44 protein-coding genes and 4 pseudogenes (1 of these 48 cut by a window edge) are annotated in these 57,671 nt (G+C 70.1%); 32 read left to right on the top strand and 16 right to left on the bottom strand.

Annotated features, from left to right (window positions below; translation table 11 throughout):
* Both ACFU95_RS35730 and ACFU95_RS35725 read right to left on the bottom strand, forming a co-directional pair.
* Positions 1-530: the beginning of an AAA family ATPase gene (locus ACFU95_RS35730; protein WP_383836738.1), read on the bottom strand. It extends 649 nt beyond the left edge of the window; 530 of the gene's 1,179 nt are visible here — the first part of the coding sequence; it begins with the start codon at positions 528-530; its stop codon lies beyond the left edge, outside the window.
* Between the two features lie 130 nt (positions 531-660).
* On the bottom strand, positions 661-1,050 hold the full coding sequence (locus tag ACFU95_RS35725; protein ID WP_048587163.1) for a cell division protein SepF: 390 nt from the start codon (positions 1,048-1,050) through the stop codon (positions 661-663).
* 264 nt (positions 1,051-1,314) lie between these two features.
* Between ACFU95_RS35725 and ACFU95_RS35720 the strand changes: the two genes are divergently transcribed.
* Both ACFU95_RS35720 and ACFU95_RS35715 read left to right on the top strand, forming a co-directional pair.
* Positions 1,315-5,340: a molybdopterin-dependent oxidoreductase gene (locus tag ACFU95_RS35720; protein ID WP_383836734.1), complete on the top strand. Its 4,026-nt coding sequence runs from the start codon at positions 1,315-1,317 to the stop codon at positions 5,338-5,340.
* Between the two features lie 92 nt (positions 5,341-5,432).
* Complete coding sequence (locus tag ACFU95_RS35715) at positions 5,433-7,151, top strand: hypothetical protein (RefSeq protein WP_383836732.1); 1,719 nt, start codon at positions 5,433-5,435, stop codon at positions 7,149-7,151.
* Here ACFU95_RS35715 and ACFU95_RS35710 read toward each other — a convergent pair.
* On the bottom strand, positions 7,129-7,647 hold the full coding sequence (locus ACFU95_RS35710) for a YceI family protein (RefSeq protein WP_383836729.1): 519 nt from the start codon (positions 7,645-7,647) through the stop codon (positions 7,129-7,131). The two genes, ACFU95_RS35715 and ACFU95_RS35710, sit on opposite strands and share 23 nt — an antisense overlap.
* A 118-nt stretch (positions 7,648-7,765) precedes the next feature.
* On the opposite strand from ACFU95_RS35710, the gene ACFU95_RS35705 reads away from it, so the two are divergent.
* Complete coding sequence (locus ACFU95_RS35705; protein ID WP_383836726.1) at positions 7,766-8,248, top strand: MarR family winged helix-turn-helix transcriptional regulator; 483 nt, start codon at positions 7,766-7,768, stop codon at positions 8,246-8,248.
* 100 nt (positions 8,249-8,348) lie between these two features.
* On the opposite strand, the gene ACFU95_RS35700 is transcribed toward ACFU95_RS35705, so the two are convergent.
* Positions 8,349-9,119, bottom strand: a complete 771-nt coding sequence (locus ACFU95_RS35700) for a carbonic anhydrase (protein WP_383836723.1) — start codon at positions 9,117-9,119, stop codon at positions 8,349-8,351.
* Between the two features lie 335 nt (positions 9,120-9,454).
* Between ACFU95_RS35700 and ACFU95_RS35695 the strand changes: the two genes are divergently transcribed.
* Complete coding sequence (locus ACFU95_RS35695) at positions 9,455-9,883, top strand: DUF6174 domain-containing protein (RefSeq protein ID WP_383836720.1); 429 nt, start codon at positions 9,455-9,457, stop codon at positions 9,881-9,883.
* 69 nt (positions 9,884-9,952) lie between these two features.
* On the opposite strand, the gene ACFU95_RS35690 is transcribed toward ACFU95_RS35695, so the two are convergent.
* Both ACFU95_RS35690 and ACFU95_RS35685 read right to left on the bottom strand, forming a co-directional pair.
* Positions 9,953-11,251, bottom strand: coding sequence for a phosphatase PAP2 family protein (locus ACFU95_RS35690; protein ID WP_383836765.1), 1,299 nt, complete (start codon positions 11,249-11,251; stop codon positions 9,953-9,955).
* A gap of 198 nt (positions 11,252-11,449) precedes the next feature.
* Positions 11,450-12,595 carry a hypothetical protein gene (locus tag ACFU95_RS35685; RefSeq protein ID WP_383836762.1) on the bottom strand — a complete coding sequence of 382 codons (1,146 nt, stop codon included), beginning with the start codon at positions 12,593-12,595 and terminating at the stop codon, positions 11,450-11,452.
* Between the two features lie 253 nt (positions 12,596-12,848).
* On the opposite strand from ACFU95_RS35685, the gene ACFU95_RS35680 reads away from it, so the two are divergent.
* A complete protein-coding gene (locus tag ACFU95_RS35680) occupies positions 12,849-13,643 on the top strand; it encodes a polysaccharide deacetylase family protein (RefSeq protein ID WP_383836717.1) in 795 nt (264 codons plus the stop codon).
* Between the two features lie 83 nt (positions 13,644-13,726).
* Here the strand turns inward: ACFU95_RS35680 and ACFU95_RS35675 are convergent, their stop codons facing one another.
* The 3 genes from ACFU95_RS35675 to ACFU95_RS35665 form a co-directional block, all read right to left on the bottom strand.
* Positions 13,727-14,473 (bottom strand): hypothetical protein, encoded by a 747-nt coding sequence (locus ACFU95_RS35675; RefSeq protein ID WP_383836714.1) that lies wholly within the window; start codon positions 14,471-14,473, stop codon positions 13,727-13,729.
* Positions 14,474-14,661: 188 nt separating this feature from the next.
* Complete coding sequence (locus ACFU95_RS35670; RefSeq protein ID WP_383836711.1) at positions 14,662-14,991, bottom strand: branched-chain amino acid transporter permease; 330 nt, start codon at positions 14,989-14,991, stop codon at positions 14,662-14,664.
* The gene (locus ACFU95_RS35665) at positions 14,984-15,628 is read right to left on the bottom strand and encodes an AzlC family ABC transporter permease (protein WP_383836758.1); all 645 of its coding nucleotides are present in this window, start codon (positions 15,626-15,628) and stop codon (positions 14,984-14,986) included. Before ACFU95_RS35665 ends, ACFU95_RS35670 begins: the two co-directional genes overlap by 8 nt.
* Positions 15,629-15,825: 197 nt before the next feature.
* On the opposite strand from ACFU95_RS35665, the gene ACFU95_RS35660 reads away from it, so the two are divergent.
* The 7 genes from ACFU95_RS35660 to ACFU95_RS35630 all read left to right on the top strand — a co-directional run bounded on the left by ACFU95_RS35660 (position 15,826) and on the right by ACFU95_RS35630 (position 27,064).
* The gene (locus tag ACFU95_RS35660) at positions 15,826-16,266 is read left to right on the top strand and encodes an Lrp/AsnC family transcriptional regulator (RefSeq protein ID WP_383836708.1); all 441 of its coding nucleotides are present in this window, start codon (positions 15,826-15,828) and stop codon (positions 16,264-16,266) included.
* A 135-nt stretch (positions 16,267-16,401) separates the two neighbouring features.
* Entirely contained in the window at positions 16,402-17,976 is a 1,575-nt protein-coding gene (locus tag ACFU95_RS35655) for an acyl-CoA carboxylase subunit beta (protein ID WP_383836755.1), read from the top strand.
* 53 nt (positions 17,977-18,029) lie between these two features.
* Positions 18,030-19,880 carry a fatty acyl-AMP ligase gene (locus tag ACFU95_RS35650; RefSeq protein WP_383836705.1) on the top strand — a complete coding sequence of 617 codons (1,851 nt, stop codon included), beginning with the start codon at positions 18,030-18,032 and terminating at the stop codon, positions 19,878-19,880.
* Entirely contained in the window at positions 19,877-23,953 is a 4,077-nt protein-coding gene (locus ACFU95_RS35645) for a beta-ketoacyl synthase N-terminal-like domain-containing protein (RefSeq protein WP_383836702.1), read from the top strand. The genes ACFU95_RS35650 and ACFU95_RS35645 overlap by 4 nt, the downstream gene beginning before the upstream one ends.
* Positions 23,954-23,974: 21 nt before the next feature.
* Positions 23,975-24,919, top strand: a complete 945-nt coding sequence (locus ACFU95_RS35640) for an alpha/beta hydrolase (RefSeq protein WP_383836699.1) — start codon at positions 23,975-23,977, stop codon at positions 24,917-24,919.
* A 122-nt stretch (positions 24,920-25,041) separates the two neighbouring features.
* The gene (locus tag ACFU95_RS35635) at positions 25,042-26,262 is read left to right on the top strand and encodes a PucR family transcriptional regulator (RefSeq protein ID WP_383836696.1); all 1,221 of its coding nucleotides are present in this window, start codon (positions 25,042-25,044) and stop codon (positions 26,260-26,262) included.
* Between the two features lie 160 nt (positions 26,263-26,422).
* Entirely contained in the window at positions 26,423-27,064 is a 642-nt protein-coding gene (locus ACFU95_RS35630; RefSeq protein WP_383836693.1) for a cutinase family protein, read from the top strand.
* 95 nt (positions 27,065-27,159) lie between these two features.
* Here ACFU95_RS35630 and ACFU95_RS35625 read toward each other — a convergent pair whose 3' ends face one another.
* A complete protein-coding gene (locus ACFU95_RS35625; protein ID WP_383836690.1) occupies positions 27,160-28,881 on the bottom strand; it encodes a hypothetical protein in 1,722 nt (573 codons plus the stop codon).
* 257 nt (positions 28,882-29,138) lie between these two features.
* Positions 29,139-29,708: pseudogene (locus tag ACFU95_RS35620) on the bottom strand (flavoprotein); the annotation flags it as partial.
* Between the two features lie 17 nt (positions 29,709-29,725).
* Here ACFU95_RS35620 and ACFU95_RS35615 point away from each other — a divergent pair.
* Both ACFU95_RS35615 and ACFU95_RS35610 read left to right on the top strand, forming a co-directional pair.
* A pseudogene (locus ACFU95_RS35615) lies at positions 29,726-29,803 on the top strand (transcriptional regulator); the annotation flags it as partial.
* A 65-nt stretch (positions 29,804-29,868) separates the two neighbouring features.
* Positions 29,869-29,967: pseudogene (locus ACFU95_RS35610) on the top strand (thioredoxin-disulfide reductase); the annotation flags it as partial.
* A gap of 275 nt (positions 29,968-30,242) precedes the next feature.
* Here the strand turns inward: ACFU95_RS35610 and ACFU95_RS35605 are convergent.
* From ACFU95_RS35605 to ACFU95_RS35590, 4 genes and pseudogenes are all read right to left on the bottom strand, one after another.
* Positions 30,243-30,965, bottom strand: a pseudogene (locus ACFU95_RS35605) (class I SAM-dependent methyltransferase); the annotation flags it as partial.
* Between the two features lie 69 nt (positions 30,966-31,034).
* Positions 31,035-32,420: a condensation domain-containing protein gene (locus ACFU95_RS35600; RefSeq protein ID WP_383836687.1), complete on the bottom strand. Its 1,386-nt coding sequence runs from the start codon at positions 32,418-32,420 to the stop codon at positions 31,035-31,037.
* An 84-nt stretch (positions 32,421-32,504) separates the two neighbouring features.
* A complete protein-coding gene (locus ACFU95_RS35595) occupies positions 32,505-33,488 on the bottom strand; it encodes a glycosyltransferase family 2 protein (RefSeq protein WP_383836684.1) in 984 nt (327 codons plus the stop codon).
* 472 nt (positions 33,489-33,960) lie between these two features.
* Entirely contained in the window at positions 33,961-34,542 is a 582-nt protein-coding gene (locus ACFU95_RS35590) for a LuxR C-terminal-related transcriptional regulator (RefSeq protein WP_383836681.1), read from the bottom strand.
* 1,373 nt (positions 34,543-35,915) lie between these two features.
* Between ACFU95_RS35590 and ACFU95_RS35585 the strand changes: the two genes are divergently transcribed.
* The 17 genes from ACFU95_RS35585 (at position 35,916) to ACFU95_RS35505 (ending at position 55,489) form a co-directional block, all read left to right on the top strand.
* Positions 35,916-37,154, top strand: coding sequence for a hypothetical protein (locus ACFU95_RS35585; protein WP_383836678.1), 1,239 nt, complete (start codon positions 35,916-35,918; stop codon positions 37,152-37,154).
* Positions 37,155-37,175: 21 nt separating this feature from the next.
* Positions 37,176-38,330, top strand: coding sequence for a hypothetical protein (locus ACFU95_RS35580; protein WP_383836675.1), 1,155 nt, complete (start codon positions 37,176-37,178; stop codon positions 38,328-38,330).
* Positions 38,331-38,376: 46 nt separating this feature from the next.
* Positions 38,377-39,522 (top strand): hypothetical protein, encoded by a 1,146-nt coding sequence (locus tag ACFU95_RS35575; protein WP_383836673.1) that lies wholly within the window; start codon positions 38,377-38,379, stop codon positions 39,520-39,522.
* Entirely contained in the window at positions 39,519-40,460 is a 942-nt protein-coding gene (locus ACFU95_RS35570) for an NAD-dependent epimerase/dehydratase family protein (RefSeq protein WP_383836670.1), read from the top strand. Before ACFU95_RS35575 ends, ACFU95_RS35570 begins: the two co-directional genes overlap by 4 nt.
* A 45-nt stretch (positions 40,461-40,505) precedes the next feature.
* The gene (locus ACFU95_RS35565; protein WP_383836667.1) at positions 40,506-41,891 is read left to right on the top strand and encodes an NDP-hexose 2,3-dehydratase family protein; all 1,386 of its coding nucleotides are present in this window, start codon (positions 40,506-40,508) and stop codon (positions 41,889-41,891) included.
* Between the two features lie 31 nt (positions 41,892-41,922).
* The gene (gene cs1, locus ACFU95_RS35560) at positions 41,923-42,897 is read left to right on the top strand and encodes a clavaminate synthase Cs1 (RefSeq protein ID WP_383836664.1); all 975 of its coding nucleotides are present in this window, start codon (positions 41,923-41,925) and stop codon (positions 42,895-42,897) included.
* 12 nt (positions 42,898-42,909) lie between these two features.
* Entirely contained in the window at positions 42,910-43,935 is a 1,026-nt protein-coding gene (locus ACFU95_RS35555; protein ID WP_383836661.1) for a Gfo/Idh/MocA family protein, read from the top strand.
* Positions 43,936-43,939: 4 nt separating this feature from the next.
* Positions 43,940-44,770 carry a TauD/TfdA family dioxygenase gene (locus tag ACFU95_RS35550; protein WP_383836658.1) on the top strand — a complete coding sequence of 277 codons (831 nt, stop codon included), beginning with the start codon at positions 43,940-43,942 and terminating at the stop codon, positions 44,768-44,770.
* A gap of 96 nt (positions 44,771-44,866) precedes the next feature.
* On the top strand, positions 44,867-46,702 hold the full coding sequence (locus tag ACFU95_RS35545; protein WP_383836656.1) for an ABC transporter ATP-binding protein: 1,836 nt from the start codon (positions 44,867-44,869) through the stop codon (positions 46,700-46,702).
* Positions 46,699-48,489 (top strand): ABC transporter ATP-binding protein, encoded by a 1,791-nt coding sequence (locus ACFU95_RS35540; protein WP_383836653.1) that lies wholly within the window; start codon positions 46,699-46,701, stop codon positions 48,487-48,489. Before ACFU95_RS35545 ends, ACFU95_RS35540 begins: the two co-directional genes overlap by 4 nt.
* Before the next feature lie 120 nt (positions 48,490-48,609).
* Complete coding sequence (locus ACFU95_RS35535; RefSeq protein ID WP_383836649.1) at positions 48,610-48,867, top strand: hypothetical protein; 258 nt, start codon at positions 48,610-48,612, stop codon at positions 48,865-48,867.
* 29 nt (positions 48,868-48,896) lie between these two features.
* On the top strand, positions 48,897-49,679 hold the full coding sequence (locus tag ACFU95_RS35530; RefSeq protein ID WP_383836646.1) for a class I SAM-dependent methyltransferase: 783 nt from the start codon (positions 48,897-48,899) through the stop codon (positions 49,677-49,679).
* Positions 49,634-51,961, top strand: a complete 2,328-nt coding sequence (locus ACFU95_RS35525; RefSeq protein ID WP_383836643.1) for a xanthine dehydrogenase family protein molybdopterin-binding subunit — start codon at positions 49,634-49,636, stop codon at positions 51,959-51,961. Before ACFU95_RS35530 ends, ACFU95_RS35525 begins: the two co-directional genes overlap by 46 nt.
* Before the next feature lie 77 nt (positions 51,962-52,038).
* The gene (locus ACFU95_RS35520; protein ID WP_383836640.1) at positions 52,039-52,782 is read left to right on the top strand and encodes an FkbM family methyltransferase; all 744 of its coding nucleotides are present in this window, start codon (positions 52,039-52,041) and stop codon (positions 52,780-52,782) included.
* Complete coding sequence (locus ACFU95_RS35515) at positions 52,779-53,282, top strand: (2Fe-2S)-binding protein (RefSeq protein ID WP_383836637.1); 504 nt, start codon at positions 52,779-52,781, stop codon at positions 53,280-53,282. The genes ACFU95_RS35520 and ACFU95_RS35515 overlap by 4 nt, the downstream gene beginning before the upstream one ends.
* A gap of 37 nt (positions 53,283-53,319) precedes the next feature.
* Complete coding sequence (locus ACFU95_RS35510; RefSeq protein WP_383836634.1) at positions 53,320-54,180, top strand: FAD binding domain-containing protein; 861 nt, start codon at positions 53,320-53,322, stop codon at positions 54,178-54,180.
* 94 nt (positions 54,181-54,274) lie between these two features.
* The gene (locus ACFU95_RS35505; RefSeq protein ID WP_383836631.1) at positions 54,275-55,489 is read left to right on the top strand and encodes a serine hydrolase domain-containing protein; all 1,215 of its coding nucleotides are present in this window, start codon (positions 54,275-54,277) and stop codon (positions 55,487-55,489) included.
* A gap of 27 nt (positions 55,490-55,516) precedes the next feature.
* Here the strand turns inward: ACFU95_RS35505 and rfbB are convergent, their stop codons facing one another.
* Entirely contained in the window at positions 55,517-56,512 is a 996-nt protein-coding gene (rfbB, locus tag ACFU95_RS35500; RefSeq protein ID WP_383836628.1) for a dTDP-glucose 4,6-dehydratase, read from the bottom strand.
* Between the two features lie 102 nt (positions 56,513-56,614).
* Between rfbB and rfbA the strand changes: the two genes are divergently transcribed.
* A complete protein-coding gene (gene rfbA, locus ACFU95_RS35495) occupies positions 56,615-57,496 on the top strand; it encodes a glucose-1-phosphate thymidylyltransferase RfbA (RefSeq protein ID WP_383836753.1) in 882 nt (293 codons plus the stop codon).
* The last annotated feature ends 175 nt before the right edge of the window (positions 57,497-57,671 follow it).

The following is a 57,671-nucleotide window of genomic DNA, read 5'->3' as shown; positions in this document are numbered from 1 at the left end:
CGGTCATCGGGCAGCGGAGCCCGCGTCACCGGCGACTGACCGGCCGTATGCCAGGCGGCCTGTACGAAGGGCCGGCTCGGGTCACGCAGGGCCGTCTCCAGCAGGACGAGCCCGCCCGCGCTCAGCCGCTCCCCCACGATCCGCAGTCCGGGCTCGGCCTGCACGGCGACATCGAGCCGCACCGGCCCCTCGGGGCCATCGGTCGTGCACCCGATCCGGAAGCCACGCCGCCGCTGCCCATCGGGCCGGGCCCGCTCCGGAACGTACGCGACCGGATCGGGGAACACCTCCCCCACCCCGGCACCCCCACCGAGCCGGGCCAGCGCCTCGTACGCCCGTAGCGCGGTCGTCTTCCCGCACCCGCTCGGCCCGGCGAAGAAGGTGAGCTCCCCGAGCGGAAGCTCGACCCGCCGATGCCCGGCGAACGCGGAAAGCCGCAGCTCGGTGACCTGAGGTCGCCCGGGACACACCTCGTCGGCGAGGCGGGCGGGGCGGGCGGGATGTAATGCGGACGACGTCGACACGGCCATGTCCGGACCGTAGGCCCCGGCGCTCAGGCGAACCGTTCCACCCCGGCGCCCTTCCTACGATCGAGGGACCACCCGCACCGGGCACCCTCCCAGCGCCGTGGGACACGGCACGGTCAGGCGCCCGGCACCGTCACGTGCCCGGCACCCCCGCCCCTTCCATCAACCCGCTCACCTCGGTCCCGGGCGGCGTCAGCAGAAACACGTTCCGGTCCACCCGGTGCATCCCGCTCGCCAGCCCGAAGACGACACCGGTGCTGAAGTCCAGCACCCGCTTGGCGACCTCGGTCTCCGCTCCCGTCAGATCCAGCAGCACCGGAATCCCCGCCATCAGGGTCTCGGCGACATCGCGGGCGTCCGCGAAGACGTTGACCCGCAGGACGACGAACCGGCGGCGCGGCTCCGTCACCGCCTCTGGGGGCACTCGATGGTCCACCGCGGACGGCCAGGCGTCACGGCCGCGCAACGGCACCACCTGGGCGAGCCCTTCCCACTGTTCATCGGTGACGTCGTGGCTGTTCACCGGCTCCCCCCGACCTGACTCGCCTTCAATGCCTGCACCAGCCAATTCTTACGCCAAGTCACCCGTTCGGCCCAACAGCGACACGGTGCGCGACGCACGGAACCCTCCTGCACGGACGTTCCACACCCCCTCACCTCGCCTCACACAACCTCATCGGCGACTGTGTGGCCGACGTAACTCCTCATGATCAAGGGATGTGACACAGGCGTAACGGGCAATTCGTACGCTTCTCTCACCACCCCGACCGCCGGAGAAGGGCAGCGCGTGATCTCGACCACCTCCCCGACTCAGGTCCGGACGGTCTGCACGTACTGCGGGGTCGGCTGCGGAATCCTGCTGGACGTCGGGATGGGCCCCGACGGGCGGCGTACCGTCCTGAAGGCCTCCGGCGACAAGGCGCACCCGGCGAACGCCGGCCGGTTGTGCACCAAGGGCGCGACCACGGCCGAGATGCTCGCCGCGCCCGGACGGCTGACCACCGCGCTGGTCAGGGACGACCGGGGTGAGGAGCCGGTGCCCTCCCCGATCGCCGGCGCCATCGCCGAGACCGCCCGCCGGCTGCGCTCGATCATCGACGAGCACGGGCCGGACGCGGTCGCCTTCTATGTGTCCGGGCAGATGAGCCTGGAGGCCCAGTACCTGGCGAACAAGCTGGCCAAGGGGTTCGTTCGCACCAACCAGATCGAATCGAACTCGCGGCTGTGCATGGCCAGCGCGGGGGCGGGCTACAAGCTGTCCCTGGGGGCCGACGGGCCGCCCGGGTCGTACGAGGACTTCGAGCGGGCGGATGTGTTCCTCGTCACCGGCTCGAACATGGCCGACTGCCACCCCATCCTCTTCCTGCGGATGATGGAGCGGGTCAAGGCGGGCGCGAAACTCATCGTGGTCGACCCGCGGCGCACCGCCACCGCCGCCAAGGCCGACCTGTTCCTCCAGATCAAGCCGGGCACCGATCTCGCCCTCCTCAACGGCCTGCTGCACCTGCTCGTCGAGAACGGCCACACCGACCCCGACTTCATCGCGGCCCACACCGACGGCTGGGACGAGATGCCCGCCTTCCTCGCCGACTACGCGCCGGCCGCCGTCGCGGAGATCACCGGCCTCACCGAGGACGACATCCGCACGGCCGCCCGGCTGATCGGCGAGGCGGGCGAGTGGATGAGCTGCTGGACGATGGGGCTCAACCAGTCCACGCACGGCACCTGGAACACGAACGCCCTGGTCAACCTGCATCTGGCGACCGGTGCCATCTGCCGCCCCGGCTCCGGGCCGTTCTCGCTCACCGGGCAGCCCAACGCCATGGGCGGACGCGAGATGGGATACATGGGGCCAGGGCTGCCGGGGCAGCGGTCCGTGCTCGTCGAGGCCGAGCGGGACTTCGTCGAGGAGCTGTGGGAGCTGCCGCCGGGCACACTGCGCGCCGACGGGGTCGGCAAGGGCACCGTCGAGATGTTCCAGAAGATGGCCGACCGTGAGATCAAGGCCTGCTGGATCATCTGCACCAACCCGGTCGCCTCGGTCGCCAACCGCCGTACGGTCATCGAGGGTCTCGAGGCCGCCGAGTTCGTCGTCACGCAGGACGTCTTCGGTGAGACCGAGACCAACGCGTACGCGGACGTCGTGCTGCCCGGCGCGATGTGGACCGAGGGCGAGGGCGTCTTCGTCAACAGCGAGCGCAATCTGACGCTGACCCGGCGGGTGACCGACCCGCCCGGGGAGGCGATGGCGGACTGGCGGATCATCGCGGCGGTCGCGTGCGCGATGGGGTACGAGAAGGGGTTCTCGTACGAGAGTGCCGAGGACGTCTTCGAGGAGATACGGCGGGCCTGGAACCCGGTGACCGGCTGGGATCTGCGCGGGGTGACGTACGAGCGGCTGCGGTCCACGCCCGTGCAGTGGCCGGCCGCCGACGCGGACGGCCCGGAGCGCAATCCGATCCGGTACGTCGACGCGGACGGTGGGCTGCGGTTCCCGACCGCGAGCGGGCGGGCCGCGTTCCACGCGCGGCCGCACATGCCGGCCGCCGAGATGCCGGACGACGACTACCCCTTCGTCCTGAACACCGGGCGGGTGCAGCACCAGTGGCACACGCTGACCAAGACCGGGCGGGTCGCCAAGCTCAACAAGCTGAACCCGGGGCCGTTCGTGGAGGTGCACCCGCAGGACGCGCGTGAGCTGGGGATCGCCGACGGGGACCGGGTGGAGGTCGCCTCGCGGCGGGGGCGGGCGGTGCTCCCGGCGGTGGTGACGGACCGGGTGCGGCCGGGGGGCGCCTTCGCGCCGTTCCACTGGAACGACCTGTTCGGGGAGTATCTGAGCGTCAACGCGGTGACGAGCGACGCGGTGGATCCGATCTCCTTCCAGCCGGAGTTCAAGGTGTGCGCGGTGTCCTTGACGAAGGTGGCGGCTCCTGTGCCGGAGGGGCCGGTGGAAGCGCTGACGCCCACGGCCGTCACCCCCGGCTCGGCTGGTCCCTTCGGTCTGGAGCCCACCCCGCCGCCCGTCCTGACCGCCCAGGAACGCCTCTATCTGACCGGCTTCCTCGCCGGCATCCGGACCGGCGAGCCCGGCACTCCCGTCCTGCCGGCGGACGCGCCCTTCAGCCCCGAGCACGCGATGTGGGTCAACGGTGTGCTCGCCGGGATGTACTCACGGACCGCGGCGGAACCCGTCACGCGGGACGGCCGTGAGGTCGTCGTGCTGTGGGCCTCGCAGACCGGCAATGCCGAGGAGTTCGCCGGCGCCACCGCCGAGCGGTTGGGCGCGGCGGGGCACCGGGCCACCGTGGTCGACATGGACGGGGCCGATGTCCGCGCTCTCGCCCGCGCGGCCGACCTCCTCTTCATCACCAGCACGTTCGGTGACGGCGACGCGCCGGACAACGGGGCGGGCTTCTGGGACACACTGTCCGACGCCAAGGCCCCACGGCTGGACGGGGTGCGGTACGCCGTGCTTGCCTTCGGCGACTCCTCGTACGACGACTTCTGTGGCCATGGGCGTCGTCTCGACGCGCGGCTGGACGAGCTGGGCGGGGTGCGCCTGGCGCCTCGTACGGACTGCGAACCGGACTACGAGCCGTCCGCCGGGGCGTGGCTCGAGAAGGTCGTCACGGCGCTGGGCGGCACGGACGCGCCCGCTGTCCGGAAACCGGTCGAGAAGCCGAAGGCCAGTGCCAGGCCCGCCCTCGCCACCGCCCGCCTCGTCCGCAACCGGCTGCTCAGCCGGACCGGTGCGGGCAAGGAGGTGCGGCGCTTCACCTTCGACACGAGCGGGACGCCGCTGACGTACGAGGCGGGCGACGCGCTCGGTGTGCGGCCGGTCAACTCGCCCGCGCTGGTGGAGGAGTGGCTGGCGGTCACCGGTGTCGACGGATCGACGGCCCTGGAGCTGGACGGCGTCGGCTCCACGACCTTCGCCGAGGCCCTGCTCCGGCACCTGGACATCACGAGGATCACCCCGGACCTGCTCCGCTTCGTCGCCGAACGGGTCCGCGACGACCGGGAGTTGCGCCGGCTGCTGCGGCCCGACAACAAGGACGGTCTGGCGCAGTGGAGTTGGGGACGGCAGGCCGCGGACGTCGTCGCCGAGCATCCGGTGCGGGCGGGCGCCGAGGACTGGGCCGGGGTGCTCAGGAAACTCCAGCCGCGCCTGTACTCCATATCGTCCAGCCCGCTCGTCGACCCGCACAGTGTCTCGCTGACGGTCTCCGTCGTGCGGTACGAGAACCTGCACGGCCGGCCGCGCGGCGGGGTCTGCTCGCCCTTCCTGGCCGATGCCGAGCCGGACACCGAGGTGCCGGTCTTCGTCCAGCGCTCCCCGCACTTCCGGCCGCCCGCGGACGCCTCGACGCCGATGGTGATGGTCGGCCCGGGCACCGGCGTCGCGCCCTTCGTCGGCTTCCTCCAGGAGCGGCGCGCGCTCGGGCACCGGGCGCCCAACTGGCTGTTCTTCGGGGAGCAGCACCGGGCGAGCGACTTCTACTACGAGGAGGAGCTGACCGAGCTGCTCGACGAGGGCACCCTCGCCCGTCTGGACACCGCGTTCTCCCGTGACCAGCGCAACAAGGTGTACGTCCAGGACCGGATGCGCGAGCACGGCCCGGAGCTGTGGCGCTGGCTGCAGGACGGCGCCCACTTCTACGTCTGCGGCGACGCCTCGCGCATGGCCAAGGACGTGGACCGGGCGCTGCGGGACATCGCGGTCGCGCACGGCGGGCTGGAGGAGGCCGAGGCGGCGGCGTACGTGAAGCAGCTGGCGGCGGCGAAGCGGTATGTGCGGGACGTGTACTGACCGCTCCCGCGGGTCTGTTCTCACCGGCCTCACACCGGACTCTTCACTTCCGGCGGCACCCCGCTCACCAGGTCTGATTACGGTCCGGTGGCGTGCAGTTGGCAGAACAGCAGCCGGTGACACCCGTCCGGCGGACACGCTCGGCGGCGCCCGCCGTCCCGGAACCCCCGGCGCAGTGGCACCGCGTCCTGACCCTCCTCGCCGACGTCAGCCTCTTCATCGGCACGCGCGCGATCTGGACCCAGGCGGCCGGTCACCGTCTCGTCGTGGCCGCCGTCGTCTCGGCGTGCTACGCCTCGATCCTGGCGTGCGGCGTGCTGGCACTGGTCGTGCGGCGGGCCCGCTCGCTGGCCCGCGTCGACAGTTGCGTCCTGGTGACCGCCGTGACGCTGACGCTCTGCGCGTGGGCGATGAACCACGGCGGCAGCGACGAGGCGATCCTCACCACCCAGGCCGCCCGTGAACTGATCGCCGGGCACCCGGTGTACGGGCAGCCGTGGCCGTGGCTCTTCGGCCACGGCGTCGCCCTCACTCCGACGGTCACGGGCGGCTACGACTTCACCTACGGCTATCCGCCGCTGACACCGCTGCTGACGGCGCCGCTGCTGTGGCTGGGGCACGGTGCCCTGCCCGCGACGGTCGTGAGCACGGCCGCGCTCATCGTCGGCGCCGTCACGCTGTGGCGGATGCTGCCCACGCCGTGGCGGTCGGCGGCCACCATGGCCTGCCTCGGCTTCGGGTTCCTGCCGTCCTACGGCCGCCTCGGCTATCCGGCGATCGTGGCGCTGGCCCTGCTGGTGCCGGTGGTGGTGCGGTGGCCGCGGCTCGGGCGGGGCGGGCGGCTCGGGGTGGACGGGCTGGCGCGGGCGGCGTGTCTGGGGGCGGCGTGCGCGGCGCAGCAACTGCCGTGGTTCGTGGCGCCGTTCCTGCTGGCCGGGGTCTACGCCGTGCGGCGCGGGGAGCTCGGGGCGCGGGCGGCGGCGCTGGTGGTGGCGCGGCTCGCCGGGGCCGCCGGGGTGGTCTGGCTGCTGGTCAACACGTACTTCCTGGTGAGCGAGCCGGGCACCTGGATCCGGGGGGTCGCGCTGCCGCTGACGCAGGGTGCGGTGATCCACGGACAGGGCGTGGTCGGCGTCTCGCTGTACTTCACCGACGGCAGCGACCGGCTCGACTGGTACTCCCACGCGAGCATGCTGCTGGCGGCGGGGCTGCTGGCGCTGTTCGTGTTGTTCGTTCGGCGGCTGGGGCCCGCGGCGACCGTTCTGCCGTGGTGTGCGTTCTTCCTGGCCACGCGGTCCCAGGACGGCTACTACGTGATGATGACGCCGCTGTGGCTGGCGGCGGCGGTGACCGCGCCGGCGGCGGAGTTCGCGACCGCCTGGCAGCCGCGTCCGGGGATCCTGTCCCGGCGCCCGGCACGTGTCGCGGCGGCCGTGCTCCTGCTCACGCCGGCTCTGGCGAGCGCGGCGTGGGCGGCGACGGGGACGCCTCCGCTGCGCCTGCGGGTGGTGTCCGCGCGATGGGCGGCGCCGACGGCCGTGAGTCGCCTCGACGTCGAGGTCGGCAACGCGGGGGCCGCCGCCCTCGCGCCGCACTTCACGCTCACCACGGGGCAGGGCATGAGTCAGTACTGGACGGTCGTACGGGGTCCGGCCACGCTGCCCGCTCACGCTACGGCCCGCTATGAACTCCGGCCGCCCACGGGGAGGTTCAGGCTCCCCCGTCCGGGCGTACGGATCCGGTTGCGGGCCTTCACGGCCGTACCGCAGACGCTGTCGAGCGCCGACGTCAGGCTGCCGCGGTCCGGGTGAAGCGGAGCGTGCCGGCGACCGTGGTGAGGCCGCGCATCATGCCGAGCTGGTTCCAGCCCATGCCGAACTGGTCGCGGTCCACGGTGAACTCGGCGTCCAGGGTGAGCGACTCGGTGTCCGCGCCGACGAGGCGGGCGGTGAAGGTCTTGGGGCGGCTGATGCCGCGGACGGTGAGCTGGCCGACGATGTGCACGCCGTCGCCGTCGCGCAGCTCGGCGCTGCGGACCGAGAAGGTGATCTCGGGGTGGTGGGCGGCGTCGAAGAAGTCGGCGGAGCGCAGGTGCTCGTCGCGCTTGGCGCTGCGGGTGTCCAGGGAGGTGGCGTCAAGGGTGATCGTGCCGACGGCGGAGCCGTCGGAGCGCACCTCGCCATGGCCGGTGACGGCGTCGAAGGTGCCCTTGACGGTCATCAGACCCCAGAACGTCTTGTGCCGGACGGCGACGGTGGAGGCGCTGGAGTCGAGCTGCCAGGTTCCGGTTTCGACGGCAACGGTCATGATCTTTCACTCCTGGGCATCGGGGCGTCATCGAGGGTGGTCCGCATTTGTCGTCCAAATTTGGATGACCCCACGCTAGCTGATACTCCAATTTTGAACAACAGCTACACTCGAAATCATGGCCGACCTCCCCGAATGCCCCTCCGCCTCCGGCGACGGACTCCTGCCCGTCGAACTGCACGCCTGGATGCTGATGCTGGCCGCGACAGGGGCCGTCGAGCAGGAGCTGCGCGGCATCGTCAAGGAACGGCTGGACATCTCGCACGACGAGTTCCTGATCCTGTGCCTGCTCGCCGGGGACCCCGGTGAGGCGCTGCGCATGACGCGGATCGCCGAGCTCCTGGGTCGTCCGAAGACCCGGCTCACCTACCAGATCGCCTGCCTCCAGCACTCCGGCCTGGTCACCCGCAAGTCGGTCTGCGGCGACAAGCGGGGCGTCGAGGTCGTCCTCACCGAGAAGGCGCGGAGCCTGCTCAAGGAGGCTTCCGGGGTTCTCGCCAAGACGGTCAAGGAAGCGCTGGCACGGTTCATGGGCCCCACCCAGCGCGAGGCGATGTGCGCGCTGATGCCCGACTTCGCGGCCGAGGCCACTCCGGAGTAGCGGGCTGTACGGGCGCGTTCCGGCCGGACGGGAGGGCGGCGGGGGCGGGAGCGGGCTTGGGCCCACACTCCCGTCCGCCGCCTCGGCGTGACGCTGCCGGTCAGGCGGTAGGCGCCCCCGTGAGGACCTCCACCTTGCCCGAGTCGAGCGAGTAGTAGGCGCTGACCACGGCCAGGTTGCCCTTCTTCACGAGCGGGGCGAGATCCGCGTTGGTCCGCAGGTCGGCGGAGGTCTGCGTGATGTGGACGCGGGTCATGGCGTCCACCGGGTCCGCGTGCTTCTGCTTGGAGACCTCCTCGTACGCCGGGCGCAGGGCTTCGGCGATCGACTGGAGGTTGCCCGGCAGCGGCTTGTTGTCCTTGAGCGCCGTGTAGGCCGCCTTGACGGCGCCGCAACGCTGGTGCCCGAGGACGACGATCAGCGGGGTCCCCGCGGTCATGGGCCCGTACTCGACGGAACCGGTGACCACCGGGGCGACCACCTGGCCGCCGGTGCGCATCACGAAGAGGTCGCCGATCCCGGTGTCGAAGAGGAGCTCCGGCGGCACACGGGAGTCGATGCACGAGAGTATGACGCCGTAGGGCTTCTGCTCCTCGGCGACGAACTGCCGCCGCTTGGCGTCACGGTCGGGGTGCTGAAGCGTCTCGTTCACCCAGCGCTTGTTGCCGTCCATCAGCCGCGCGAAGGCCGCCCACGGAGAGTCCGGCCGTGCGCCCGCCGCGGCGGAGGGGGTCGCAGGCGCTCCCACCGCCGTCGCCTTCGGCGCCGCGCTGGTGTCCGACTTCGACGAACAGCCGGTGATCACCGCGGCGGAGGCCAGCAGCCCTCCGGTGAGAAACGCCCGGCGCTGCGGTCGTGTGGCACTACCCATGACGCTCTTCCCTTCTGCTGTTCCCCCTGGTGGGGCGAGTGATTCCACTGTCGCGAAGGGGTGGTTAAGGCCCGTACAGGGCTGGTGCAGCGCACGAGAAGCAGGCGTCCAAATCACGGAGAGTCGAAGGGCGGTCGGCCGAACGTTCCCCTGGCGACCGGCGTCACAGCGGTAGCCGAACGCGAAGGGACTGCCTCCATGACCGCCATGACCGCCGTGACCGCCGCACCCGCAACCGCCCGCGCCGTGTTCAAGGCCGCACTGATCGCAGGGTCGCTCTGCGCGATCGCCGCCTGCGGCACCGAGGAGCCGGCACCGGCCTCCCACCAGGACCGATGGCGGGAGCCGGCGTCGTACACCTACACGCTCCGGTCGAGCGAGGGCGAGCGGGCGGCACCTTCCGGATCACCGTCCGCGACGGCACCGTGGCCGAGGCGACGGGCCTCGACGACAGCGGGCGGCGCGTGGTCGCGGACCTTCCCGACGCGGTGCCGACCATCGGAGAACTCCTCGCCGAACTGGAACAGGCGCGACGGGAGGACGCCGACACGGCCGAGGCGGAGTACGCGCCCGACGGGCACCCGGTGCGGATCTCCCTGGACTGGGAGGAGAACGCGATCGACGACGAGGCCCGTTACGTCATCACCGCCTACGAACCGGCCGACGGCCGACGCGGATCGGCCGGGATCGAGGCTCCCACCGGAGATCTCACGGGAGGCGGCGCGGCTGTTCTGGGAGCAGGGCGTGGCCGCCACGAGCGGTGATCAGATCACGGCGGCGCTCCCTCGAAGCCCATCTGGCCGCGGAACCGACCCGGCTTCGCGCGACACGATTCACACCAGTTCGGGTTGCGGATCCGGCTGCAACACCGGCGCGGCCTTCGGCTCCCACATTCTGCTGGTCCGTACGAAACCAAGGATCACCGAAGCCATCGCCAGCAGGAGAAGCGGCCCGAACACCCAGGGATGGCCGGCCATTTCCACCGGCAGAAAGCGATAGGACACCAGGAGCGCGGCAAAGACCGTCGCGCCATGGGCGACCAGTTGGATTCCCGATCGATCCCAGCCGCGCGCCTGCGAGCGCAGAGCCGCCTCGATGGTGAGCGCGAACACCACGCCGGCCACCAGATCCACGCCGTAGTGGTAGCCGAATCCCAGCGTGGCGCCGAGCGTGGCGAGCAGCCAGAAGGCGCCCGCGAATCGCAGCATCCGTGGCCCCCCGCGGGAGTGAACGAAGATCGTGACGGCCCACGCCGTGTGCAGGCTGGGCATGCAGTTGCGCGGAGTGATCCCGTCGTACGGCATCGGGTGCGGGGCACTGAGCGGCGGTGCCGTCTCCGGCCACAGGTTGGCCACCGCCCAGTGCCCACCGCCGGTGCCGAAGGCGCCGGTGCCATAGGCGAAGACGGGTCCGACCACCGGGAAGATCATGTAGAAGGCCGGCCCGACGAGGCCGATCACCAGGAAGGTGCGCACGAGATGGTGGGCCGGGAACCGGCGCTCGGCCGCCACGTGCCGTAGCTGGTACAGCGCGATGACGACCGCGGCCACCGCGAGCTGGACGTAGACGAAGTCGAGAACATGAGGGCCGACCGGTGCGGTGGCCCTGACGATCCGGCCCACCACCCATGACGGGTTGCCCAGCGCGTGATCGGCGACGGCCAGATACTGGTCGAGCACTGTCGGGCGGGTCTTCGAAGTGATCAGCAGCCAGGTGTCACCGGTCTTGCGGCCGGCCACCAGCAGCAGCGCCAGCCCGACGCCCTTCAGCAGCAGGGCGCGTTCCGCGCCGGTGCGGCGGGTGACCGCGATGACCGCACAGCCCAGGATCACCCACAGGGCGCCGTTGCCGAAGGGATGCCCTTCGGTCACCTTGATGTCGGCCGCCCACCGCACCAACAGGATGGTGAGGTCGATACCGATCGCGGCACCCATCGCGATCAGCCGTTGCCGCCAGGTGAACACCACCATCAGCAACGCCATACTGGCGTACAGGAGGAAACCCGATTTAGGCGGGAATATCACCTCTTGCAGCTGATTGGTGAGGGGACCCGGCAGGCCGTAGCGGCGCGCCGCCATCTCCAGCGCGACGAGGAATCCGACGGTTACCGCACCCGCCGCGACCCACAGGATCACCCGTGGCTGACACCACGCGGCGACTGGGCTTATGCGTCTTATTCGCGAGAATATCCGCGATGATATCTTTATCAATTATTTGGTCGATTTGCTATATATTGATGGAATAGGCGTGATCGTTAGGTCGATCATGTTATCGGAATGGCTTTCATGGGGATACGACGCGAACCGGCCCCTCAGGGGTTGACGGTGCGGTCAGCAGCGCTCGGGGGCGGGGCGCTGCCCTGAGGCGTCGGGGAGGGGGTCCTTCCGGCGCGCCGGGTGTCGCCGGCGCCGGTCCCGCACCGGCCAGCAAAGGACATATGCGGTGGATACGACGACGAAGCCCAGCCGGATCAGGCCGCGGGCCGCGTCGTCGGGGACGACGAACACGGTGCCGTACAGGGTGATCAGTGCGATCCAGCTCCACCAGGGCACCAGGCGCCGCTGCCCGATCACGTCCCACAGCAGTGTGCCCAGCAGGACGGAGGCGGTGTAGTACGTGTAGACGCTGGGGTCCAGGGCGATCCGGGCGTTGGCACCGAGCAGGACGACGGCCGGCCAGCGGCCTCGCCAGACCGCGACGCAGCCCAGCGCCAGCCCCAGTGCCGCCTGTGCGGGCCGGTCCCAGGGAGGGGTCTGCGGATCGTCGACGCCGAGCCAGCGCAGCGCGGACGCGGGCTGGTTGGGGATGGTGAACTCGGCCGCGGCGAACGACTGCGGGGCGCCGAGGAGGAACGGCAGCCAGACGACCGCGACCAGGGCGGCGCACCACAGACCCGCGCGCAGCCACTGCCGTCTCGGCAGTGCGAGCAGCAGCGGCAGGAAGGCCAGCGCGGTCGGTTTGGAGTCCATGGCCAGGGCCAGGAAGACGCCCGTCGCGGCGGCGTTGCCGCGGGTGAGGGCGCGTACCGCCAGGGTCGTGAAGAAGAGGGCCAGTACGTCGTCGAGGTGGCCGAAGCGGACGGCGACCTCGATCCACATCGGGATGAAGGCCAGCCCCGCGATCAGCACCCGCTGCCGCAGCCGCTGGTGATTGGTGCCGGTCCCCAGGAAGTGCCAGGCGGCGCTGCGTCCGGCCACCACCAGGATCAGCAGGCCGAGCAGGGACATCACAGCGGCGGCCAGGAACTGCCCGACGGCTTCGGGAAAGGGGTGGAACAGTCCCGCGGCGAGGAAGCTGACCGGACCCATCTGGAGCTCGGGGTGGTGGGCGTACAGGTTCAGACCGCCATCCGGCCTGCCCGAGCCCGCGTAGAGCAACTCCCCACCCGTACGCAGATAGTGCCAGGAGAAGCCCCCGTTCGGCTGGACCACGGCGAACCACACCATGGTCCAGGCGGCGAGCAGCACCAGGTGCATCCGCTGGCTGATGGCCGACACGCTGTGTCCCTCCCGATTCCTGACGCCCCGCACGGTGCCCTCAGCTCGTGCGCCCCTCCTTGAGATGGCGGAAAGGCAAGGCAGGTTGGGTGCGAGGGGGGAGAGAGAAGCGTCCGCCCGGTACGCCGGCCGGACGGGATTGTGCGTGATCGGTAACAGACGGATCCTTCGGCCGCCTTCCTCCCTCTTGCCGGATGCACAGGCTCCACAGCGACGGCAAGGAACAGAAGACATGGTGCGAAGCGGCGGACGGGGATGGTACGGCAAGGTGCTCGCGGCGGCGCTCGGGGTGACCGCGGTGGCCGCGGCGACCTCGTTCTGGAGCGCTCGACTCGGGCCCACCGAGGAAAAACCCGCCCAGGCGGCCGTCTCGGCGCCTGCCGCCAAGTCGCCCGCTCAGCCGCAGGGCCGCAAGACGGCGCCCGTGTCGGCGGAGATCGCGCATGCCTCGGACGGCGGCGCCCACAGCGTCAACATCACCATCGACGACGGGCCGGACCCCGTCTGGACACCGCAGGTGCTGGAGGTGCTGCGGGACAACGGGGTGAAGGCCACGTTCTGCATGGTGGGCACGCAGGCCCGGGCACACCCGGACCTGGTCAAGGCGGTGGTGGCGGCCGGGCACCGGCTGTGCGACCACACGGTTTCGCACGACGTCACCATGGACCGTAAGTCCGAGTCCTACCAGTCACAGCAGATCCTGGACGCCGAGCGCATGATCACCGAGGCCTCCGGGGGCGTCCGCCCGATGTACTACCGAGCCCCGGGCGGTGCCTTCACCCCCTACAGCCGCCACGTCGCCGCGTCCCGTGGAATGCGCCCCCTCGGCTGGAACATCGACTCCAAGGACTTCGAGCGCCCCGGCACCCAGGCGATGGTCGCCACCGTCAAGAACGAGATCTCCAACGGCCCGACCCTCCTTTTCCACGACGCGGGGGGAGACCGCTCCCAGACCGTGGCCGCCCTGCGCGAGGTCCTGCCGTGGCTGAAGGAACAGGGCTACTCCTTCGGCTTCCCCGTGCGCTGACCTCGGCGGCAGTTGCCCGATGGTGTGCGGCAGGCGGACCGGCCGCCTGGCAGGCGGCTGGTCCGCGAGGGCGATCGGAACGATCAGGACGCGTCTCCGCGGGACGGAGACACCACCTCGCACCGCCGCGAGGACGCCGGCAGCGTGGGCAGGTCGCGATGGAGCACAGCGGTGGCGCGTACCGGGGCAGTCGTCCGTACGGCCGCCGTCGTGAGGGCCCCTGAGGGCTTGTGCGTGTGCCGCTCACCGAGGCTGTCGTCGATACGCACGATGAACCCGGTGGTCCTGCCCGCCGGCTCAGCCGGATCCATCATTCCGGCCACCGCCGAGAGTTTCTCGTACAGCGTCCTGCCCTGAGCGGCGCGCGCCGGGTCGTCGGACCTGGTGACGGTACGCAGCGCGTCCAGGATCCGCACCAGGTTGTGCCCCGAGACGAACACGTCCTGCATCCCGTCGGCACCCTTGGTGATGCGGCCCTTCGGCAGGTTCGGACCGGCGGTGAACAGGGCCAGGTGCCTGCCGTCAGGACCGGCCCGGTTCCCCGCGTCGTACGTGCTCTGGGACCAGAACGGCTTCCACACCCCGAAGGCCGCGCGCGCCATGAAGGTCCAGGTGTCCTCGTGGCAGCGCAGCGTGACGTAGGAGATGCCCGCCAGTCGCCGCATCACCTCGCCGTGCCGGGTAGCGGAGACCTCGTTCGCGGCACGTGCGGCGAGGTCCACGGCTCGGTCCTCCTCGCGCCACCGCTCTTCCTGCTGCCAGCGGCGGTTTGCCAGGTCCCGCTTGTGCCGGCGGCTTTCCACGAACTGTTCGACAAGGGCTTTGAGCACGACAGGGTCACTCCCCGCCCGGCCTGGTCGAGGGCTTCGTCCTGCATGTCATCAGCTCCGCGGACAAGGCGTTCCGCCGGAATACGGCCTGGTCAAGGTCTTCGAGGAGCAAAGGCGAACTCATACTGTCTGAAACGCGCCAGAGACCTTCAAGACACGCTGCCGTGGCCCTGCGCGCCGAGACGGGCTCAGTGGGCGAACACCGTGCTGGCCAGGGCCACATGGACGGCCGTGCCGCCGAGGATGCTGAGCAGGGCGTTGCGGCGCCACAGGTGCAGGCCGACGGTGACGGCCAGGGCCGTGAGCGGGGCCAGGGCGCGCGTCTCGGAGAGGCGCAGATCGCGCAGGCAGTAGACGACCAGGATCACCATGACGCCGGCGGGCATGCGGCTGCCGAGGAACTGGACGGCCGCGCTCGCGCGCAGCGGGGCGAGGGCGACGAAGGGCAGGGCGCGCAGGGCCCACGTGACGGCGGCGGCCACGAGGACAGCGGCGACGGCGTAGAAGGTGTCAGGCACGGCTCGGCCTCCTGGTGGTCGTGACATGGCGGGTGAGGAGCCCGGCGGTGAACAGGGCGAACGCGGCCAGGAGCATCTGCCCGGGGCGCAGGAGCAGGGCGGCCACAGCGCTGAGCAGGGCGAACGCGGGGGTGGACAGATCGCCGCGGAGGTCCTTGAGGGCGTCGAGCGCGAGGACGGTGAACAGGGCGGTCAGGGCGAAGTCCAGGCCGGTGACGCTGTCCGGAACGAGAGAGCCGAGCAGAGCTCCGGCGGTCGCGCTGCCGGCCCAGTACAGGTGCATGAAGAGCTGTAGCCACAAGATGCGCCGACCGGACCAGGATTGGGCCTTCTCGCCGGCGGTCAGGGCGTATGCCTCGTCACTCAGCGCAAAGGTGCCGTATGCCTTCCCCAGGCGTCCCCTCATCCGGTGCAAGGGGAAGGACAGCGTGTAGAAGACGTGCCGGATGTTCACCATGAACGCGGTCCCCGCGATGGCGGCCGGCGGCGCGGCGGCAGCGACCATGCCGATCAGCAGGAACTCGAACGATCCACCGTAGACGAGCGCGGCGGACAGGCCCGCCCACCACCAGTCGAGGCCCGACTGGACGACCAGTGCCCCGAAGGCGAGCCCGAGCGGGACGAAGCCCAGTCCCACCGATGCCGAGTCGCGGAAGGCGGAACTCACCTCGGAGGGTGTCCGTGGACGAGGAGCGGGGGCGGGAGCGGGAGCGGACCGCGACGGGTCACCGGCAGCGGTAGGACTTATGGGCATGGAGATATTTTAGGAAAGACTCCGCCTCATATGGTTGCGGATTATGGCTCTATGATCTCTGAATGAGTAATAAAGTGAGCATGGATGCCTTGGACCGAGACATTCTGTTTCATCTGCGAAAGGACGGGCGGCTGAGCAACGTCGAGCTGGCCAAGCGGGTCGGCCTGACCCCGCCGCCCTGTCTGCGCCGGGTGAAGCGCCTGGAAGAGGCCGGGGTCATCGCCGGCTACCGGGCCGTCATCGATCCCGAAGCGCTGGGCCGAGGGCTGGAAGTCCTCGTCGACGTCGAGGTCAGCGCCACGGACCGTAGGACCTTCGAGGATTTCGAGAACACCGTGGCCTCGTACGAAGAGGTCATCGAGTTCCGTCGGATGTACGGCCGCCCCGACTACTTCCTCCGCGTGGCCGTGGCCGACCACGCCGCCTACGAAGCCTTCCTCACGGGCAGGCTCAGCGGCCTGCCCGCCGTCCTGCGCCTGGAATCCCATCTCACCATGAAGAAGATCAAGACGAACGACTGAGCCCGGAGCCCTGCTCGCTTGTCACACGGGGATGAAATTCCGTTCCGGAGGACTCAACTCCCCCACAGGCGCGGGTGATTCGCTCAGACATTCGCCCCCGCGCTGCCATATTCGACAACCACTTCGGAGGTGGTTGTGACGAAAGAGGCGACGACATCCGGTCCGGCGCAGGGCGTCGCGCACGCGCCCCAGGGCACCGTGGAACGCATCACCGACCTGGCCCGCCGCCGTGAGCAGGCCCTGGCACCGGGCGGGGCGAGGAGGCGAGGGAGGTTCGGGGCCCGGGAGCGCATCGAGCGGCTGGTGGACCAGGGATCCTTCACCGAGACCGGCCTGTTCGTGCGGGCGCGGCCTGCCGGCGACGGCGGCCGACGGCCCTACGGCGACGGGGTGGTCACCGGCTACGGCACGGTCGACGGGCGCCGGGTGTGCGTGTTCGCGCAGGACTCCGCGGTCTTCGGCGGCAGCATGGGCGAGGCGTTCGGCGAGAAGACCGTCGCCCTCATGGACCTCGCCCTGAAGACCGGCTGCCCGGTCGTCGGGCTCAACGACGGCGGCGGCGCCCGTATCCAGGAGGGCGTCGCCTCACTCGCCCTCTATGCCGAGCTGGTGCGGCGCAACGTGCAGGCGTCCGGGGTGATTCCGCAGATCTCGGTCGTCCTGGGGCCGTGTGCGGGCGGGGCGGCCTACTCCCCCGCGATCACCGACTTCACGGTGATGGTCGACGGCGCCTCGCACATGTTCGTCACCGGCCCCGACGTCATCGAGACGGTCACCGGCGAGCGCGCCACCGCCGAGGAACTGGGCGGCGCCCGCACCAGCAACACCGTCAACGGCAACGCGCACTTCCTCGCCGCCGACGAGGAGGACGCCCTGGACGTCGTACGCGATCTGCTGTCGTATCTGCCGGCCAACAACCTGGAGCGGCCCCCGGAGTACGCGCCCGGCGAGGCCCTCGAACGAGACCTGCTCGACTCCGTCGTCCCGGACCGGCTCGGGCATGCCTACGACATGCGGGAGATCCTGCGGGCGGTGGTGGACGACGGTGAACTGCTGGACGTGCAGGAGCTGTTCGCGCCGAACATCATCTGCGCGCTGGCCCGCGTCGAGGGCCGGTCGGTCGGCGTCGTCGCCAACCAGCCGCTGCACGCCGCAGGGGTCCTCGACATCGACGCCTCCGAGAAGGCCGCGCGTTTCGTACGGTTCTGCGACGCGTTCGGCATTCCGCTGCTGACCTTCGCCGACGTCCCGGGCTATCTGTCCGGCGTACGGCAGGAGCGGGGCGGCATCATCCGCCGCGGCGCCAAGCTGCTGTACGCCTACGCCGAGGCCACCGTCCCCAAGGTCACCGTCGTGGTGCGCAAGGCGTACGGCGGCGGGTACGCGGTGATGGGCTCCAAGCACCTCGGGGCCGACATCAACCTCGCCTGGCCCACCGCGCGCATCGCCGTCATGGGCGCCGAGGGGGCGGTGGGCGTCCTGCACCGGCGTGAGCTGGCCGCCGCCGACGATCCCGAGGCGCTGCGCGCCCGCCTGGTCGCCGCGTACGAGCGCACCCACGGCACGCCCTACCTCGCCGCCGAACGCGGATACGTCGACGCCGTGATCGCCCCGCGCGACACCCGCGACCACATCTGCCGTGCCCTGAACACCCTGCACGGCAAACGCGCGCCGCTGCCGCAGCGCCGGCACGGCAACATCCCGCTCTGATCCCGTCCCCGCAGGCGCGTCCCCCCATACCGCGACGTCAGGAGCCACACCCCATGGACAGCCGCCGCCCCCCACTCACGCCCGCGTGCCGGACCCTGCCCGAGTACGTGCGGCACTGGGCCGAGGCCACCCCCGACCGCCGGGCGTTCACCTTCGTCGAGTACCCCGCGCCCCACTCACGCGGCGTCCACCGCACCCTGACCTGGCGCCGCCTTGACCTGCGGGTGCGTGCGCTCGCCGCCCGCCTCGCCGAGGAGGCCGAACCGGGCGCGCGGGTCGCGTTGTCGTGTCCGCAGGGCACGGAGTACGTCACCGGGTTCCTGGCGGCGCTCGCGGCGGGGATGGTCGCCGTGCCGCTGTATCCGCCCGGCCTGCCCGGGCACGCGGACCGGCTCTCGGGTGTCCTGGCCGACGCCCTCCCCGCGGCCGTCGTGACCACGAGTCGGGTGCGGGAGGAGGTACGGGAGTTCTGTGCGCGTGCGGTCGGTGACGGCGGTGGCCCAAAGGCGCGGACGCGGATCGTCTGTGCCGACGAGGTGCCGGACGACGACGCCCGGGGCTGGCGGCCGGTCGACCCGGACGCCGGGGCGACCGCCTATCTCCAGTACACCTCCGGTTCGACGCGTGCTCCGGCGGGTGTGGAGATCACCCACGCCAACGTCGTCGCCAACGCCCGGCAGGGGCTGTCCGCCTACGGGGTCGACACGCATCCGGTGACCTTCGTGGGCTGGCTGCCGCTCTACCACGACATGGGGCTGGTGCTCAGTGTCGCCGCGCCCGTGGTGCGCGGTGCGCTGACGGTGCTGATGGACCCGGCCGCCTTCCTGAACGAGCCCGTGCGCTGGCTCCGGCTGCTCGGCGCCCATCCGCGAGCCATGAGCGCCGCGCCCAACTTCGCGTACGACTACTGCGTCGGCGCGGTGTCCGACGGCCAGAAGGCGGACCTCCGCCTCGACGGTGTCGCCGCGCTGATCAACGGCAGTGAACCCGTCCGCCCGGGCACGGCCGACCGCTTCCACGCCGCCTTCGCCGACCAGGGCCTGCCCGCCACGGCCCACTGTCCCTCGTACGGACTCGCCGAGGCCACCGTCTTCGTCAGTGCCGCCCGGCCCGGTGAGCCGCTCGGCCGGTTCGCTCTGGACCGCGACGCCCTGGCCGCCGGGAAGGCCCTGCCCGCGCGGCCCGACGACCCCAGGGCCGTGCTGCTGGCGGGCTGCGGCAGCCCGGCGGGCCAGCGGGTCCGGATCGCCGACCCCGTCACCCGTGCCGTCCTGTCCGAGGGGGAGGTCGGGGAGATCTGGGTGCAGGGGCCCAACGTCGGCCGCGGTTACTGGAACCGGCGGGAGGAGAGCGAGCGGGTCTTCGGGGCCGGGTTCGCCGGCGCCTCGGACGCGCCGTGCGGCCGGTGGCTGCGTACCGGCGACCTGGGCGCGCTGCTGGACGGGCAGTTGATCGTCACCGGGCGGCTGAAGGACCTCGTCATCGTCGACGGCCGCAACCACTACCCGCAGGACCTGGAGGCCACGGCCCAGGAAGCCCATGCGGCACTGCGCCGTGACCGGCTCGCCGCCTTCGCCGTGCCCGGTGCCACGGGAGAACGGGTGGTCGTGGTGGCCGAGCACATACGGACCGTGTCCCTGGCCGAACTCGATGTGCGGGCCGTGGTGCGGGCCGTGCGCGGCGCGGTCTCCGGGCGGCACGGGCTGCGGCTCGCCGACGTCGTGCTGGTGCCGCCGGGCACGGTCGCCCGCACCTCCAGCGGCAAGGTGTCACGGGCTCTGACCCGGGCACGGTACCTGGACGGTGCGTACGCGCGGGGCGGCGACGCGGCGCACGGCGACCCCTCGGCCGGAACACCACCGGCCGACGCCTCGGCCGGTACCACGTCGAGGGCCGCGGGATGAGGGGCGTCGACGCGGCGGCGCTGCGTCGGGTGATCGCCGAGCGGGTGGCCTCCTGGCACGGCACGGCTCCCGAAGACGTCCCGATGGACCAGCAGCTCGCGGATCTCGGCATGTCCTCACGGGACGCGGTCGCCCTGGCCGGGGAGCTGTCCCGCGCCACGGGCTGCGAACTTCCGCCGACCCTGCTGTGGGAGGCGTCGACCGGGGAGGCACTGGTGGCGCGGCTGTGCGGTACGGCCCCGGGGCCGGCGCCGCTCGTCATGGCGCCCGGCTCGGACGGTTCGCCGGGCGAGCCCGTCGCGGTCATCGGCGTCGGCTGCCGGCTGCCCGGCGGCGTGCACGGGCCGGGCGACTACTGGCGGCTGCTGTGCGAGGGCGTGGACGCCATCCGGCGCGTGCCCGAGGACCGCTGGCGGGACTTCACCGCCTTCCCGCCCGCCGACGCGCATCCCTACGGCGGTTACCTCGACGACATCGCCGGGTTCGACGCGGACTTCTTCCGCATCACTCCGCGCGAGGCCGCGGTGATGGACCCCCAGCAGCGGATCCTGCTGGAGGTCGTCCACGAGGCGCTCGACCACGCCGCCGTCCCGGCCGGGACCCTGGCGGGCACCGCGACCGGCGTCTTCGTCGGGGTCTCCGCCCCGGAGTACGGGCAGTTGACCGGCGCCGATCCCGACGCCGTCGACCCGTGGGCCCCCGCCGGCGCGGCCCTGAGCGTCACCGCGGGCCGGCTGGCGTACGTCCTGGACACGCGCGGGCCCTGCCTCGCCGTGGACACCGCCTGCTCGTCGTCGCTGGTCGCGGTGCACCACGCCTGCGTCAGCCTGCGGGCGGGTGAGAGTGACACGGCGATCGCCGCCGGCGTCAACCTGCTGCTGTCGCCCGCCGTCACGGTCGCCTTCCGGCGGGCGGGTGCCCTCGCACCGGACGGGCGGTGCAAACCGTTCTCGGCGGCGGCCGACGGCATCGGGCGCGGCGAGGGCTGCGCGGCCGTGGTCCTCAAGCGGCTGTCCCAAGCCGAGCGCGACGGCGACCGGGTGCTGGCGGTGATCCGTACCACGGCCGTCAACTCCGACGGCCGGTCCAACGGCCTCATGGCCCCCAACCCGGCAGCCCAGCGAGCCCTGCTGGAGACGGCCTACGCGCGGGCCGGGCTCGCCCCGGCGCACGTCGACCACGTCGAGGCGCACGGCACCGGCACCCCGCTGGGCGACCCGATCGAGGCGGGCGCGCTCGGCGCGGTCCTCGGGCCCGGCCGCGACCCCGACCAGCCACTGCTGCTGGGCTCGGTCAAGGGCAACCTCGGTCACCTGGAGTCCGCCGCGGGAGTGGCCGGCCTGGTGAAGACGGTGCTCGCCCTGCACCACGACCTCATCCCGCCCTCCCTGCACAGCGAGGACGGCAGCGCCCTGCGCGACGACCGGCTGCGCGTCGTGAGTGAGCCCGAGCCGTGGCCCCGCTACGGTGGCACCGCCACCGCCGGAGTCTCCGGATTCGGGTTCGGCGGCACCAACGCCCACGCCGTGCTGGAGGAATGGCGGCCCGTCGGCCCGCCCTCACCTCCCACCGACGAACCCGCGGCCCGTCTGCACGTCCTCTCCGACGCCGACACCGAGCGGATCCGCGACACCGCGGCCCGGCTCTCCGCATGGCTCCGCACCCCCGAGGGGCACGCCGCCCACCCCGCCGACGTGGCGCGCACGCTCGCCGGGCGCACCGGCCGCGGGCCCGTACGCGCCGCGGTGGTGGCCCGGGACCGTGCCGAACTCGCCGACGCGCTGGACGAGTTGGCGGCCGGTCGCCCGGACGGGCGGGTCACGACCGGTGACCGGGATCGTGTGGGGCCCGGAACGGTGTGGGTCTTCTCCGGGTACGGCACGCAGTGGCCCGGCATGGGACGCCGGCTGCTCGCCGAGGAACCCGCGTTCGCCGCCGCCGTGGAGAAGCTCGACCCGCAGCTCGCCGCGGAGTGCGGCGGCCTGTCGCTGTACGACCAGCTGGCGTCCGGCACCGGCCTGGACCGTCTGGAGACCGCCCAACCCCTGCTGTTCGGCGTGCAGTTGGCGCTCGCCGAACTGTGGCGCTCCTACGGCGTCGAGCCCGCGGCCGTGATCGGCCACTCCATGGGCGAGGTGGCGGCGAGCGTGTGCGCCGGTGCCCTGGACGTGGCGGACGGGGCGCGTGTCGTCGCCGTACGCGCTCGGCTGCTGAGCGGGCTGCGGGGCGGTGCGATGGCCGTGGCCGACCTGGACGACTCCGAACTCGACCGCCTGGCACGGGACTTCCCGGGAGTGCAGGTCGCCGTTCACTCCTCGCCGCGGCAGAAGGTCGTGACCGGAGCGGGGCAGGCGGTGGACCGTCTGGTGAGCCGTCTGGAGCAGGAGGGCCGGACCGTCCGGGCGATGCGGGTCGTGGGCGCCGGGCACTCCCCGCAGGTCGACGCGCTGCTGCCGCGGCTGACCGATGCGCTGGCCGGTGTGCGGGGGCGCCGGGCGCGCGTCCCCGTGTACTCCACCGTTCTCGACGACCCACGCGGGCAGAGCGCGTTCGACGCCGCCCACTGGGCCGCCAACCTGCGGCGGCCGGTGCGCCTGGACCGAGCTCTCGCGGCAGCGGCGGCCGACGGACACACCGCGTTCGTCGAGATCTCACCCCATCCGGTGCTCACCGGAGCCGTCACCGACTCGGCGCCCGGCGCGCTCGCCCTGGCCACGCTGCGCCGGGACGCGGACGGATCGGCGGCGTTCACCGGGCAGTTGGGCGCCCTGTACACGGCGGGGCAGCGGCTGCCGCTGCCGCCCGGCCGGGTCATCGACCTGCCCGGTCCGCGCTGGCGGCATGTGCGGCACTGGTGGACGGACGGGAGGGCGGACAGGAGGGCGAGAGCGGTGGGCGGGCCCGCCGGGTCGCGGGCGACGGGTGAGCCGGCGTCGGCCGGACGGCAGGTCGGGGCAGTACCGGCCACCGACAGCCACCCGCACCCGCACTCGCACTCGCGCCCGGCGGAGCACTCCCCCCTCCTGGCCCGCCTGATGCACCACATCGCCGCCGTGACCGGACACCCGCCGACCCGCCTCACCCCCACCGCCGCGCTCGCCGACCTCGGCCTGGACTCCCTGATGGCGATCCGGGTCCGAACGGCCGTCGAGCGCGAGTTCGGTGTCGAACTGCCCCTGCGCGACCTGCTCGGCGCCGGCACCGTCGCGGAAGCCGCCGACCGTATCGAGCAGGCCCTCCCCGGGTCGGCCGGTGGCGCGTCCCCGCGTCCCTTGCGCGCCACCGGCTCCCGGCCCCCGCTGTTCCTCGTGCACGCGGCCGGGGGTCCGACCAGCGTGTACCGGGCGCTCGCCGAAGGGCTGGGCGCCGAGCAGCCGGTGTTCGGACTCGACCGGATCGACGAGGCCCGCACGGTGCCGGACAAGGCGCGCCGCTACGCCGAGGCGATCAGTGCCGCGCACCCCGACGGGCCCGTGCTGCTGGGCGGTTGGTCGTTCGGCGGTTTCGTCGCCCAGGAGACGGCACGGCAGCTGGCCGCCGCCGGACGGGACGTACCGCTCGTGGTGCTCATCGACTCCGTACGCCCCCTCCCCCGGCCCGGTCTGACGCCGGCCGACCGGATCCGGGCCCACTTCGAGGGGTTCGCGGGGCACGTCGCCGAAACCTACGGTGTGCGGCTGGAGTTGCCGTACGACGGCCTGGTGGCGATGGACGACGACAGGGACCGTATCGACGCCGTGCTCCGGGCTCTGCGGGCGGCCGCCGACGTGCCGCGCGCCGCGGTGGAGCACCAGCGCGCCTCCTACCTGGACCTGAGGATCGGCGAGGCCCACCGGCCGGGCCGGTACGACGGCCGGGTGCTGCTCTACCGGGCCACCGGACCGGCGCCGCACACGGTGCGCGATCCGGCGTACGAGCGCGACGACGAGGCGCTGGGCTGGGACGAGGTGTGCCCGTGTCTGGAGGTCGTGCGGGTGACCGGACACCATCTGGCGCTGCTCGACCCGCCGTACGTCGACGAGATCGCCTCGCATCTGGACCGGGCGCTCGCCGAGCGCACCCCCGCCCCCTGAACCGGAACCCGAGGAGCCACCATGCCCGACCGCACCACAAGAGTGTCCCGGCGCACCGTCGCCAAGGCGGCGACCACCGCCGGTCTGGCCGCTCTGTTCGGCGCCGCGACCGGCACGGGTCCCGCCCGGGCGGCGACCCGGCTGGGACCGCGCACGTTCGAACTGTCCGTCCCCTCCGCCGCCCTGGGCCGCAGCGCACCGGTGCGGCTGATCCTTCCGTCGGGCTTCGACACGGAGCCGGCCCGGACGTATCCGGTCCTGTATCTGCTGCACGGCGCCCACGACGACCACACGTCCTGGACACGGGAGACGGACATCGAGTCCTTCACCGAGGGCCGCGACCTGATCGTGGCGATGCCGGACGCGGGACCGACCGGCATTCCCAGCGTCTGGCGCGACGGCTCCGACTACGAGGCCTTCCAGGTGAAGGAGGTTCCGGCGCTGCTCGCCCGTGACTACCGGGCCTCCGGCGTACGAGCCGTCGCCGGTGTCTCGACCGGAGGGTACGGGGCGATGGCGCACGCGGCCCGGCATCCGGGAGTGTTCGCCGCGGCGGCCTCCTACAGCGGTGTCCTGGACACCACCGCGCCGGGCGTGCCCGCCATCGTGGACGCGATCGTGGCACGGGAGAACCTGCCGGCCGCCTCCCTGTGGGGCCGTCCGGTCCTGAACCTCCTCACCTGGCAGGACTTCAACCCCCGGGCCCGCGCCGGGGGACTGCGCGGTACCTCCCTGTACGTCTCGCAGGGCAGCGGCCTTCTCGGGGGCGGCGGGGATCCGCTGCCCGGGGTGCTGGAGAGCGCCCTGTGGCCCTCCGCCCACGGCTTCACCGACGCGCTGGCCCGTCTCGGCATCCCGGTGGACCGTCACTTCTATGCGGGCGGAGGACACAGCTGGGCCTACTGGAGAGGGGAGTTCGCCGCGTCGTGGCCGATGCTCGCCCGTGCCCTGGGCGTACCGGAGTGATGTCGGTGCCGTGGGGGCACGGAACGGACCGGAGGGAGCGTCCGTCCAACCAGGGACGCCCCACCCGCCCCACGGGCAACACCGCGCGGGCGAACCGATTCCGGGCGAAAGGAGTGTCCGCGATGGCGTTCCCCGCCCCGCACAGCCCGACGAGCGGTCCCGGTGCCACGCCGGTGCCGGCCGAGCTGGCCGAGCTGCTCCGCGCCCAGCTCGCCGCCGTCGCCGATCAGGTGGAGGCGGAGGTCCGCCGTCAGGTGCCCGAGTACGCGCTGCCGCCCGACGGCCCGTACGGCAGGAATCTGAGGGCCGGGGTGGTGCAGGCGCTGACCCTGTTCGTGGACCACATCGCCGATCCGCGCGACGACGGGGAGTCGATCGCCGCGACGTACAACGCTCTGGGGCGTGCCGTGGCGCAGGAGGGCCGCAACCTGGACGTGCTCCAGTCGGCCCTGCGCGTGGGCGGGATGCACGCCTGGCGGATCATGGGGCGCACGGCGGAGGCGCTCGGGCTGGACTCGACGGTCGTGGCCGCGCTGGGCGAACTCGCGTTCCGGACGGTGCACGAGGTCGCGGAGGCCGCCGCGGCCGGGTTCGCGGAGGAACAGCTGCACAGCTCGGACGAGCTGGAGCGGCGCCGTCGGCAGCTGCTCGACCTGCTGCTGGGTGAGGGCCCGCTGGTCCCGGAGGCGGTCCGGAAGCTGGCGCACAGCGCGCGGTGGACGGTGCCGCGGCAGGTCGCCGTCGTGGCGCTCGCGGGCGCCGCCGAGCGGCACGAGGAGGACCGGCCGCTGGCCACGGCGGGGGCGCTGGTGGACATGGGGTCCCGGCCGCCCCGCATGCTGGTGCCCGATCCCGACGGCTCCGGACGGTGGGCCGGACGCGGGTTCACGCTCGCGCTGCGGGGACGTCCGGCCGCGATCGGCCCGACGGTGCCGCTCGCCGAGGCGGCGCGGTCATTGCGGTGGGCCACCCGGGCTCTGGGGCTGATGGGGCGTGGGATCCTGCCCCGGCAGGACGTGGTGCACTGTTCCGACCATCTCTCGACGCTGCTGCTGCACGCCGACGAGCCGCTGCTCGGCCGGCTGCGGTCCGGCGCCCTCGCCCCGCTCGACTCGGTGTCGGCGGGACAGCGGCCCCGGCTCGCCGAGACGCTGCTGGCCTGGCTGCTCAGCGGCAGCAACGTCCCGGACGTCGCCGCCCGGCTGCACATCCATCCACAGACGGTCCGCTACCGGCTGCGTCAGCTGGAGAAGCTGTTCGGCGACGCGCTGCACGATCCGGACACCCGGCTGGAGTTGATCCTGGCGCTCCGCGCGGAATCGATGCACAACCGGCAGGACTGATTTCCGGTACTCGTACGGAACGAACCCTCCTGATACTCATCCGGCAACAAAAAATCGCGGCACTTCCATAAACCTGTCCATAACACTTGGTCAAGTACAGCGAATACGTTCGGGAAGTCCTTTTCGCAGGCGCATCCCGCGCCCCATCGCGGAGGTTCCCATGCGTATCCGTTTGTGCTTGGCCGCGCTCTCGCTCATCGGCGGAGCCGGACTCGTCACCCTCTCCACACCCGCGGCCTCGGCCGCGGCCTGCACGGACATCGACGTCGTCGCGGCCCGAGGCACGTTCGAACCGGGCACGCTCGGCTTCATCGTCGGCGACCCCGTGTATTCCGCGCTGCAGAAGAAAATCACCGGAAAAACCCTCTCCAGCTACAAGGTGAACTATCCCGCGGACCTTTCCCTGACCTCGGCCGCCCAGGGCAACGCGGATCTGGTGAACCACGTCAAACAGCAGGCTGCCGCCTGCCCGAACCAGCGTTTCGTCCTCGTCGGCTATTCGCAGGGTGCGAACGTCGTCGACAACTCCATCGGCATCAGCAGCGAGGGCGCGGTGGTCGGCAGCCCCATAGTGGCCACCCTGCCGGCCGCGGTCGAGCCGAAGGTCGCCGCGGTCCTGCTGTTCGGCAACCCGATCCGGGCCCTCGGCAAGAGCGTCACCGGCGTCTACCAGAGCCGCACGATCGACTTCTGCGCCAAGGGTGACCCCGTCTGCGAGAGCGGCGGGAACGACGTGGGAGCGCACCTCGGCTACACGGCGAACGCCGACGCGGCGGCCGCGTTCGCCGCGGGCAGGGTCTGAGCCGTACCGGCGGCGAACGGGACCGCGCGGCACACGCACACCTGGGGCCCGGGAGGAGAAGTTCCTCCCGGGCCCCAGGCACGTGCCGGAGACGGTCAGTTCGGGGAGTCGGCGAACCGTGCGAGCCCGGTGGAGACGACCTCGGGCGCGCCGTTGTTCTGCACGGGTGCGGCGGTCAGCACGTCGAGGTGCTGGTAGCCGGGGGCGATCAGCGGGTGCAGGTCGGCCGGAACGCGGCCCGCGAGCAGTCCGTCGCCCGCGAGGACCGTGAGGGTGGGGTGGGCGGTGAGCCCGTCGGGGTGCACGACGAGCTTCTTGACCTGCGGCGAGGTCGCCAGTTCGAGATCGGTGACCAGCTTGGTGGGGAAGTACTGCTCGGTGAAGTCCAACGGCTGCTCGGCCAGACTGCGGGCCAGCTCCCGGATGTCGGTGACCTCCTTCCCCGCGGCGGTGAAGGGCGTGCCGTCGGCCGACCGGTACCCGGGGTCGTCGGCGTCGCCCACACGGTCGTAATCGCGCCATGTGTACAGCAGCCCGTGCGGCCGGCCCGGGATCGCCTTGTAGTCGGTGCCGTACAGCCCGGGCTGCTCCTCGCTCCCGTTGGCGACGGGGAAGCTCTTGTCGGCGACCGGCCCGCCGTCGAAGAAGCCGACGCTGCTCTGGAGGAACGCCAGGGGTACGGAGTTGTCGTCGAGCAGCGCGCCGAGCACCGCCGCGTTGGTGAGCCGGAAGTCCTTCACGCCGGGTGAGCCGGTGAGGAAGGTGGCGGTGTCCTTGGAGAACAGGAAGCGGTTGGTGGCCTCGATGTTGAGGTTGGCGGGCAGGTAGCGGGGCAGGTCGGCTTCGGCCGCGGGGGCCTGGAGGGCACCGAGGCCGGCGATGGCGAGCAGGGTCATGGTCTCGGGGTTGAGCAGCACCGGGGCGGACAGCGAACGGGGCAGCACGCCACTGTCCAGGCCCGCCTGTACGACGCCGTGACCGAGCCCGACATCGGGCAGGTTGGTGTCGTCCGGGATGCTGCCGCTGAGGTCGGCCAGGGAGGTGGAGACGGTGGTGTCGAGGGCGAAGTAGCCCGCGCACTGGTGGTGTCCGGCGTCGGCCGTGGTGGCCGGGTTCCCGTCGAAGTCGGCGGTGGCGAAGTAGCCGGTGACGACGCCGCCCAGCGAGTGCCCGCCGCACAGCACCTTGCGCCCCCGCACCTCCTGGTCGGGCAGCTCGGCGGAGAGCAGGTCGTACTGGTCCCGGACGGTCTGCTCGATACCGAGCCGCGCCATCCACCCCAACTGCCCGTTGCCGACGTACCCGTCGAAGGTGCGCCCGTCGACCTCCTGGCCCCGGTAGTAGTAGTCGACGGCCGTGTGCTGGTCGCCGGAGGCGATGCCGGTGCGGTCCTCCAGGCAGTTGGAACGCCGGTCCAGGGCCCAGAACTCGATGTGCCGACCGCGTGCGGCGGCCGCCGCCACGACGTTCCGGGCGACACTGTCGAACGCCCCGGCCCCCTCCAGGATGCCCGGCTGGGCCACGAGGATCCGGTCCGCGTCGGCTGCCTCGTCCGGCCCGCCGGCGGCGCGGTAGCGCAGGTACGACAGCCAGTCGCACGCGGCGGGCCGGGGGCCGGCCGACTCCGGCAACGGCGCCTTCACCCGCACCACCGACTCGCGCACCCCGGTGACCGGCGACGTCGACACCACCGGCACCTCGGTGCGCGCCCCGTCCGCCCGGGCACCGGGGGCTGCCGCCGTGAGCGTCCCCGTGGTCAACAGCACCGCCAGCGCGGCGCCACGCCATGCACTTCCTCTGCTGCGGTTCATGTCCATGCCCCGGACGCTAGGGACTCGGACAGACCGTGCTCAGGGGGTGCTGACAGGAACTCAGTTTTCCGGCGTCACGTTGTCACCACCGCACAGAGCGCGCCGCGCTGGAGGCTGTCGCCGCGGTGATCAGGTCTCGCGGCGTCTCGCGCACCCCGCGATTGTCGCGGCCGGCGCACCGGCAACGGCCGAGACCCGGCACGCGGCCCGCAGGGAGCCGTACGCGGGACGCCATGGCGAACCTCTTTGGAGGAGTGGAGTGTTCAGCAGCCGCCGGATGCGGAGGCCGGGACGCCGGTGCCGATCCGGAGGGTGGTGGGGGCGGCGCAGCATCCGCCACCGGACTGCTCGGCGTTCTCCGGCTCGTCGAAGAGGCCCGCGCCGCCGCAGACTCCGGTCTCCGAGAGGGTGAGTTCGACGCGCTCGGCTGCCTCCTGGTCGCCTGCGATCGCGGCGGTGACGGAGCGGACCTGCTCGTAGCCGGTCACGGTGAGGAAGATGGGGGCGCGGCCGTACGACTTCATGCCGACGAGATGGGCACCCTGCTCGGGGTGTGAGAGTCACCCACGCCGTGCGGGTGGACCGTGCCGCGGGAGTGGACGTCGGGGTCGATGAGCGGGGCGTGCGCGGCCGGGGTCTGGAGGCGCTCGCCGAGGCCGAGGCGGAGCTCGGAGAGGGAGGGCAGGTCGGGGCGGAGACCTGTGCGGACGATGACCTCGTCGACCGGGTCGAGACGGCGGCCGTTCGGCCACGAGGACGAGGCGCCCACCGCCGCGCTCCACCGCTTGCGCACGGAAGCCGGTGGCCGCGCTCACGCGTCCGGCCTCGACGGCTTGAGGCTCAAGGAGGGGCCGGACTGCTCACCTCCGAACGCCGCGGCACTTGGGTGTACTACTGGGTGGAGCCGTCCGTGGTCGCCGCGATCGGGGCGGCTTCGGCGGGGGGCACGGGCACTCCCTCTTGTGCTCGGCGGCGGTGCGAGCGGACTCGGCCGTCACCGACTCGGCGGATACGGTCCACCGGGCGAAGGCCGTGATCGTGGCGACCGACTCGCAGCACCGCAGGCTCGGCCCGTCAAGCGAGGACGCGCTGCCACAACAATGCCGAGAGCGAAGGGATCAACCGCGTGATCAATCTCGCCGCCCGCGCCGCCCACGGCTTCCGCAATCCCCCGACCAACGCCTACGCACCCGCCGCGTCATCACCCGCCGCCCGCGGACACCTCCACCCCGCCTAAATTCAAAGACCCAACGCCGTCCCACAGATACCTGGGACGAGCGCCTGGAAGACTACGAGCAGGCGCCGTCCTGGGGCCACTTCCGTTCGGGACATCAGCCGTCGGATTCACTCTGCTCGTCACCACGTACGGATTTGATGCAGATTATGCGATGGCCGGCCGCCTCTTGCACAATGAAATCACAGTCGTCGCGCCTGCCGAGCATATCGAGCAAGTCCGTTTGAATGGCCTGACAGTCTCCCCAGGTGCCGTACAGCTTCTTACTGCTCAGGCAGATAGGACGAAGACCCCTGCTGAGTACAGCCTCCCACGCGGCGACGGTGACGCCGAGAGTGTGCTCTTCGCGGATGTCATCCAGGACGACGATACCTCCAGGGAGAAGAACCTCGTACGCTGTTCCGATGTCCTGGTACACGTTTCGATAGAGATGAGAGCCATCAATATGAACGAATCGGCAGGAGCCGGGGGCCACTTTTCCTGGAAGCTCTGAACTGGGGATCTGCAGTATCGTCGGCAACACATCATGAAATGCTAGGTAATTCTTCTCGAATGCGCGCCTAGTGAGCGTCGAATATACGTTCGCCACCTCCGTCGCGTTGGCCTCGTCCGAGATGGAAGACTCGAACAGGTCGCACACCGTGAGCGCCTCTCCGGCGTGAACATGACGCCCCATGAATATTGCACTCTTGCCCAAGTAGGCGCCGATTTCGAGTAAGTCACCACGCTCTCCGCTCTGCTCTTGGCGTGTGAGCAGCCAATCAAAGAGCAGCTGATCGAGGCTGTAAAACCATCCCGGAATACTATCGAGAGGATAAGGTTTTTTCCGAGTGCTTTCGCTGCGGTAAGTAACCAAGATGAAATTCTCCCATTTCGGGCCCAGGGTTGGCCGTCAGGACGACCCCCGTCGAGAATGCTCTTCGCCTCACCGTTTCGTGAAAATCGCCCCCCGAGCCAGATCCGAGACCGCGTCGCCGATATCACGCAGGAAGAGGTCACCTGGGCGAGGGAGTCCGCCGTTCAGGCGCCAGGCGAGCCGCAGGACGATGCTGTGCTCCTCCTGTTGGACATGCAGCATCAGCTGAGGACCGTGGCTGCGCTCCTCTTCGAAGACGATCTCCCCGTCGGGGATGTGGACGGGCCGCGGGGCGAGGGAGGACGCGAGAGGACCCCGTGGCGCCGCCTGGAGCAGGCTCACCGACGTGTCCATGAAGTTGAACAGTGCTCCGGCGACCTGGATCGAGTGCGCGCCGGGCAGTACCCGGGCCCTGACGGCCTCGGCCTCGGCGCGGTCGATGTGGGCGAACCTGCTGGCCTGGGTGTGCCGGAAGTAGGTGTCCCGCGCGACATGGGAGACGTCCTCCGACGACAGGTCCGGCACGAGCACCGGAGCCTGGAGGAACATCTTGCTCACACTGGACCGGACATTCGCCAGCCACCTGTTGTGAGACAGGCTCAGCACGCCGATCGCGGGTACGCCGGTGGAACGGCACAGTGCTGCTCCGAACGCCATCAGCAGCACGGTGGCCACCGGCACTCGATGCCTGGACGACGCGGCCTCGGCCGCCTCAAGCACAGACGTGGAACGCAGCACGCAGGCGGCGTACCGGTCCGAGCCCGTGGGCACGACCGACTCGCGAGCATCGACGCCGCCCGCGGAACCCACCTCATTCCGCAACTCCTCGAACTGCTCGGTCCAGTACCTGAGAGCCCGCCCGAGGTGTCGCTGCCCCGCCTCGGAGTCCTCCCAGCGGACGACGTCCAGCGGCTGGGTGACGTCCGGACCGGTCGGAGGTGCTCCGCGCAGCAGGCCGTCCAGGTCTTGCAGCAGTACGTTCATCCCCCACCCGTCGACCGCGCTGTGCTCGACCACCAGGCCGATTTCCCGGACCTGCGACCCCGAGGTCGACAGGACCGCATGGAACGGCCACTTCGAGGCCAGGTCGAAGGACGTGTGCCGAACCCTGGTGAAGAGCTCCTCGGCTGCCTGGACGCTTCCCACGGAGACGGCGGCCTCCACGGCCGGGGCGGAGACGGGGGTGATCCGCTGTCTGCCCGTGCGGTTCCTGTCGAACAACAGCTGCGTGCGCAGGGCCTCATGCCGGGTGACCACATGAGTCAGCGCCTGAAGCACCTGCGGGACTGTGGCTCCTCTTCCGTCGGCCACGGCGCAGATGTTGTCCTCGTATGCCGCTTCGTTGTGCTCCTTGAGCACCTGAGGATCGGTGGGGCGCTCGGCGAACCAGTCGGCCTGGGGCCAGTTCAGACGCCCTTCGTGTTCCCCCGCTGCGTTCTCATCGTGTTCGGGCACGGCTCCGCCTGTCGGATCGTCTTCTGTGGCGACTTCCTGAGTTTCCGGCTGATGCGGCTGATCTCGCTGATCCCGCTGATCCGGCTAAAGAGACCAGAAGGGTTCCTCCACGAGCTGACGGATCCGCGCCAGGTCACCTTGGGCCAGCACTTCCATGAGTTGCCGGTCCGTCGGCGGCAATGCGCGGAGGAGGTCGGCCGGAAGACTCATGACGAAAATGCGGGCGGGCGCCAGCGCGTCGCCCATGGTGGCGTCGTCGTGCAGGTGCAGCGCGCGGAGCGCCTGCCGGACATTGCCGCGGCACATGTCTTCGGCGTAGGGCGGGACCAGTTCCGGAGCGAGCGTCGTGATGACCTCGAACGTATCGAGCACCATCCGCATACAGGCCGCGATGTTCGCTGGTTCATCGCGTCGCTGTGTGATCGAAGGCGCACCCTGCTCGCGGATGCGCCAGAAGTAGACGACCTCCGACAGCACATCGACCGCGGACGCCTCGATGTGCGCGCGCATCATCACCGGCGCGTCCTCGTACTCCGGCAACGTGAACACGAGATCGCGCGCGTCCCAGAACGAGCGGCGGAACACCTTGTTCCATACCATGCGGTCGCGGACCAGCGCGGTGTGCTGGCGGATGTGCGTGCGACGCCGTTCACGCGCGAACACGTCCTGGTACCCGGCATGCGGTCGTACGCCGGCGCTGTCGAGCCGGCGCACGTCTCCGGAGACGATGTCGGATCCCGTGGTCTCCAGTGACCCGACGAGCGAGGCGTACGCGGTGGTCGGCACCACGTCGTCGCTGTCGCAGAACGCGAGGTACCGGCCTCGGGCCGCACGCACGCCGAAGTTGCGAGCAGTACCCGGTCCGGCGTGCCGCTGCTCCAGCACCCGGATACGGGAATCCTTGTGCGCCCACTGTTCGGCCATGCCACGGCTCCCGTCCGTGGACCCGTCATCGACAACGATGATCTCGATGTCTGCCATGTGCTGGTCAAGCAGCGACCTGAGGCAGGAGGAGATATACGGCTCGGCGTCGAACATCGGCACGACGACGCTCAGTGTCGGCGGCACGGCGGCCCATTCCTTTCCGGCGGACGGAAAACGCAGACAGGAACGCAGACAGGAAGCGGAGAAGGTCTCACCGATGAGGAGCGCTGGGGCCCCTCCGATGAACACCCGGTACTGACCGGAGGCCCCTCGGGTCTGCCGTTGCCTGCCCATCTCGTGCGTGAAGATCTCCCGTAGGGTCTCGCCCCGCTGCCGGCACGACACCGTCGGATCGGACCTCCGGGCTGCGGCGGGCCGCGCCGGAGTTCCGGTGGCAGAGTGCTGGGCGCGGCCACCGAACGCGCTCGGATGTGCACCGTTCCCGACCGTGCGAAGGCCAGGTCGGCGGCAGGGGCGAGGAGCCGAGCCCCGGCCGGGACCTTCGGCGGGACCCCACTGGGGGCATCGGCTCCGTCGGTGGTCAGGACGAGCCGTCCGGCCACCTCAAGGGTTTCGGGTGGGTTCGGATCCGTGAGGTTCGGCTCCCCTGCCGGGCTCACCCTTCCTCCCTGACGGTGGCCAAGGGGCCCGTGTCCGTCCGGGCGTGCGGCTTGTCGGTGGCCGACCGGGGAATCTCCCGGACGGACTCGAAGCGCCGCGGGACCTGGTGCAGCGCCATCCGCTCCCGGCACCACCGGACGAGCGATTCCTGCGCGCACCCCTGCCGGAGCACGACCCTCGCGACCGGCACCTGGGCCTGGGCCTGGGCGGTATCGGGCACCGGAAGGACCTGCACATCGGCGACGTCGGGGTGGGTGGCCAGCACCCTTTCGATCTCCTCCGGACTTAATTCATCGGAAACGCTGGATTGGCCCCTGTGCACCAGATTGAACAAGTCCCATTTAGTGGCGATGACGGCTATTTCCACCCGGGAGCTCACTCGGAGCTTGAGCATGATGCGCGCGATGTGCTCTCTCGCCGTTCTTTCGGAGATGCCCAGCTCCATACCAATGCTGTAATTGGTCATACCGGTGGCGACCAGGCGGAGAACCTCGAACTCCCGTGCACTCAAGGCCGACATCCTGGAGTGAATCTCGTCGATCTCGTCACTCAGCCCGATGCCGCTTCTGACTATCATATTTCTCCATCGCGGAAATACCGTGTCACGGATGCCTGCTAGGGGACTTTCGTGCGCCTTGCCAGTCCTGGAGTATGGATGACCGCCGACCACTTCTTACTTCATGGCCACATTCTCCATACGCCGTAACCGACCACTGCATTGTCAATCTATCTTTTCTGCAGCGTCAACCCTTCTTTTCTGTGGATCCTTTTCAAGCCGGTTGACAGATAGGCGATTGAGCTGGAGACGGCATCCGGACATGAAGAAGCTACTGCCGGACGGGCTCACCGGAATGCCGTCACTGCAGGTCAGAGAGGCGGCAGTGAGGGTAGCGTCGAGTTGTTCCCAGACTTCGGAAAGGCTTGGGGTCTCCGCACTGCCGCGCAGAAGACGCCGGTTCCGGCGCGGGCCGATTCGACGGCGGTGGCCAGGCCGGCACCGGAGCTTTCCCCGGTGGTGCGAGCAGCACGCTGTGACATATGCAGCCCGTCCTTCTCACGTGTCACCTGATGTGGAACGAACAATGGCAAAGGCGGTTCAGCCCCCGGGCTCACGACGGCTGGTCGTGGTGCAGAGTCGCTGAGGTCGGGGATGCCTTGACCACACCGGATTTCCGATGCGAACGATCGTAGCCTCATGGGTCAGTACCCGACAAGGTCTACATGGAAACCGGTTGCTATGCCTCGCGTGCGTTCAGCGAGCAGCACTGCAGCCATGTCCGGGCACGGTGTCTTGCGCACCCGAACAGAACCGAGGGTCCCCCCGGGAGACTCGGGCAAGCGGTTTCATCCAACGTGGTTCACATGTGCAACGCTCTTGCGGGTACGCGCGAGCAGTGGCGGCTCGCGCGGTGCTGACCGGCGCGACCTCGCCGCCGACGATCAGCGAGAGGGTCGCCGATGCCCCGCCGTCGGTCCTGGAGTGTGTCGGTGCCGGCCGCTGCCCATTGCCCTCAGTCCGCTGTCCGCTACCCGCTACCCGCTACCCGCTACCCGCTGCCCGCATTCCGAATTCCGCTGTCCGACACCCGGCCGGTCCCGTGTGAGGCGACCGCCCTCCGCACACAGCCCGACTCGAAGGCGCGGCAGGTGGTGGCACGGAACGGCAGTTCCCGGTCCGCACCAGGACAACCCCGGCTCTCCCTCCCCAGCCCGGCCCAAGCCGCCTCCCTCCGCCTCCCCGCTCAACCGAGGCCGGAGAGCGCTCCCGCCCGCCGAGGGGTCGGCCGATCCGCCCATGACGATGAGTCGGTGGACAACCGGTTGTGCGCTGATAAGACTAGGCAGCCGCACGGGAAGGCGCACAGATCAACCGCGCCACACAGATATCAGATATTCACGAGTCGCCCGGTAAATTTGGGACAAGTTGAACGCACTCGCGGGATTCAGGGGATGACTGACATCAACGAGCTCCGCAAGATAGTAGATCGATTCCGCTCTCAGCAGAGAAAGGCGGATGTCGCCCTCAATCTCGTGCCGAGTGAGAACAAGCTGTCACCGCTGGCCCAGCTGCCACTCAGCACCGATTACTACAACCGATACTTCTTCAACGACGCCTTGGATCCGGGATTCTGGCAGTTCCGGGGCGGCCAGGACGTGGCCGAGATCGAGACGGAGCTGGCCGTCGGCCACCTGAGCCGGCTCGCCCGCGCTCCGCACGTCAACGAACGGCCCATATCCGGGCTGTCGGCCATGATGATGGCTATGGCCGGTCTCGGCGGGAAGCCGGGCGCAACCGTCATCTCCATCGACGCCGCGTCCGGCGGGCACTACGCCACCGCGGACATGGCTCGCCGGCTCGGCTTCGAGTCGGCGACCGTTCCCGTCGTTCGCGGTCAGGTCGACGAGCAACAGCTCGAACAGGTCCTCCGCGAGCGCGAACCCGAACTGATCTATCTGGACCTCCAGAACAGCCGCCACGAGCTCGAAGTCTCCCGTGTCGCGGACCTCATCAGGGCGCACTCCCCGCGCACGCTTCTGCACGTCGACTGCAGCCACACGATGGGGCTGATCCTCGGTGGTGCCCTGGGCAACCCGCTCGACGACGGCGCCGACACGATGGGCGGCTCCACGCACAAGACCTTTCCCGGGCCGCACAAGGGCGTCCTGTTCACTCGGGCCCCGGAACTGCACCAGCGGTTGCGGGACGCGCAGTTCACGATGCTCAGCAGTCACCACTTCGCGGAGACGCTCGCGCTGGGGCTCGCCGCTGCGGAGTTCCGCCACTTCGGCCAGGCCTACGCGGGACAGGTGATCGGCAACGCGCGGCTGTTCAGCAAGCTGCTGACGGCGGACGGGTTCGACGTCGCCACGGACGAGGACGGCCACACCACGAGCACCCACCAGGTCTGGGTGAAGGTCGGGGACGCGGAGCAGACCGACCGCTTCTCGGAGTCCCTGTACGAGCACGGGATCCGGGTCAACGTCCAGGTGGACCTCCCCGGCCTGCCGGGCCCGGTGCTCCGCCTGGGAGTCAACGAACTCACCTTCCTGGGAGGACGCGAGCCCGCCGTCCACGCGTTGGCCAGAGAGTTCGGCAACGCGCGGGCCGGCGTCCGCAGGGACGGCGGCGGCAGCCGGCGAGTTCGCGAACAGTGCGGCCCGCCCTTCTACTTCGTCGAGTTCTCCTGACTGGATGGTGCGCGCAGAGCAATGACCGACCAACCAATCGTCGTCGTCGACGCGGGTTCGTACTCCCTGTCCGAGACCTCCATCGCCGGCGCCGGCCTGCGCCTCGCAGAGATCGCGCAGGTCCTCGGCCGGCGGTTCACCGTGCGGGTGATCACGTCATCCGCCGCAGACAATGTCGACCTCGGTGCGGCGGAGGAGGTCGCGCCGGGCGAGGAGGCGGAACGCGCCATCGCGACGGCCGACGCAGTCATGTTCTTCGACACCCCGGACCGGGACCGGATCGAACTCGCCGTCGCCCACCGCAAACTGATCATCGGCGAATGTCGGGCGCCCATCGAGCACATGAGCTTTCCCTCGGTGCTCGCCTGTGCCGACCCGACCGGTGAGCACGAGCGCTTCCTCGGCACCTACCGACGTCTGCTGCAGGTGACGCACCACTTCCTCTGCCGCTCCCAGGCCGAGCGGGCGGCGCTCCTGTCGACGTTGTGCGCGTCCGGCCGGACAACGCCCGCCGACATCGTGCGGTCCTCGACGCTGGACCACCTGATCACCACCGTGCCGATCGGGTTCAGCCGACGCGGTCTGGAGGCGGCAGACGCCGCCGAGCCGGCCCATATGGCCGACTTCCTGTGGACCGGCGGCATGTGGAGCTTCTTCGAGCCGCTCATGCTGGTGCGGGCCATGAAGATCCTCCGTGACCGCGGTGTGGACGCCAGTGCCGCCTTCCTGCACGCGGCGCCTACCGAGGACACCCGGGCCACCATCGGCGAGGTCGGCAGGGCGATCGACGATCTTGAGCTCGGCGATCGCGTCCACCTGCACACGAAGCCTCTCGCCCTGTCCGAACGCGACCAGTACGTGAAGGCCGCCCAGGCGTCCGTGTGCATCGCGAGGCCGGGCGCGGAGAACGAGACCGGCACCCGGCTGCGCCTGCGCGACACCTGGCTGTACGGCATACCCACGATCATCGACCCCCACGGACTCTCCGGCGACGTGGTCGCTCGCGAGGGCCTGGGAGTCGTCCTGCGCGAGCCCGGTGCGGACAGTCTGGCCGACGCGCTGCAGCAGGTGAAGTCCGGCATGGTCGGCAGACCCGGCCGGCGCATGGAGCGGCTCTACGAGAACAGCATGGCCGCCTTCATGGACTGGTTGGACGAGGAACTGCGCGGTGGATGAGTCGAACCTCCACCCGAATGTCGACAGACGAACAGGGAGCCGCGTTATGGAGTACCAGGATCTCGGTGTCGCGCCCATCGTCAGCGCACAGGCCAACTCGACCCCGCTGGGCGGCTGCACGCTCAGTGATGGCGTCATCAAGGCGATGGGGAACGCCGCGCGGTTCCACGTCGACGTGGAACAGCTCTGGCAGGCCGCGGGCAGTTTCCTCGCCGACGCCACCGGCAGCGAGGACGCGTGCCCGGTCACCGGTGCGGCCGCCGGCATGGCGATCGCGGTGGCCGCGTGTGTCGCGGGCACGGACGCCCTGCGCGTCCAACGCCTGCCCGACCCCGGTGAGCAGCCCCACGAGATCGTGCTGCAGAAGGGCCACTCCATCAGCTATGGGGGTGCGCCCATCACACAGATGATCGCGCTGGGCGGCGGCCGGACCGTCGAGGTGGGCGCCGTGAACGAGACACTGCGGAGCCATGTCGCCGGTGCCGTCAACCGGAGGACGGCGGCACTGGTGTACGTCACCTCCCACACCCACGCGGTCCACCGCAAGGGAGTCTCACTCGACGAGCTGGTCGCCATCGGCCGTGAGCACGGCGTCCCCGTGATCGTGGACGCCGCGGGCGAGAGCGACCTGCGGCGCTGGGTGGCGAGCGGGGCCGACCTGGTGATCTACAGCGGGCCCAAGATGCTGGGCGCGCCCACCTCCGGGTTCATCTGCGGGAGCAGCGAGTTGGTCGCGGCGTGCCGGGCGCAGTACGCCGGCATCGCCCGGCCCATGAAGGTCGGCAAGGAGAACCTGCTGGGACTGCTCCAGGCCGTCCGGGAGTACACCGCCGTCCCGGAGGAGGAGCGTGCCGCGGCACAACAGGTCCGGATGACCAAGCTCGCGGCCCGGCTGGACACGCTGCCCGGCCTCTCCGCCCAGGTCACCCAGTGCGACTCCGGGCGTCTGATCCACCGCGTCCTGCTGACCATCGACCCCGCCCTGGCCGGGCGGAGCGCCGCACGTCTCGCGGAGGAGATGACAGCGGGCGTTCCGTCCATCTATCTCCGCGACTTCAAGCTGCAGCTGGGCCAACTGGAGGTCGACCCGCGCGCGCTCGGTGCCGACGGAGAGGAAGAGGTCGTCCGGCGGCTGGAGGAACTGTTGTCGGACCACAGTGGCGCACGGGCCGACGCCAAGGCGGCGCGATGACACGGATCACGGTGATCGGGGCGGGTTTCCTCGGCAACGCACTCGCCCTGGGCGCGACGCGCCGTGGCTGGAGCACCACCGTGGTCAGCCGTTCCGATCCCTTCGCCATCCAGGACGCCGATCCCGGCCCGGGTGAGATCCGGTTGCTCAGCGGCGACGGAGTCGAGCTTCTGCCACAGACTCTCGACCAGGACGTGGACGCGATCGTCATCGCCGCCGGTGGCCGCTTTCCGCTGCCCTCGGCGGCGGCACCCGCGGCCGACGCGATCGGTACGCTCTCACTGGTGATCGGGCTTTGTGAGACGGTTCGCTCACTCAGCCCCAGTACGAAGATTGTCTTCCTGTCGTCCGCCGGTGCCGTGTACTCCCCTGGCAACGAGCTGAAGCGCGAATCGGATTCCGGGCAACCCACGTCTCCCTACGGGATGTCGCGGCGTATGGGCGAAGAATATATGGCGTACTACAGAAGAGTGCACGGCCTGTCCACCCATTCGCTGCGGTGCGTGAATGTCTATGGTCGTCTCCTGCCGCGGTCGCGCGGGCAAGGCGTCGTTTCGGCGGCATTCTGGAGTGCTTTGACAGGGGTTGCCTTCACGCTCCACGGCGATGGGCGGCAGACCAGAGACTTCATCCACGTCGACGATTTCGTGACGGCTACGCTCGACCTGATCGAATCCGGCCGAGACCTCCCCGGAACGATCAATGTGGGCACCGGTGTGGGAAGTTCCATCGCCGATGTGATCGACGCGGTCGGCGCCGCCACGGGTTCCACCATCGCGACCACTGCGGGCCCCCACGCGCACACCGACACCGGCGACCTGGCAGTCGATCTTTCGCTGCTTCGGAACATCATCGATTTCGAACCGGTCGGCCTCTATGCCGGGATCAAGCTCATGGCCCGCGACATCGCGGCCCACGAGTCCCTCGAAAGCCTGTGACGTCTCCTCGCACTACCTCGACGTAGCCTGGAAGAGAGCTGCTTCATGCCCACCAAGGTAAGTCGTTCCGCTGGATTCCTGGCATCGTCCCTGTCCTTGGGCACCGCGGAGACACCGGATCCCGACGTCTTCCTCAAGAAGCGAATGGCATCCTCCAGTTACAGCGTCGAAGAAATTCCATTGGACGCACTGCCCGACTGGCGCATCGACGACCGCCTCTCGCACGCTTCCGGCCGGTTCTTCGCGGTGGAGGGGCTGTCGATACGCACGGACTTCGGGACAACGCCCCAGTGGTGTCAGCCGATCATCGTGCAGCCGGAGGTCGGAATCCTCGGGATCATCGTCAAGCGCATCAACGGTGTCCACCACTTCCTGATGCAGGCGAAGATGGAGCCGGGAAACAGCGAGCTGGTCCAGTACGCCGCGACCGTTCAGGCGACCCCCAGCAACTACCAACGTGTGCACGGCGGCCGGTCCACGCCGTACCTGGAGTACTTCCGGGAGCACGCCGGACGACGCATCGGCTTCGACCAACTCCTCTCGGAGCACGCGTCCTGGTACCTGCACAAGCGGAATCGCAACATGATCGTCGAGATTCCCGAAGACGAGGACATCGCGGTGGTGGACGGCTACGCGTGGCTGACGCTCGGGCAGCTGCGGCACCAGCTCGCACAGGGCAACCGCGTGAACATGAACGCGCGCACGGTGCTGTCAGGCATCTCGTACGCCGAGGAGGACGACCCGGACTCCTACGGCGACATCCAGGACCCGTTTCGCCTCCAGGTGGTCGAGTCGCACAGGGCAGGCCGCTCGAATGCCGAGGTCTCCGCCGCGATGACCTGGCTCATCGACCAGAAGGCGAAGTTCAGCCTGGACGTCAGGCGGACCAGCCTGCGCGACCTGGACAAGTGGGTGTGCGGCACGGACAGCATCCGCCACCGCGAGGACCGCCACTTTCGGATCGTCGGGCTGTCGGTCGCGGCGACGAGCCGGGAGGTCGGCACGTGGTCCCAACCGATGCTCGAACCGACGAGCGGCAACGTCGTGGCCCTGATCTGCCAACGCCGGTCGGGAGAACTCCAGTTCCTCGTCCAAGCCATGATCCAGCCCGGCCTCACGGACCGTCTGGAGCTCGCCCCGACGGTGCAGCTGACCCCGGGAAGCTACCGCGGGCCGGAGGACTTCCCACCGCTCGCGGAGTACCTCGACGCACCCGAATCCTGGATCCGTCTGAAGACCGTGCAGTCGGAGGACGGCGGGCGGTTCCTGCGCGCCGACACGACCCACGTCGTCATCGACATCCCGGAAGGGCACGCGGTCGACGCGCCGGACAACTACCGGTGGATGACCCTGGGCCTGCTCAACCGCCTGATCCGCTCCGGCTACTACGTCAACGTCGAGGCCCGCAGTCTCATCGCCTGCGTGCTCTGACCCGCCCCACCATCGAAGGGAGATCCGCACCGTGCCTCCATCCACCATCGACTGCGCTCCGTACCAGGCGGAGCTGCTCGCTCTCGCCGCGGCACTGCCGGCAGTGCCGCGGGCCGACCTCTACGCGTTCTTCGAGGACGCGATACGGCTGGCGAAGAACCTGCCGCAAGGACTGCGCGACGGTCTGGACGAGTTCAACGCCAACGGCAACCAGGACGGTTACCTGCTCCTGCGAGGTCTTCCCGTCGAACCGGACGACGAGCTGCCGGCCACTCCCACGTCCAGCCCGCCGCCGGAGGACCGGCGACTGCTGAACATGGAGGCCATGCTCTGTGTCGTCGGCGGGGCGCTGGGACTCCTCACCGCCTACGACCAGGGCTACGGAAACCGCCGTTCCATCACGGTCCTCCACGAGCTCTACCCGACACCCGACCCTCATCCCCTGTCCGGGGCAACCTCCAAGACCCAGCTCGAGTTCCACACGGACCTCTCGCACCACGCCCACCAGCCGAACTACATCCTCCTGTCCTGCTCGCGCGGCGACCACGAGGGCAAGGCCGCGACCCTCGTCGGCTCCATCCGCAAGGCGCTGCCGCTCCTCAGCGACGAGGTGCGGGAGCACTTGTACGACCGGGTCTTCACGCGGCGGTTCGACGCCGACGACCCGCAGGCCATTGCCCACGTCAAGGCGTTGTACGGCGACAAGGACGACCCGTACGTCAGCTTCAACCGGTCGTTCCTCACCGCCGAGACCCCGCAGGACGTCGAAGCCCTCAACGCGCTGTCGTCGGCCCTGTCAGAAGTCACCGAGCCGGTTCTGCTGACCCGGGGAGACCTGCTGATCATCGACAACTTCCGGATCGCCCACGGCCGTGCTCCGTTCACCGCGCGCTGGGACGGCAAGGACCGCTGGCTGCACCGGGCGTACGTCCGCACCGACCGCAACGGCCAGCTGGCCGGCGGCGAGCGCGCGGGCGACGTCGTCCCCTTCGTCCCTCGCCGCTGAGCCCCCGACGCCATGGACCTCCTACTGATCGGCGCGTCGCGGTTCGCCCAGCGGCGCGTGCTGCCGGCCGCCGCGTCCATCCCGGAGATCGAGAAGATCAACGTCGTAAGCTCGCACGTCGGTGCAAAGGCCCTCGGGCACGTGGCAAAGCTCACAACGGTGTACACCGACTGGGCCGAGGCGTTGACCGCCACCCGCCCCGGCCTGGTCTACGTCTCGCTGGTCAACAGCGACCACACGCGCGTGGTACGCCGCGCGCTGGAGCACGGACACCACGTGGTGGTCGACAAGCCGGCCCTGCCGGACCCGGACACCGCCGCGGAGATGGTGTCGCTGGCCCGGTCGTCATCGCTCGTCATCGCCGAGGCCACCTGCTACTCGTTCCACCCGGTGTTCGCGGCGGTCGAGTCGGTCCTCGCGGACCTCCACGCGGAGGTCACCCAGGCGCTGGCGGTCTTCACTCCCCCCGTGCCGGCCGACGACTGGAGGTACGACCGGGCCAAGGGCGGCGGGGCACTGCTGGACACCGGCCCCTACGCGGTGTCCCTGGGCCGGGTGCTGTGGGGCGTGGAGCCCGAGCGCATCGACGTCATCGTGGGCGATCGCACCGCCGACGCGCTTGAGACGTCGTACGGCATGCTCGCGGGCTACCCGGGCGGCCGGACCGTCGTCGGTCAGTTCGGTTTCACGACCGCCTACCAGAACATGGTCCGGCTCATGGGAGAGGGGTTCAGGATCGAGATCGAGCGGCCCTTCTCCGCACCGCCCGGGATGGCGGTCGACCTGCGGGTCCAGGCCGGGGACCAGGTGCGCGTGCACACCGTGGAGCCCGCCGACAGCATGCGGGTCTTCCTGTGCGAGGTCCTCGCGGCGGCGGAGCGGGGATCACAGGACTTCGGCGTCTCCCTGCTCAGCGATGCCCGGGCGCTCGCTCGCCTCACGCGAGCGGCATCGGTCTCTGAGGGCACACCGACGCCCGACATGGAGGAACCCGTGAACAGTAAGAGAAGCACACCGGAACGAGTCGGCGGGAGGTGACAGCGTGCAGCAGTTGCAGGCCGACTTCAGGGATCCACGGTGCGCACAGCGCGTGGGCTTCAGGGAGCACGACGCCCCGAACCAACTCGTGCGCATCCTCGAAGAACGCGGTTTTGCCGTAGTCACGATGGCGGATTCCGGGCCGCCCGACGCCGTACTCACATCACTGTCCACGGCACTACGACTCGGCGATCCCTACATTCCAGCCCTCTACCGCTACGCGGAGACGAAGGACTACTCAGCCTCCTTCACCGACATCCGCAGCGACACGAAGGACCGGCACCCCGGCTTCAGCACCACAGCAGGCCAGGCCTGGCACGTGGACGGTCTCCTCGACGACATCGGCGACATCAAGACCACCATCCTCTACTGCGTCCGCGCCGCCCACCAGGGCGGGGACACGCTGCTCTTCAACTCCCTGGCCGCCTTCGCCGAACTCCGCGAAAAGGACCCGGACGCGGCGGAAGCTCTACTCGCGCCCAGCGCACTCAACCGCCGCTCCACCATCCCCGCCATCGACGTGAACGCCACAGGTCCAGTGTTCTCGGTGGACGAGAAGGGTGATCTCATCACCCGCTACACGGACAACGAGACCTGCACGTGGAACTTCTCAGCCGGCCCGCCCGGCGGCCTGCGCAGAGCACTGGCCTTCCTCCGCACGGCATCCGACGACCCGCGCTACCGACTGGCAGTTCGCCTGACCCCCGGCGAGGCTCTGATCTTCCGCAACGACCGCCTCTCCCACGGCCGACAACCCTATGAGGACAAACCGGACGCCCGCCGCCACCTGGTCAGAGTGCTCTATGCCGACGTCCCCACCGCGCCCAGCGGCTGAGGTCGTGCCGACGGGTGCGGCAGGACGGAAGGGCCCCTTGCTCGTCGATCGCCATCAAGTGACCAGGGGCCATTCTTCTCGGCGAGAGGACACCGTATGGGAGACACGCTTCGGCTGCTGCGGGCGTTGCGGTCGGCGGGAAAGGGCATCGCGGCTGTCATCACCGTGATCCGGGTGGCAGAAAGGCTGATCCCGGCGGCCACCGCCATGGTGGTGGGACTGCTCGTCAGCCGGGTGACGGCGCAGAACGGCACCGGGGGTGGTTTCGGCACCGTTCTGTTGCCGCTGGCGGCGTTCTGTGCGGTGCTGATCGTGAGTCACGCCGCGGAGGCCGTGGTGGAGCCGTTGGCCTATCTGACACAGCAGCGGATCGACGGGGCACACCGCGCCGCGGTGACCCGCCTGGTGGCGAGCAGCCCGACCATCGACCTCCTGGAACAGCCCGCGGCACAGCACTTGATTCGGCAGGCCAAGGCGGACCCCGACGAGTTCACGCAACGCACGCCGGGGCAGGCCGCCCTGGCGGAACTCGATCAGGCGGCGGATGCCGTAGGGGTCACCGCGGCCTGTCTCGTGGTCGCTCAGTTCGCCTGGTGGCTGGTGCCGTTGCTGCTGGTTCCCTCACTGATCCGGGTCTGGCTGCGCTATCGCCAGCGACTGGAGTACGTCCGGCTCTGGCGGTCCCAGCTCGATCAGCTTGTCCGGGCGGACCGCTGGCAAGAGACGCTCGCCTCGCCGGGAGTGGGCAAGGACCTGCGGGTCTTCGGTTTCGGCGACTGGGCGCTGCGCAGGCTGCTGTGGCACCACGAGGTCCGCTGCGAGCCCCTGTTCGCCTTGTGGAGGCGCAATATCCGCGGTCAGTTCTGGTCTGTTCTGTTGGTGGCACCCCCCTTGCTGATCGCGATCACGGCTGTGGCGGCGGGAACCGTGAACGGGCAGAGCACGATCGCCACGGAGACCGCGGTGGTGACGGCTGCGGCGGCGCTGTTCACGATGGTCGGGCCGGGCGACAGCGCCCTGACCCGCCTGTCGGGGCTCGAAGCCTTCAAGGCGTACGACGAGCTGGCCGAGCTCTTCGGGACGGATCACCGACGTTCACTTCCCGCGGCCCCGGCCCGGACCGGCTCCTGCGGCCTTGTCCGGTTCGAGCAGGTCGGTTTCCGCTACCCGGGAACGGCACATGCCGTGCTCGACGGACTCGACCTGGAGATCCGCCCTGGTGAGCTGCTCGCGATCGTCGGGCTCAACGGGGCAGGCAAGTCGACGCTCATCAAACTGCTCGCCGGACTGTACGAGCCGACCAGCGGGCGCATCCTCGTGGGCGACGGCCAGGACCTGTCCGAACTGGGGGTCGATGCCTGGCGGGAGCGGATCTCGGTCGTCTTCCAGGATTTCGTCAAGTACGAACTATCGGCCGCCGACAATGTCACTCTCGGCCGCCTTGGCGTCGTACCGGACCCGGCCGTACTGGAGGCGGCGGCCCGGGACGCAGGACTGCGACCGGTCCTCGACCGCCTTCCCGACGGCTGGCAGACGCCGCTGGCACGCTCGCGCACGGGCGGCGTGGATCTGTCCGGTGGTCAGTGGCAGCAGATCGTGCTGACCCGGGCGCTGTACGCGTTGCGCACGGGCGCGGAGCTTCTCGTGCTCGACGAGCCGACCGCCCATCTGGACGTGCGCACAGAGTTCGAAGTCTTCCAGCGGCTGGCCGAACAGCGCGAGGAGACCGGTGTCGTACTGATCTCGCACCGCCTGTCGACGGTGCGTCAGGCTGATCGGATCGTGCTGCTCGACGGTGGCCGGATCACCGAATCCGGCACCCACGAAGAGCTGATCGCGGCGGGCGGCAGCTACGCCAAGATGTTCGCGATCCAGGCGGAGCGCTTCCAGCAGGGCTACCGGCACGCGATCGAGGAGGACGAACTGCTGTGAGGCGTTACCTGGCCCTGTGGGCCGAGCTGCTGAGGATCGCCTGGCGGCGGGCTCCGGCCGCCACGGCCACGATGATCGGTGCCTGCGCGTTGACCATCGCGGCCACCGCCGGGATCGCCCTGTCGCTGCGTGCCGTGATCGACGCCAGCGCCCACGGCACGCTGGGCACGGCCGTGGCGGCGGCCTGCGCAGTGGCCCTCTGCTACGGCGTGACGCTGACGTTCCAGCAGGTGATCTGGGATCTGGTCCATCTGCTGTCGGACAAGACGGACTTCGAACTGCGTCCGCAGATCCAGGGATGGATCGCCGGGATCGAGGGCCTGGAGCACCTGGAGCGCACCGACTTCCTGGACAGGCTGGAGGGGGTACGCAACAACGGCTGGCAGATCCCCGTCAGCCTGTGGCAGCTGCTTCTGGCCGTCCGCTCGGGACTGCAACTGGGCGTCACGCTCCTCCTCCTGGGCACCGTGAGCCCCTGGCTGCTGTTCCTCCTGCCGCTCGCCGCGCTCCCGCTGTGGTTCGACCACCGCGGAAAGCAAGCGGTGGTGAACGCCGAGACGGCGACCGCCGAGGTGTTCCGGCTGCAGCGCCACCTCTTCCAACTCGGCACCCGTGCCGACAGCGGCAAGGACATCCGCGTGGCGGGCGCCGGCGAGGAGATCGCCCGCCGGCAGGCCGCAGCCTGGGACGAGGCGGCGCACCTGCGCTACCGGGCACGAGTGCGTGCCGCGGGGTGGAAGTTCGGCGGCTGGTCGGTGTTCGCCTGCGGGTCCGTCGCAGCGCTCGCCCTGGTCGCCCACCAGGCGGCGCACGGCCGGGGCACCGCGGGCGATGTGGTGATGGCCGTCACCGTTGCGTCCGGCCTGCGGCAGACCGTGCAGCAGGCGGTGGGCCGCACGGCGAGCACGCTCGCGACGAGGACGGCCATCGAGTCGTACTTCTGGCTGCGGGAGTACGTCGCCGCCGAGACGGCCCGCACGGTCGGCACAGCACCCGCCCCCGCCCGGCTGGACCAGGGCATCGCCTTCGAGCACGTCTCCTACCGTTACCCCGGCACGGACCGCCTCGCGCTCGACGACGTCAGCGTCCGCATCCCTGCGGGGACCGTGGTCGCGATCGTCGGCGAGTACGGATCGGGCAAGACCACTCTGGTCAAGCTCCTCGCCAAGTTCTACCGGCCGACCGAGGGCCGGATCAGAGTCGACGGCACGGACCTCGCCGACCTCGACACCGCCGACTGGCGCTCGCGCGCCAGCGCCGCGTTCCAGGACTTCGGACGTCTGGAGACCACCTTCGCCGAGGGCGTCGGCCTCGGCGACCTGCCGCACCTGACCGACCGTGAGCGCATCTCGCGGGCGGCACGGGACGCCGACGCCACGACCCTCATGGAGCGGCTGCCCCAGGGCATGGACACCCAGCTCGGGCGCGAACTCGGCGGCGTCGACCTCTCCGAGGGCCAGTGGCAGCGGGTCGCGCTCGCACGTGCCGTCATGCGGCGGGATCCTGTGCTGTTCATCCTGGACGAGCCCACCGCTTCCCTCGACGCCCCCAGCGAGCACGCCATCTTCGAGCGCCAGATGGAACGCGCACGTCAACTCGCCAAGCACACCGGGGCGGTCACCGTGATCGTCTCGCACCGTTTCTCCACGGTGACCGGCGCCGACCTGATCCTCGTCCTCGACCGGGGCCGACTGGTCGAGTGCGGTACCCACGCCGAGCTGAGCGCCCTCGACGGAGGCCGCTACGCCGACCTGTACGGAATCCAGGCGGCGGCCTACAGCACCTGAGGGCCACCCGGCCGGTGCCCCCTGGCCGAAGGGCCAGTAGGCACGGCGACAGCTCGACAGGAGTATGGGTCCGTAGTCCAACAGCACGGGCACGCCCGGCTACAGGAGGAAAAAGTGGACATGGTTTCCCTGCAGCGAACCGTCTGGGACAACAAGGTACTCAAGGGCTACAACACCACCGACATACCACTGGAGTTCTGCATGCTCCAGGAAAAGGCGGCCGCGGCCTTCACCGCCTGGCGGAAGAAGCCGGAGCTGCTCGGGGAAGAACTGGCCGACGTCGTGCTCTACGCGGCAAGCATCGCCGAGATGACCGGTCTCGATCTGGAGCACGAGGTCAAGGTGAAGGTCGAAAAGAACTCGGCACGTTCCGATTGAGGAATACGGGCGACGAAAAGGTGATGGGCATGGGCGAGAGCGGAACGCGAGGACTGTCCTTCGGTGAGATCGCAGATCGTTACGACCGCTTTCGGCCCGTCGTGCCGACAGCGGCCCTTGACTGGCTCCTCCCGGACGGCTGCGAAACGGTGGTCGACCTCGCCGCCGGCACCGGCGCGCTGACGCGGCGCCTGGTCGACCGCGTGCGGGATGTCGTCGCCGTCGAGCCCGACCCGCGGATGCGCGAGATCCTCGCCCGCAACTGCCCGCAGGCGCGGCTGCTGCCCGGCACCGCCGAGCGGATGCCCCTGCCCGACGGCCAGGCCGACGCGCTGCTGATCTCCATGGCCTGGCACTGGATGGACCCGCAGCGCGCCATGCCGGAGATCGCACGCGTACTCCGAGGCGGCGGCACGTTCGGCGTCCTGTGGAACTACCGGGACCTATCCGTCCCCTGGGTCGCCGAGCTCGTCCGCTTCACCCGCGCGCTGAGGGCCCGCGAGAGCGGCCAGGGCGGCACCGCGCCGGCACCGAGCCGCGACGTCATGGACCCGCCGACCGGGTCTGTCTTCAGCCCTCTCGTCGAACAGCGCCTGCCCTGGCAGATGCCCGTCACCGCCGAGGAGCTCATCGGGCTCATGGGCACCGACGCCAGCGCCATCGCGCTGTCGGCCGAGGCCCGACATGCCGTGGACGAGCGGCTGGCCGAGTACCTGGACGACGAACTGGGCCTGTCGGGGGACCGGAAGATCGAGTTGCCGATGGCGTGCCGCTGTCTGCGTACCACCAGGAACCCGGACGCCGCACCGTGAGTGCCTTCGGCACCCGAGTGAACCGGGTGGAGGACCTGCGGCTGCTCACCTCGGGCGGCGTCTACGTGGACGACCTGCGGGTACCCGAACTCGTCGGGGCGGCGTACGTGTCCTTCGTACGTTCCCCGGTCGCGCATGCGGTCATCACCGACATCGACACGTCCCGGGCGCGAGCCCACCCGGGCGTGGTGGCCGTCTACACGGCCGCGGACCTGACCGACCTGCCCGCGCCCCCGCCGTTCCGGCGGCCGGGGCACGGCGGCGAGTTCTTCGCCGAGCCCCTGCTCGCCGGGGAGAAGGTCCGGTTCGTGGGCGAGCCGGTCGCGGTCGTGCTCACCAACGCGCGGTACGACGGCCAGGACGCCGCGGAACTCGTCGACGTGGACTACGAGCAGCTCCCCGCCGTCGTGGGTCCCGCTCAGGCGCTCCTCGACGACACGCTCCTGTTCGAGGAGGCCGGAACCAACCTCGCCGACCAGCGGGACCGCGACACCTACGACGACGCCGTCTTCGCCGACGCGGACGTGGTCGTCGAGCGAGAGATCGTGAACCACCGTGTGGCCTGCGTTCCGATGGAGTGCCGCGCCACCGCGGCGGCCTTCGACGGCAGGAGGCTCACCGTCTGGCACAGCAGCCAGAACGCCCAGCGCTCCCGGAGCACCCTCGCCGAGTGCCTGGGCATCCCGCCCGACGCCATCCGCGTGATCGTCCCCGATGTCGGCGGCGGCTTCGGCGCCAAGATCGGCATCGACCGGGACGCGATCGTCGTCGCCTGGGCGGCGTGGAAGTCGAGAACCGCGGTGCGGTGGGCGGAGGGCCGCGCCGAGAACCTCGTCGCCATGACCCAGGGCCGTGCCCAGCTCAACCGCGTCAAGATCGGAGGCAAACGCGACGGTACGATCACGGCGTACCGCCTCGACGTCGTCCAGGACGCGGGTGCCTACCCGCGCACCAGCACCCTCGCCCCCGTGACCTGCACGATGGCGCCCGGCGTGTACGACATCCCGCACGTGCAGACCGGCTACCGCGTCGTCCTCACGAACGCGACCCCCGTCAACAAGTACCGCGGCGCGGGCCGGCCGGAGGCCACGGCCGCCATCGAGCGAGCGGTGGACCTGTTCGCCGCCGAGATCGCAATGGATCCGGCCGAGGTCCGCCGCCGCAACCTCGTCGCCGCGGACGCGTTCCCGTTCCGCACCAGAACCGGGGCCCGCTACGACTCCGGTGCGTACGAGGCGGCCCTCGACAAGGTCCTCGGCGCCGCCGGCTACCCCCGGCTCCGAGCCGAGCGGACCGCCCGCAGGGACAACGGGTGCGGGAACGTGCTCGGCATCGGCATCTGCGTCTACGTGGAGATGACCGGTGGCGGTGGTGAGACCGCCAAGGTGACGGTGGACGGCACGGGCCGGGCAACGGTCCTGACCGGCAGCTCGGCGCAGGGCCAGGGCCACCACACCGCCTGGTCGATGCTCGTCGAGGCCGAACTCGGCATCCCGATGGACCGGACCACCGTCGTGCACGGGGACACCGACCTCATCCCGAAGGCCGTGGGAACCTACTCAAGCCGGTCCCTGCAACTCGGCGGTTCCGCGGTCCACAAGGCCGCCTCCGCGGTCAGGGATCAGGCCCGACGGCCCGCCGCCGACCTCCTCGGAGCCCGCGTGACCGACGTCGTCCTCAACACCGGTTCGGGGACGTGGCACACGGCAGACGACCCCGGCCGATCCCTGACCTGGGCCCAGGTCGTCCGGCACGCCGGAGTGGAGGGCCTCAGTGCCGACGTCGAGTTCGTCTCGGACCAGCCGACGTTTCCGTTCGGCGCGCACCTCTCGGTCGTCGAGGTCGACACCGAGACGGGGATGACCACGGTGCTCCGCCATGTGACCGTGGACGACGCGGGGCCGGTCCTCAACCCGGTCCTCGCCGAAGGCCAGCGTCACGGTGGCATCGCGCAGGGGATCGCCCAGGCGTTGTTCGAGGAGGTGCGCTACGACGAAGGCGGCACCCCGCTCAGCGCGACGCTCGCGGACTACGGGGCCGTCGCCGCCGCCGACCTGCCCGACTTCGAGCTGGCAGCCGGTGAGACCCCCACGGACGTGAATCCCCTCGGGGTCAAGGGAATCGGCGAAGCGGGGACGATCGGTTCCACTCCCGCGGTGCACAACGCGGTCATCGACGCGGTCGCTCACCTCGGCGTCCGGCACATCGACATGCCGCTGACGCCGAGCCGCGTCTGGGCGGCGATCAAGGAAGCGGGCGATGCACGCCAGCCTCAGCACTGAACGGCGAACGAACCCCTTGGTCAGGGCCCCCACGAGGTACCACACCCACCGGTCCTCATGTCGAGAGCGAGGATGTCATGGTAGGTCCAGCACCCCGCGACGTACGGGATCTCCCGGCCTACTCCAAGAACCTGATGACGTCACAGGAGAGACGACGCGTCCTTCTCCGGGACATCGATGTGGTCATCGACGGCGGGGCGAACGGCGGTCAGTACGCGAAGTGGATGCGCCAGTGCGGCTTTCGCCGAAAGATCATCTCCTTCGAGCCGGCATCCGCGGCTTTCGAGGTGCTCTCCGAAGCCGCCGGGCCGGACGACGACTGGCACTGCCACAACGTGGCGCTCGGACCGGAGGACGGCGAAGTTCTCCTGCATCTCACCCGTACGTCACTCGGCTCGTCGGTCTTCCGGCGGACCGATCTCCCCTCCCGCGTGTGGCCGAACGACGTCGAAGCCGGTACGGAGCTGGTTCCGATGCGATCGCTGCGATCGCTGTGGCATGAACTGGGCTGCGACGGCCGCCGGGTGTACCTGAAGCTGGATGTGGAGGGCGCCGAGCTGTCCGTCCTGGAGGGCGCGGGTCCGCTCCTGGACCGCATCGCGCTGCTCGAACTCGAACTGCCGTTGGCCGACATGCACCACGACGCGCCGACGTTCGTCGACATGCTGAACTTCCTGACCGCACGGGGCTTCTCGGTGGTCGCCCTGGAGCAGAACCACAGCGGCGACGACGCGACCGGTCGGATGCTGATGATCGACGGCATCTTCCGGTCGTCGAGCCCTGGGCGTGACCGGCCGGGGATGCCGGGGGAGGGCACATGAACCGCATCTCGGTGAAGATGAACGTGGACGGCACGACCTACGAGGGCGAGGTGGAACCCCGGCTCCTCCTCGTCCACTATCTGCGGGACCGGCTGAACCTGACCTGCACCACGGTCGGCTGTGACACCGGCAACTGCGGGGCGTGCACCGTCGATCTGGACGGGGTGAGCGTCAAGAGCTGCCTGGTCCTGGCGGTCCAGGCGGACGGGGGTGAGGTGACCACCGCCCAGGGCCTCGCGCGGGACGGCGAGTGTCATCCGCTGCAGCGGTCTTTCCACGAGCAGCATGCCCTGCAGTGCGGCTACTGCACCCCCGGCATGATCATGGCGGCCCGTGATCTGCTGCGGCACCATCCCGACCCCGGCCCGCGGGAGGTCCGGCACGCGCTGGCAGGCAACCTCTGCCGCTGCACCGGTTACCAGAACATCGTCAAGGCCGTGCTCGCCGCGGCGTCCGACGGGGAGGGGGCCGCGAGCACACGTCGAGGTGGCGCACAGTGATACCGAGGCAGGACTCCGCGGACCAGGGAGGCTCGGCGTGATCCCCGTGGCGTTCGACTACGCCTGCCCGGCGAGCGTCGAGGAGGCCGTCCGTGCGCTGGCCGAGAGCGGCGAGGAGGCGAAGGTGCTGGCCGGCGGCCAGAGCCTGCTGCCGATGCTGCGGTTGCGGGCCACCTCCCCGAAGTTGCTGGTCGACGTGGGCCGTGTGCCGCGGCTGCGCGGCGTCCGGGAGGAGGCCGGCTCGCTCGTCATCGGCGCCATGACCACCCACCACGACCTCCTCCACGACGCGCTGGTCCAACGGCACGCCCCGCTGCTGGCCACCGCGACGGAGACGGTCGGCGACCCCGCCGTACGCCACCGCGGCACCCTCGGCGGGTCCGTCGCCCACGCCGACCCGGCAGGCGACCTGTCCTCGGTGGTGCTGGCGCTGGACGGCGAGTTGGTGGCGCGGGGCCCGCGCGGGCGGCGCACCATCCCGGCCGCCGAGTTCTTCGTCGACCGCCTGAGGACCGCGCTGGAGCCCGACGAACTGCTCGTCGAGATCCGGGTACCCAAGCCGGGGGCGGGCTGGGGCTTCCACTACGAGAAGTTCCACCGCTCCGCGCAGGCTCCCACGGTGGTCGGCGTGGCCGTGGCGGTACGCCGCGAGAACGGCGGTATCGCACAGGCGCGTATCGGGCTGACGAACATGGGCCCCACGCCGCTTCGGGCGTCCGCGGTCGAGGCGGCGCTGGCCGGTGCGGACGCCACCGCGCAGGCCGTGGTACGGGCCGCCGAGGCCGCAGCCGAGGGCACCTCGCCTGCGTCCGACCTGGGCGCCTCCTCCGAGTACCGGGCCCACCTGGCCCGGGTGTTGACGCGCCGCGCCGTACTCGCCGCAGCCCGGGCGGAGTGACCGGCTCACTCCCTCATCGCGTCGTCGGCGCTGGTACGCCGGCGGTCCTCTCTCATTCATCGACCCACAGACACGGACAAGTCAGGAGGAGTAAGTGACTACAGGTGGCTTCTCGTTGAAACGGCTGACCCGCGTGCGAGACGTGCTCGAACGTCACGTCGATGCCGGGCACAGCCCGGGCGCGCTCGCCGTCATCGCCCGCCGCGGTGAGGTCCACATCGAGGCGACGGGCCATCTCGCCTTCGAGGGCGCAGGCTCCAGGACGCCGATGGCACCCGACACGATCTGCCGCATCGCATCGTGGACGAAGCAGATCGTCGCCGCCTGCGTGATGACGCTCGTCGAGGACGGCACGCTCCGCCTCGACGACCCTGTCGACGACCTCCTCCCGGAACTGGCGGACATGACCGTGCTCGCCGATCCGAACGGGCCGCTGGACGACACCGTCCCGGCGAAGCGTGCGATCACGCTGCGGGACCTGCTCACCTGCCGCATGGGGACCGGTGCCGTCCGCGCGGAGCCGGGAACGGTCCCGATCGCCGACGCGCTGAACGCGGTGGACCTCGGGGATTCCCCGGGCGACGCCGGACCGTCACCGGACGAGTGGATCCGCCGCGTCGGCAATCTGCCGCTCGTCTCCCAGCCGGGTGAGCGCTGGATGTACTACGTCGCTCCCATCGTGCTGGGCGTCCTCATCCCTCGCGCCACCGGCATGTCCCTCGAAGACACCCTGCGCGAGCGGATCTGCGAGCCGCTCGGCATGAAGGACACTGTTCTCAGCGTGGACGGCGACCGGCTCAGCCGGCTGGCGACCGCGTACATACGCGACGACGCCACCGGCGAGCTCGTTGTCGAACACGGCCCCGAGACGCTCTGGAAGCAGCCGCCGGCGTTCAAGGCGGCCGGCAGTGGGCTCGTGACGACCGCCAACGACTGGCTCGCCTTCACCTCGGCCCTGCTCGCCGGCGGTACCCACCGCGGCGTACGGGTCCTCTCGCGGCCGTCGGTGACCTTGATGACGAGTGACCAACTGGCGTCGGCGCAGCGGGAGTTCTTCCAGTACCGCGTCTGGCCGCCGGGGTTCTACTACGACTTCGGCTGGGGTTTCGGGATGGGGGTCACCAACCGGTTCATGCACGTCGGACCCTCCGTCGGCAGCTACGGGTGGTACGGCAAGTACGGCACCGCCTGGTTCAACGACCCTGCCGAGGACATGACGACGATGCTCATGATCCAGTACACGGAGGCGCACGACCTGCCGCTCTTCGTCGACTTCTGGACAGCTGCCTACCAGGCGATGAACGACTGACCGCGAGGTCCGTTCTGCGAGGCGCGGTCACTTCGCCGTCGGGGTCCTCGCCTTCGGCTTCAACGGCTCCCACCAGCTGCGGTGTTCCCGGTACCAGGCGACGGTCTCGGCCAGCCCCTGCTCCAGATCCACTTGAGCGGTGTAGCCCAACTCGTCGGCGGCTTTGCGGCAGTCAAGGGAGTACCGCAGATCATGGCCCTTCCGGTCGGGCACCCGCTCGACCATGTCCCAGCTGGAACCGGTCGCATCGAGGATCAGCCCCGTCAGCTCCTCGTTGGTCAACTCCGTACCCCCGCCGATGTGGTAGATCTGGCCCGGCCGTCCGTTGAGCAGGGCGAGCACGATGCCGCGGCAGTGGTCCGACACGTGCAGCCAGTCGCGCACGTTGCGCCCGTCGCCGTAGAGCGGTACACGCCTGCCCTCCAGCAGGTTCGTCACGAAGAGCGGGATCACCTTCTCCGGGAACTGGTAGCGGCCGTAGTTGTTGGAGCAGCGGGTCACCACGACATTCATGCCGTGCGTCCGGTGATAGGCCAGGGCGAGCAGATCGGAGCCGGCCTTCGACACGGCGTACGGCGAGTTGGGGGCGACCGGGCACTCCTCCGTCCACGAACCGTTCTCGATCGACCCGTACACCTCGTCCGTCGAGACATGGACGAAGCGGCCCACCCGGTGCTTGCGGGCCGCGTCCAGCAGCACCTGGGTGCCGACCACATTGGTCATCACGAACGGTCCTGCCCCGGCGATGGACCTGTCGACATGTGACTCCGCGGCGAAGTGCACCACAACGTCATGGCCCGCCATCACCCGGTCCACCAGGCCGGCGTCGCAGATGTCGCCGTGGACGAACGAATACCCGGGCTGCGCGGCGACCGGGTCGAGATTGGCCGCAACACCCGCGTAGGTGAGCTTGTCCAGCACGGTGACCCGCAAGGCGTGCGATATGGCCTCCGGGAACGAGAAAAGGGATCGCACGAATTCCGAGCCGATGAACCCGGCGCCGCCGGTTACAAGGAGCCGCATAGGAACTAACTCTACTTGTGCATGGAGGACTTCACATAGTGCATAGCACCACCAGAGGCGAAGGAGGGATGGGGACCGACCGGACGCCGGGCCTCGATGACAATGCGTGGAATTCTTCTTGCTGGCGGTACAGGATCTCGACTTTGGCCGATTACAACGGCTGTGTCGAAGCAACTGATGCCAGTATTCGACAAACCCATGGTCTACTACCCGCTGAGCACGTTGATGATGGCCGGGGCCCGCGAGATCCTGGTCATCACGACTCCGGAAGGCCAGCCTCAGTTCCAGCGCTTGCTCGGAGACGGGTCACAACTCGGCCTGCGGCTGGAGTACATGGCGCAGGAGCGACCCGAGGGGATCGCCCAGGCATTTGTGTTGGGCGCGGAGTTCATCGGCCAGGAATCGGTGGCCCTGATCCTCGGTGACAACATATTTCACGGCGGCGGCCTGGGGACGCGATTGCGTGGGTACGCCGATCCGGTGGGCGGCCGGGTCTTCGCCTACCCCGTGGTCGATCCCACGGCCTACGGGGTCGTGGAGTTCGACGAGAACGGCTTGGCGGTGTCGATCGAGGAGAAGCCCGCCAAGCCCAAGTCCCGGTACGTCGTCCCAGGGCTGTACTTCTACGACAACCGGGTGGTGGAGATCGCGCATGACCTGAAACCCAGCGCGCGCGGCGAGCTGGAGATCACCTCGATCAATGAAACCTATCTGCGCCGGGGCGAATTGCATGTGACCGTGCTCGACCGCGGTACCGCCTGGCTGGACACGGGAACCTTCGCCTCTTTGGTGCAGGCTTCGGAATACGTCCGGGTGATAGAGGAACGCCAGGGGTTCAAGATTGGCTGCGTGGAGGAGGTCGCCTGGCGGACCGGCCTCATCGGGGACGACCAACTGCGGGACCTGAGCCGGCCGTTGCTCAAGAGTGGTTACGGCCGGTACCTGTTGGACCTGCTTGACGAGGAGGGCGAAGTGACGAAGTAACAGCGTGACGCGCGCCTTCTTGCCACAGCAGAGGCCAGGACCTGGTCAGGGCCGGTCTTGCGGTGTGTTCTCGACGAGCGGGACCGAACCCGTCCGCGTCGGGGGGGGGGAGAAGGAAGGAGCGAGCCCCCCCACCGAAAAACGAAGGAAACGGGGGCGTCCCGCACCCCCCCCC

The sequence above is a fragment of the Streptomyces sp. NPDC057623 genome (assembly GCF_042800355.1).
In the GTDB taxonomy this organism is placed as follows: domain Bacteria; phylum Actinomycetota; class Actinomycetes; order Streptomycetales; family Streptomycetaceae; genus Streptomyces.
This window is presented reverse-complemented; position numbering and strand designations above follow the sequence as displayed.

What these genes read in the sequence shown, in the direction of transcription:
- ACFU95_RS35645 (WP_383836702.1), top strand. Translation starts at nt 19,877, where the DNA reads ATGAGGGGCGTCGACGCGGCGGCGCTGCGTCGGGTGATCGCCGAGCGG.
- ACFU95_RS35635 (WP_383836696.1), top strand. Translation starts at nt 25,042, where the DNA reads ATGGCGTTCCCCGCCCCGCACAGCCCGACGAGCGGTCCCGGTGCCACG.
- ACFU95_RS35700 (WP_383836723.1), bottom strand. Translation starts at nt 9,119, where the DNA reads ATGGGTAGTGCCACACGACCGCAGCGCCGGGCGTTTCTCACCGGAGGG.
- ACFU95_RS35705 (WP_383836726.1), top strand. Translation starts at nt 7,766, where the DNA reads ATGGCCGACCTCCCCGAATGCCCCTCCGCCTCCGGCGACGGACTCCTG.
- ACFU95_RS35695 (WP_383836720.1), top strand. Translation starts at nt 9,455, where the DNA reads ATGGCGGGAGCCGGCGTCGTACACCTACACGCTCCGGTCGAGCGAGGG.
- ACFU95_RS35570 (WP_383836670.1), top strand. Translation starts at nt 39,519, where the DNA reads ATGACACGGATCACGGTGATCGGGGCGGGTTTCCTCGGCAACGCACTC.
- ACFU95_RS35580 (WP_383836675.1), top strand. Translation starts at nt 37,176, where the DNA reads ATGACCGACCAACCAATCGTCGTCGTCGACGCGGGTTCGTACTCCCTG.
- ACFU95_RS35630 (WP_383836693.1), top strand. Translation starts at nt 26,423, where the DNA reads ATGCGTATCCGTTTGTGCTTGGCCGCGCTCTCGCTCATCGGCGGAGCC.
- rfbB (WP_383836628.1), bottom strand. Translation starts at nt 56,512, where the DNA reads ATGCGGCTCCTTGTAACCGGCGGCGCCGGGTTCATCGGCTCGGAATTC.
- ACFU95_RS35685 (WP_383836762.1), bottom strand. Translation starts at nt 12,595, where the DNA reads ATGCACCTGGTGCTGCTCGCCGCCTGGACCATGGTGTGGTTCGCCGTG.
- ACFU95_RS35535 (WP_383836649.1), top strand. Translation starts at nt 48,610, where the DNA reads ATGGTTTCCCTGCAGCGAACCGTCTGGGACAACAAGGTACTCAAGGGC.
- ACFU95_RS35530 (WP_383836646.1), top strand. Translation starts at nt 48,897, where the DNA reads ATGGGCGAGAGCGGAACGCGAGGACTGTCCTTCGGTGAGATCGCAGAT.
- ACFU95_RS35590 (WP_383836681.1), bottom strand. Translation starts at nt 34,542, where the DNA reads ATGATAGTCAGAAGCGGCATCGGGCTGAGTGACGAGATCGACGAGATT.
- ACFU95_RS35660 (WP_383836708.1), top strand. Translation starts at nt 15,826, where the DNA reads ATGGATGCCTTGGACCGAGACATTCTGTTTCATCTGCGAAAGGACGGG.
- ACFU95_RS35585 (WP_383836678.1), top strand. Translation starts at nt 35,916, where the DNA reads ATGACTGACATCAACGAGCTCCGCAAGATAGTAGATCGATTCCGCTCT.
- ACFU95_RS35625 (WP_383836690.1), bottom strand. Translation starts at nt 28,881, where the DNA reads ATGGACATGAACCGCAGCAGAGGAAGTGCATGGCGTGGCGCCGCGCTG.
- ACFU95_RS35680 (WP_383836717.1), top strand. Translation starts at nt 12,849, where the DNA reads ATGGTGCGAAGCGGCGGACGGGGATGGTACGGCAAGGTGCTCGCGGCG.
- ACFU95_RS35515 (WP_383836637.1), top strand. Translation starts at nt 52,779, where the DNA reads ATGAACCGCATCTCGGTGAAGATGAACGTGGACGGCACGACCTACGAG.
- ACFU95_RS35640 (WP_383836699.1), top strand. Translation starts at nt 23,975, where the DNA reads ATGCCCGACCGCACCACAAGAGTGTCCCGGCGCACCGTCGCCAAGGCG.
- rfbA (WP_383836753.1), top strand. Translation starts at nt 56,615, where the DNA reads ATGCGTGGAATTCTTCTTGCTGGCGGTACAGGATCTCGACTTTGGCCG.
- ACFU95_RS35710 (WP_383836729.1), bottom strand. Translation starts at nt 7,647, where the DNA reads ATGACCGTTGCCGTCGAAACCGGAACCTGGCAGCTCGACTCCAGCGCC.
- ACFU95_RS35555 (WP_383836661.1), top strand. Translation starts at nt 42,910, where the DNA reads ATGGACCTCCTACTGATCGGCGCGTCGCGGTTCGCCCAGCGGCGCGTG.
- ACFU95_RS35650 (WP_383836705.1), top strand. Translation starts at nt 18,030, where the DNA reads ATGGACAGCCGCCGCCCCCCACTCACGCCCGCGTGCCGGACCCTGCCC.
- ACFU95_RS35575 (WP_383836673.1), top strand. Translation starts at nt 38,377, where the DNA reads ATGGAGTACCAGGATCTCGGTGTCGCGCCCATCGTCAGCGCACAGGCC.
- ACFU95_RS35520 (WP_383836640.1), top strand. Translation starts at nt 52,039, where the DNA reads ATGGTAGGTCCAGCACCCCGCGACGTACGGGATCTCCCGGCCTACTCC.
- ACFU95_RS35545 (WP_383836656.1), top strand. Translation starts at nt 44,867, where the DNA reads ATGGGAGACACGCTTCGGCTGCTGCGGGCGTTGCGGTCGGCGGGAAAG.
- ACFU95_RS35565 (WP_383836667.1), top strand. Translation starts at nt 40,506, where the DNA reads ATGCCCACCAAGGTAAGTCGTTCCGCTGGATTCCTGGCATCGTCCCTG.